53 protein-coding genes and 1 pseudogene (1 of these 54 only partly in view) are annotated in these 57,069 nt (G+C 61.3%); 32 read left to right on the top strand and 22 right to left on the bottom strand.

From position 1 onward, the window contains the following. Positions 1-884 carry the 3' portion of a nicotinate phosphoribosyltransferase gene (locus B5G40_RS13415; RefSeq protein WP_206407248.1) on the top strand. 565 nt of this gene lie to the left of the window's left edge, so 884 of the gene's 1,449 nt are visible here — the last part of the coding sequence; its start codon lies off the left edge, out of view; it ends in the stop codon at positions 882-884. 45 nt (positions 885-929) lie between these two features. On the opposite strand, the gene B5G40_RS13410 is transcribed toward B5G40_RS13415, so the two are convergent. From B5G40_RS13410 to B5G40_RS13385, 6 genes are all read right to left on the bottom strand, one after another. After that, positions 930-1,682, bottom strand: a complete 753-nt coding sequence (locus tag B5G40_RS13410) for an exodeoxyribonuclease III (protein WP_087399974.1) — start codon at positions 1,680-1,682, stop codon at positions 930-932. After that, positions 1,679-1,864, bottom strand: coding sequence for a DUF6440 family protein (locus tag B5G40_RS13405; protein ID WP_087189135.1), 186 nt, complete (start codon positions 1,862-1,864; stop codon positions 1,679-1,681). The genes B5G40_RS13410 and B5G40_RS13405 overlap by 4 nt, the downstream gene beginning before the upstream one ends. A 12-nt stretch (positions 1,865-1,876) precedes the next feature. Continuing rightward, positions 1,877-2,107, bottom strand: coding sequence for a permease of phosphate ABC transporter (locus B5G40_RS13400; protein ID WP_206407247.1), 231 nt, complete (start codon positions 2,105-2,107; stop codon positions 1,877-1,879). Continuing rightward, entirely contained in the window at positions 2,104-2,559 is a 456-nt protein-coding gene (locus B5G40_RS13395; RefSeq protein ID WP_087399972.1) for a methylated-DNA--[protein]-cysteine S-methyltransferase, read from the bottom strand. The genes B5G40_RS13400 and B5G40_RS13395 overlap by 4 nt, the downstream gene beginning before the upstream one ends. 1 nt (position 2,560) lies before the next feature. Beyond that, positions 2,561-3,160, bottom strand: a complete 600-nt coding sequence (gene lexA, locus B5G40_RS13390; RefSeq protein WP_087399970.1) for a transcriptional repressor LexA — start codon at positions 3,158-3,160, stop codon at positions 2,561-2,563. Between the two features lie 73 nt (positions 3,161-3,233). After that, complete coding sequence (locus tag B5G40_RS13385; protein WP_087399968.1) at positions 3,234-4,073, bottom strand: MerR family transcriptional regulator; 840 nt, start codon at positions 4,071-4,073, stop codon at positions 3,234-3,236. A 93-nt stretch (positions 4,074-4,166) separates the two neighbouring features. On the opposite strand from B5G40_RS13385, the gene B5G40_RS13380 reads away from it, so the two are divergent. After that, positions 4,167-5,507, top strand: a complete 1,341-nt coding sequence (locus B5G40_RS13380; RefSeq protein WP_087399966.1) for an MATE family efflux transporter — start codon at positions 4,167-4,169, stop codon at positions 5,505-5,507. A 41-nt stretch (positions 5,508-5,548) separates the two neighbouring features. Here the strand turns inward: B5G40_RS13380 and B5G40_RS13375 are convergent, their stop codons facing one another. Next, complete coding sequence (locus B5G40_RS13375; RefSeq protein ID WP_087399964.1) at positions 5,549-7,144, bottom strand: MBL fold metallo-hydrolase RNA specificity domain-containing protein; 1,596 nt, start codon at positions 7,142-7,144, stop codon at positions 5,549-5,551. 146 nt (positions 7,145-7,290) lie between these two features. Between B5G40_RS13375 and B5G40_RS13370 the strand changes: the two genes are divergently transcribed. Then, a complete protein-coding gene (locus B5G40_RS13370; RefSeq protein WP_087399962.1) occupies positions 7,291-8,217 on the top strand; it encodes a LysR family transcriptional regulator in 927 nt (308 codons plus the stop codon). 164 nt (positions 8,218-8,381) lie between these two features. Next, entirely contained in the window at positions 8,382-9,143 is a 762-nt protein-coding gene (locus B5G40_RS13365) for an SDR family NAD(P)-dependent oxidoreductase (protein ID WP_087399984.1), read from the top strand. A 79-nt stretch (positions 9,144-9,222) separates the two neighbouring features. On the opposite strand, the gene B5G40_RS13360 is transcribed toward B5G40_RS13365, so the two are convergent. The 3 genes from B5G40_RS13360 to B5G40_RS13350 are packed head-to-tail and all read right to left on the bottom strand — an operon-like array spanning position 9,223 to position 13,031. Further along, a complete protein-coding gene (locus B5G40_RS13360; protein WP_087399960.1) occupies positions 9,223-11,400 on the bottom strand; it encodes an Ig-like domain-containing protein in 2,178 nt (725 codons plus the stop codon). Between the two features lie 34 nt (positions 11,401-11,434). Next, positions 11,435-12,565 carry an S-layer homology domain-containing protein gene (locus tag B5G40_RS13355; protein WP_158099539.1) on the bottom strand — a complete coding sequence of 377 codons (1,131 nt, stop codon included), beginning with the start codon at positions 12,563-12,565 and terminating at the stop codon, positions 11,435-11,437. Between the two features lie 31 nt (positions 12,566-12,596). Continuing rightward, entirely contained in the window at positions 12,597-13,031 is a 435-nt protein-coding gene (locus tag B5G40_RS13350; RefSeq protein ID WP_087271646.1) for a helix-turn-helix domain-containing protein, read from the bottom strand. Positions 13,032-13,129: 98 nt separating this feature from the next. Between B5G40_RS13350 and B5G40_RS13340 the strand changes: the two genes are divergently transcribed. The 15 genes from B5G40_RS13340 to B5G40_RS13270 all read left to right on the top strand — a co-directional run bounded on the left by B5G40_RS13340 (position 13,130) and on the right by B5G40_RS13270 (position 31,424). Then, positions 13,130-13,837 carry a serine/threonine protein kinase gene (locus B5G40_RS13340; protein WP_087399954.1) on the top strand — a complete coding sequence of 236 codons (708 nt, stop codon included), beginning with the start codon at positions 13,130-13,132 and terminating at the stop codon, positions 13,835-13,837. Between the two features lies 1 nt (position 13,838). Continuing rightward, positions 13,839-15,107 (top strand): hypothetical protein, encoded by a 1,269-nt coding sequence (locus B5G40_RS13335; protein ID WP_087399952.1) that lies wholly within the window; start codon positions 13,839-13,841, stop codon positions 15,105-15,107. A 14-nt stretch (positions 15,108-15,121) separates the two neighbouring features. After that, entirely contained in the window at positions 15,122-16,378 is a 1,257-nt protein-coding gene (locus B5G40_RS13330) for a zinc-ribbon domain-containing protein (protein ID WP_087399950.1), read from the top strand. A 14-nt stretch (positions 16,379-16,392) separates the two neighbouring features. Further along, a complete protein-coding gene (locus B5G40_RS13325; protein ID WP_158099538.1) occupies positions 16,393-17,313 on the top strand; it encodes a zinc ribbon domain-containing protein in 921 nt (306 codons plus the stop codon). 3 nt (positions 17,314-17,316) lie between these two features. Further along, on the top strand, positions 17,317-18,552 hold the full coding sequence (locus B5G40_RS13320) for a zinc-ribbon domain-containing protein (protein WP_087399946.1): 1,236 nt from the start codon (positions 17,317-17,319) through the stop codon (positions 18,550-18,552). A 14-nt stretch (positions 18,553-18,566) separates the two neighbouring features. Then, positions 18,567-19,838, top strand: a complete 1,272-nt coding sequence (locus tag B5G40_RS13315; protein WP_087399944.1) for a zinc ribbon domain-containing protein — start codon at positions 18,567-18,569, stop codon at positions 19,836-19,838. Positions 19,839-20,034: 196 nt separating this feature from the next. Then, complete coding sequence (locus B5G40_RS13310; RefSeq protein ID WP_343286737.1) at positions 20,035-20,538, top strand: RNA polymerase sigma factor; 504 nt, start codon at positions 20,035-20,037, stop codon at positions 20,536-20,538. Positions 20,539-20,551: 13 nt separating this feature from the next. Further along, on the top strand, positions 20,552-21,382 hold the full coding sequence (locus B5G40_RS13305; RefSeq protein ID WP_143383419.1) for an HlyD family efflux transporter periplasmic adaptor subunit: 831 nt from the start codon (positions 20,552-20,554) through the stop codon (positions 21,380-21,382). After that, on the top strand, positions 21,379-23,526 hold the full coding sequence (locus tag B5G40_RS13300; protein WP_087399939.1) for an NHLP family bacteriocin export ABC transporter peptidase/permease/ATPase subunit: 2,148 nt from the start codon (positions 21,379-21,381) through the stop codon (positions 23,524-23,526). Before B5G40_RS13305 ends, B5G40_RS13300 begins: the two co-directional genes overlap by 4 nt. A 14-nt stretch (positions 23,527-23,540) precedes the next feature. Then, positions 23,541-26,099, top strand: coding sequence for an NHLP bacteriocin export ABC transporter permease/ATPase subunit (locus B5G40_RS13295; protein WP_087399937.1), 2,559 nt, complete (start codon positions 23,541-23,543; stop codon positions 26,097-26,099). 133 nt (positions 26,100-26,232) lie between these two features. After that, on the top strand, positions 26,233-26,451 hold the full coding sequence (locus B5G40_RS13290; RefSeq protein ID WP_087330063.1) for a hypothetical protein: 219 nt from the start codon (positions 26,233-26,235) through the stop codon (positions 26,449-26,451). Positions 26,452-26,528: 77 nt separating this feature from the next. Next, positions 26,529-26,894: an STAS domain-containing protein gene (locus tag B5G40_RS13285; protein WP_087399936.1), complete on the top strand. Its 366-nt coding sequence runs from the start codon at positions 26,529-26,531 to the stop codon at positions 26,892-26,894. 11 nt (positions 26,895-26,905) lie between these two features. Continuing rightward, the gene (locus tag B5G40_RS13280; protein WP_087399934.1) at positions 26,906-27,658 is read left to right on the top strand and encodes an FHA domain-containing protein; all 753 of its coding nucleotides are present in this window, start codon (positions 26,906-26,908) and stop codon (positions 27,656-27,658) included. 12 nt (positions 27,659-27,670) lie between these two features. Then, the gene (locus B5G40_RS13275; protein ID WP_087399932.1) at positions 27,671-28,378 is read left to right on the top strand and encodes a PP2C family protein-serine/threonine phosphatase; all 708 of its coding nucleotides are present in this window, start codon (positions 27,671-27,673) and stop codon (positions 28,376-28,378) included. A gap of 40 nt (positions 28,379-28,418) precedes the next feature. Continuing rightward, a complete protein-coding gene (locus tag B5G40_RS13270) occupies positions 28,419-31,424 on the top strand; it encodes a serine/threonine protein kinase (RefSeq protein ID WP_087399931.1) in 3,006 nt (1,001 codons plus the stop codon). 132 nt (positions 31,425-31,556) lie between these two features. Here the strand turns inward: B5G40_RS13270 and B5G40_RS13265 are convergent, their stop codons facing one another. Then, positions 31,557-31,946 carry a hypothetical protein gene (locus tag B5G40_RS13265; RefSeq protein WP_087189109.1) on the bottom strand — a complete coding sequence of 130 codons (390 nt, stop codon included), beginning with the start codon at positions 31,944-31,946 and terminating at the stop codon, positions 31,557-31,559. 125 nt (positions 31,947-32,071) lie between these two features. On the opposite strand from B5G40_RS13265, the gene B5G40_RS17200 reads away from it, so the two are divergent. Then, on the top strand, positions 32,072-32,887 hold the full coding sequence (locus B5G40_RS17200; RefSeq protein WP_206407246.1) for a hypothetical protein: 816 nt from the start codon (positions 32,072-32,074) through the stop codon (positions 32,885-32,887). 127 nt (positions 32,888-33,014) lie between these two features. On the opposite strand, the gene B5G40_RS13255 is transcribed toward B5G40_RS17200, so the two are convergent. The 7 genes from B5G40_RS13255 to B5G40_RS13225 form a co-directional block, all read right to left on the bottom strand. Next, positions 33,015-34,301, bottom strand: coding sequence for a hypothetical protein (locus B5G40_RS13255; protein WP_087399930.1), 1,287 nt, complete (start codon positions 34,299-34,301; stop codon positions 33,015-33,017). Positions 34,302-34,840: 539 nt separating this feature from the next. Further along, positions 34,841-36,283: a CotH kinase family protein gene (locus tag B5G40_RS13250; protein WP_143383418.1), complete on the bottom strand. Its 1,443-nt coding sequence runs from the start codon at positions 36,281-36,283 to the stop codon at positions 34,841-34,843. A 4-nt stretch (positions 36,284-36,287) separates the two neighbouring features. Beyond that, positions 36,288-36,968: a DUF4956 domain-containing protein gene (locus tag B5G40_RS13245; protein WP_087268431.1), complete on the bottom strand. Its 681-nt coding sequence runs from the start codon at positions 36,966-36,968 to the stop codon at positions 36,288-36,290. 26 nt (positions 36,969-36,994) lie between these two features. After that, on the bottom strand, positions 36,995-37,705 hold the full coding sequence (locus B5G40_RS13240; protein ID WP_087399929.1) for a polyphosphate polymerase domain-containing protein: 711 nt from the start codon (positions 37,703-37,705) through the stop codon (positions 36,995-36,997). Beyond that, positions 37,674-38,924: a PepSY domain-containing protein gene (locus tag B5G40_RS13235; protein WP_143383417.1), complete on the bottom strand. Its 1,251-nt coding sequence runs from the start codon at positions 38,922-38,924 to the stop codon at positions 37,674-37,676. The genes B5G40_RS13240 and B5G40_RS13235 overlap by 32 nt, the downstream gene beginning before the upstream one ends. 173 nt (positions 38,925-39,097) lie before the next feature. Then, positions 39,098-40,057 (bottom strand): anti-sigma-I factor RsgI family protein, encoded by a 960-nt coding sequence (locus tag B5G40_RS17195; RefSeq protein WP_204245945.1) that lies wholly within the window; start codon positions 40,055-40,057, stop codon positions 39,098-39,100. After that, positions 40,054-40,794 (bottom strand): sigma factor, encoded by a 741-nt coding sequence (locus tag B5G40_RS13225; protein WP_087399927.1) that lies wholly within the window; start codon positions 40,792-40,794, stop codon positions 40,054-40,056. The genes B5G40_RS17195 and B5G40_RS13225 overlap by 4 nt, the downstream gene beginning before the upstream one ends. A gap of 263 nt (positions 40,795-41,057) precedes the next feature. Between B5G40_RS13225 and B5G40_RS13220 the strand changes: the two genes are divergently transcribed. Then, a complete protein-coding gene (locus tag B5G40_RS13220; protein WP_158099536.1) occupies positions 41,058-41,705 on the top strand; it encodes a PepSY domain-containing protein in 648 nt (215 codons plus the stop codon). Between the two features lie 67 nt (positions 41,706-41,772). On the opposite strand, the gene B5G40_RS13215 is transcribed toward B5G40_RS13220, so the two are convergent. Together B5G40_RS13215 and B5G40_RS13210 are read right to left on the bottom strand one after the other, a co-directional pair. Then, a complete protein-coding gene (locus B5G40_RS13215; RefSeq protein WP_140397238.1) occupies positions 41,773-42,006 on the bottom strand; it encodes a hypothetical protein in 234 nt (77 codons plus the stop codon). A 25-nt stretch (positions 42,007-42,031) separates the two neighbouring features. Beyond that, positions 42,032-44,305 carry a choice-of-anchor I family protein gene (locus tag B5G40_RS13210; protein WP_143383416.1) on the bottom strand — a complete coding sequence of 758 codons (2,274 nt, stop codon included), beginning with the start codon at positions 44,303-44,305 and terminating at the stop codon, positions 42,032-42,034. A gap of 410 nt (positions 44,306-44,715) precedes the next feature. Between B5G40_RS13210 and B5G40_RS13205 the strand changes: the two genes are divergently transcribed. The 10 genes from B5G40_RS13205 (at position 44,716) to B5G40_RS13160 (ending at position 55,533) form a co-directional block, all read left to right on the top strand. After that, positions 44,716-46,089: a PhoH family protein gene (locus B5G40_RS13205; RefSeq protein WP_087239155.1), complete on the top strand. Its 1,374-nt coding sequence runs from the start codon at positions 44,716-44,718 to the stop codon at positions 46,087-46,089. 141 nt (positions 46,090-46,230) lie between these two features. Continuing rightward, complete coding sequence (locus tag B5G40_RS13200; RefSeq protein ID WP_087337301.1) at positions 46,231-47,076, top strand: cell division protein FtsQ; 846 nt, start codon at positions 46,231-46,233, stop codon at positions 47,074-47,076. A gap of 1 nt (position 47,077) precedes the next feature. Then, positions 47,078-48,769, top strand: a complete 1,692-nt coding sequence (locus B5G40_RS13195; RefSeq protein ID WP_087399924.1) for an ABC transporter ATP-binding protein — start codon at positions 47,078-47,080, stop codon at positions 48,767-48,769. 5 nt (positions 48,770-48,774) lie between these two features. Beyond that, the gene (locus tag B5G40_RS13190; RefSeq protein ID WP_087399923.1) at positions 48,775-49,611 is read left to right on the top strand and encodes an energy-coupling factor transporter transmembrane component T family protein; all 837 of its coding nucleotides are present in this window, start codon (positions 48,775-48,777) and stop codon (positions 49,609-49,611) included. 16 nt (positions 49,612-49,627) lie between these two features. Beyond that, complete coding sequence (locus tag B5G40_RS13185) at positions 49,628-50,425, top strand: PHP domain-containing protein (RefSeq protein ID WP_087399922.1); 798 nt, start codon at positions 49,628-49,630, stop codon at positions 50,423-50,425. Beyond that, on the top strand, positions 50,422-51,204 hold the full coding sequence (locus tag B5G40_RS13180) for an inositol monophosphatase family protein (protein ID WP_087399921.1): 783 nt from the start codon (positions 50,422-50,424) through the stop codon (positions 51,202-51,204). The genes B5G40_RS13185 and B5G40_RS13180 overlap by 4 nt, the downstream gene beginning before the upstream one ends. 10 nt (positions 51,205-51,214) lie before the next feature. Next, positions 51,215-52,039, top strand: coding sequence for a MurR/RpiR family transcriptional regulator (locus tag B5G40_RS13175; RefSeq protein WP_087337316.1), 825 nt, complete (start codon positions 51,215-51,217; stop codon positions 52,037-52,039). Positions 52,040-52,233: 194 nt separating this feature from the next. Continuing rightward, positions 52,234-53,853: a vWA domain-containing protein gene (locus B5G40_RS13170; RefSeq protein WP_087399920.1), complete on the top strand. Its 1,620-nt coding sequence runs from the start codon at positions 52,234-52,236 to the stop codon at positions 53,851-53,853. 1 nt (position 53,854) lies between these two features. Continuing rightward, positions 53,855-54,496 (top strand): 5-bromo-4-chloroindolyl phosphate hydrolysis family protein, encoded by a 642-nt coding sequence (locus B5G40_RS13165; protein WP_087337322.1) that lies wholly within the window; start codon positions 53,855-53,857, stop codon positions 54,494-54,496. Continuing rightward, entirely contained in the window at positions 54,466-55,533 is a 1,068-nt protein-coding gene (locus B5G40_RS13160; protein ID WP_087239173.1) for a hypothetical protein, read from the top strand. The genes B5G40_RS13165 and B5G40_RS13160 overlap by 31 nt, the downstream gene beginning before the upstream one ends. Positions 55,534-55,758: 225 nt before the next feature. On the opposite strand, the gene B5G40_RS13155 is transcribed toward B5G40_RS13160, so the two are convergent. Together B5G40_RS13155 and B5G40_RS17395 are read right to left on the bottom strand one after the other, a co-directional pair. Then, a complete protein-coding gene (locus tag B5G40_RS13155; protein ID WP_242959433.1) occupies positions 55,759-56,508 on the bottom strand; it encodes an inositol monophosphatase family protein in 750 nt (249 codons plus the stop codon). 85 nt (positions 56,509-56,593) lie between these two features. After that, positions 56,594-56,830 carry a hypothetical protein gene (locus B5G40_RS17395; RefSeq protein ID WP_242959434.1) on the bottom strand — a complete coding sequence of 79 codons (237 nt, stop codon included), beginning with the start codon at positions 56,828-56,830 and terminating at the stop codon, positions 56,594-56,596. A 108-nt stretch (positions 56,831-56,938) separates the two neighbouring features. Here B5G40_RS17395 and B5G40_RS17390 point away from each other — a divergent pair. After that, positions 56,939-57,069, top strand: a pseudogene (locus B5G40_RS17390) (site-specific integrase); the annotation flags it as partial.

The following is a 57,069-nucleotide window of genomic DNA, read 5'->3' as shown; positions in this document are numbered from 1 at the left end:
CCGACGAGGTGTACGGCTCCCCCGCTGGCGGCACCATGGCCCACTCCTGGGTCCAGATGTTCCCCGACGAGTATACCGCCTTTAAGACCTACTGCCAGCTCTACCCCCACTCCGCCACCCTGCTGGTGGACACCTACAACGTGCTGAAGTCCGGCGTGCCCAACGCCATCCGCGCCTTCAAGGAAGTGCTGCTCCCCCAGGGCATCACCAACTGCGCCATCCGGCTGGACTCGGGCGATTTGACCTATCTGTCCCGGAAGGCCCGGCGGATGCTGGACGCGGCGGGGCTCACCGAGTGCAAGATCGTGGCCTCCAACTCCCTGGACGAGTATATCATCCGGGACCTGCTGCTCCAGGGGGCCCAGATCGACTCCTTCGGCGTGGGCGAGCGGCTCATCACCTCCAAGAGCGAGCCGGTGTTCGGCGGCGTGTACAAGCTGGCCGCCATCGAGGACAAAGAGGGGAATATTATCCCCAAGATCAAAATCAGCGCCAACCCGGACAAGATCACCAACCCCGGCTTCAAGAAAGTGTACCGCCTCTTCGACAACGAGACGGGGAAGGCCTTTGCCGATCTCATCACTCTGTGGGACGAGACGGTGGACGAGAGCAAGCCCCTGGAGCTCTTCGACCCGGACGCCACCTGGAAGCGCAGCGTGTTCACCAACTTTACCGCCAAGGAGCTGCTGGTGCCGGTGTTCCAGGGCGGCAAGCGGGTGTACGACTCCCCTCCCATCGCCGAGATGCGGGCCTGGTGCGCCGGGCAGATCGACCTGCTGTGGGACGAGGTAAAGCGGTTTGAGAATCCCCACAACTACTATGTGGACCTGTCCCAGAAGCTGTGGGATCTGAAGCAGAGCCTGCTGACCCGGGAAGGGAAATAAATAAACAGGACTGCCGCAAACTGTGCGGCAGTCCTGTTTTTTGTCTTATTCCAGATCCAGCTCCACCGGGCAGTGGTCGCTGCCGGTGACGTCGGCGTGGATGATCTGGTCCTTCACCCGGGGCAGCAGACGCTCCGACACGATGAAGTAGTCGATGCGCCACCCGGCGTTGTTCTTCCGGGCGTTGAAGCGGTAGCTCCACCAGGTATAGGCCCCGGTCTTGTCCGGATAGAGGGCCCGGAAGCTGTCGGCAAAGCCGCTGCCCAGCAGGACGGTCATTTTCTCCCGCTCCTGGTCGGAGAAGCCTGCGTTGCCCCGGTTGGTCCTGGGGTTCTTCAGGTCGATCTCCTCATGGGCCACGTTCAAATCGCCGCACAGCACCACTGGCTTTTTCTGGTCCAGAGCCATCAGGTAGGCGCGGAAATCGTCCTCCCACTGCATCCGGTAGTCGATGCGGGCCAGCCCCTCCTTGGCGTTGGGGGTGTAACAGCACACCAGATAGAAGTCCTCATACTCCGCCGTGATCACCCGGCCCTCGGTGTCGTGCTCCGGGATGCCCAGGCCGTAAGTCACGGCCAGAGGCTCGGTTTTGGTGATGAGGGCGGTGCCGGAGTAGCCTTTCTTCTCGGCGCTGTTCCAGTAGATGTGGTAGCCCGGCAGGTCCAGCTCGATCTGGTGGGGCTGGAGCTTGGTCTCCTGGAGGCAGACGGCGTCGGCGTCCATCTCCTTGAAGAAGTCCAGAAAGCCCTTGCCCAGGCAGGCCCGCAGGCCGTTGACGTTCCAGGTGATCAGCTTCATTCCCAGTCCTCCGCCTTCCATTTCATGGGTTTTCCGTCGCTGTCCAGCAGCGGGGTAATACCGCCGGCATATCCGTCGTGCATCTCCAGGTAGAGCATACCGGTCTTGGTATCCAGCAGAACCCGGGTGGCATCGGCCACACCCTGGGTGTAGATCACCTGAAAGCGCTTATCCTTTCCCATAGACACGCTCCTTTATTCCTTTCGCATCTCACCCTCCAGATGGGGGAGGAATTTCAGCATAATAGGCAGATAGGTAGCCACAAAGACGGCCACTGCCCCCAGTGCAGCCCACTTCCGTACCCGTTTGGGAGCGGCCAGGCCCAGCATGACCCCGGCGGCGCACAGGCACAGCTTCACCAGGGCCAGGTCCTTCCAGTTCATTTTGGCGATATAGGCATCGGCGGCAGAAAACAGTCTTTTCATAAGATTCCCTCCAGCCGCAGCAGCCATTCCTTCAATTCCAGCCCGCCCCCGTAGCCGGTAAGGGTCCCGTTGGCCCCCACCACCCGGTGGCAGGGCAAAAGGATGGGCAGGGGATTGCGGTGGTTGGCCTGGCCCACCGCCCGGCTCCCCTTGGGACGGCCCACCCGGCGGGCCAGCTCCCCATAGGTGATGGTCTGCCCGTAGGGGATGTCCGCCAGGGCGGACCACACCTTGTGCTGAAAGGGAGTACCCCGGAGGGCAAGGGGCAGATCGAAGTCCCGCCGCTCCCCCGCCAGATAGGCCAGCAGCTCCTCCTTGCCTCGGGAGAGCAGGGGCGTCTCCTCCCCCACCGGAGACATGGGGGAATTGGGCAAATACAGGGCGGTAAGCCCGCCCCCGTCCTCCTCCAGGGCCATGGGCCCCACGGGGGTATCAAAGACCACCCGGTTCATCTCAGTACCGCCGCACCACGGCGGTGACCTTGCCCAGGATGGCGCATCCTTCGCCGTCGATGGGCTCGTAGTCCGGGTTCTCGGGCATGAGCCACACATGGCCGTCCTTCCGGCGGAGGGTCTTCACCGTAGCCTCGTCCTCAAAGAGGGCCACCACGATCTCCCCGCTGTGGGCGTCGGCCTGCTGGTGGACGATCACCAGGTCCCCGGGCAGGATACCGGCATACTTCATGGACTCCCCCCGCACCTTCAGGGCAAAATACTCCCCGGGCCGCCCGCCGGTGTCAAACGTCAGATAGTCCTCGATGCACTCCTGGGCCAGGATGGGCGACCCGGCGGCCACGCTGCCCACCACCGGTACCTTGTCCTCCGGGACTGCCGGAGTCTCCGGCTGGGCCACGGTGATGGAGCGGGTCTTACCCTCCGCCTTGGTGATGAGGCCCGCCGACTCCAGCCCCTTCAGGTGGAAGTGGACGGTGGAGGGGGATTTCAGCCCTACATAGGCCCCGATCTCCCGGACGGAGGGGGGATAGCCGTGCTCCGCCGAAAAGGAAATAATATAATCGTAAATCTGCTGCTGCTTGGGCGAGAGCGTTTTCATGGCAGACCCTCCTTTGGTCAGTTTTATCCGACCTCAGTATACCATAATCCCCTCAATATTGCAAACATTTGTTCTAAATTTGCTCAAAATTCTCCCCGGACAGGTGCACCGACAGCCGCAGCAGGTACTGGTCGTAGCCCTTGCCCGCCAGCTCGTCCAGCAGCACATCCTCCCAGAACAGCTCTCCCAGGGTCATTCCGCAGGTCTGGGCCCAGTCCAGCAGCCGCTGGTAGCCCTCCCGCACGGTGTCGAAGCTGCCGGCGTGGAAGTAGGTCAAATAGCGTCCCGCCGGGGCGGTGAGCATCTGCACCCCTCGGATTGGTCTGTCCACCTGGGTATAGCAGTAGGTATAACCCTCCCAGTCTCCCCGCCGGGTAGCCTCCACCGGCAGGATGGCCCCCAGGGCGTAGGGGCTGGCCACCTGATGGGCCTCGCAGTATTCCAGGTGGCGGGCCAGAATGCGGGCATATTTGCCCGCGTCGGTAATGCCGGGGGCGGCGGTGGCCACATACCACCGCTGGGGCCACTCCTCCAACCTTACCTCGCCGGGCTGGACGGCCAGAGCCTGCCGGGTCAGCTCTGCTTTCCGCCGGATCAGGGTCCGCAGCCGCCGCAGCCGGGACAGCTTCTCGGTCAGGGCGGCCTCCTCCTCCTTCAGCAGTTCCAGCAGGGTCTCCGGGCTGCGCCGGTCCAGGTAGGCCTTGATGTCGGACAGGGGCATCCCCAGTTCCTTGAGGCTGGAAATGACCTGGAACACCTCGATCTGCGCGGGAGCATAGTAGCGGTAACCGTTCTCCCCCCGGATGGCGGGAGAGAAGATGCCGGTCTCATCGTAGTGAAACAGGGTGTGCTTGGTGACGCCGCACAGGGCCGCAAACTCCCCGGTGGTAAAGCGCATCTCTGTTTGATCCATGGCGCAAACCTCCCTCTTGACTATCGGGTTACCCGATAGCTTATCATGTTCAATGCTGTTTGTAAATGCTTTAGAAAAAAGGAGGCACAGGCTATGAAAAACCGGTTGGATCAGGACTTTACCCTGGGCGGACTGCTCCGCTTTGCCCTGCCCACCACCATCATGATGCTGGTGACCTCCCTGTACACCATTGTGGACGGGGTGCTCACCTCCCGGCTGGTGGGAGAGAACGCCCTGGCCGCCATCAACATCGCCTATCCCGCTGTCAGCATTGTGCTGGCGGTGGGTATTATGCTGGGTACCGGCGGCAGCGCCGTGGTATCCCACCGGATGGGCGCGGGGGACCTGGAAGGCGCCCGCCGCACCTTTGGTTTTCTGACCCTGGCGGCGGTATGCGCCGGAGTGATATTCGCCCTGCTGGCCGTTTTTGGGGCGGAGCCTCTGGCCCGGCTGCTGGGGGCCAGCGATCTGCTGCTGGCGGACGCCGCCTGCTATCTGCGGATTCTGCTGATGTTTGCCCCCATGGCCATGCTCCAACTGCTCTTTGAGAGCTTTTTTGTGGCGGCGGGCAAGCCCGGCCTGGGGCTGTGGCTCACCATCGCCGCCGGCGTCACCAACGGCGTGCTGGACTGGCTGTACATGGGGCCTCTGGGCATGGGCATCGCCGGGGCCGCCGTGGCCACCGTCACCGGCTACTGCATTCCGGCGGTGTGCGGCGTGCTCTTCTTCCTCACCCGGAAGGAGGGGCTGCGCTTCTCCCGCCCCCGGCCCAACTGGCGGCTGCTGGGCAAGGCCTGCTTTAACGGCTCTTCCGAGATGGTAACCAACCTGTCCACCGCCGTCACCACCTTTTTCTTCAACGCCATCATGATGGAACTGCTGGGAGAGCCCGGCGTATCCGCCATCACCATCGTGCTCTACGCCCAGTTCCTGCTGGTGGCCCTGTTCCTGGGCTTCTCCATGGGCGTAGCCCCGGTGTTCAGCTTCAACCAGGGTGCGGAGCGGTATGACCGGCTGCGCTCCACCTTCCGCCACTGTTCCCGGTTCATCCTGTGCACCGCCGTGGGCATCCTGGCCGCCGCCCTGCTGCTGGCCCCGGTCATCGTGGGGGTGTTCTCCCCTGCCGGTACCCAGGTCAATGCCCTGGCCCTGGAGGGTTTCCACCTCTTTGCTCCCTCCTTCCTCTTCGCCGGGGTAAACATCTTTGCCTCCGCCCTCTTCACCGCTCTGTCCGACGGGCGGACCTCCGCCATTATCTCCTTCGCCCGCACCTTCGGCTTCCTCATGGCCGGGCTGCTCCTGCTGCCCCGGATCATCGGGGTCACCGGCGTGTGGATCGCGGTGCCGGTGGCAGAGGCTGTCTCCTGCCTGCTGTCCATCGGTTTTCTGTGGCACTACCGGACCAAATTCGGCTACGGGGCCATCCAAGCCTGACAACAAAGGCCGCCCAATCGGGCGGCCTTTGTTTCTGTCGTTTAGCGGTCCCACTTCTCGATGAGGGCCCGCAGCTGATCGGCAAACTTGCCCAGGTCCTTGTTGGTGCCGCCCTTGTTGTGGGAGATGACCTCCATCAGCTTGCGGCCCACTTCCTCCAGCCGCTGGTAGGCGGGGGAGGCGCCGGGGGCGGCTGCGGGCTTCTGCTCTGGCGGCAGGCCAGGCGCCAGCATCTTGTTGGACAGCAGGTCGTAGACCTCCTCATAGTTGGGGGCGTGGGCGGCCAGCCCCATCTGGCGCAGGGTGTTGGCGTAGATCTCGGTGACCTCCGCGTCGCCGTGGACCACAAAGACCTGCCGGGGCTTGGGATTGTAGCTCTCGATCCACCGCAGCAGGCCGTCCCTGTCGGCGTGGGAGGACAGGCCGTGGAAGTTGACGATCTTGGCTCGGACGGCGATCTCCTCACCGAAGAGCTTCACCGACGTAACCCCGTTGATGAGCCGCCGGCCCAGGCTGCCCTCGGCCTGGAAACCCACAAAGACCACGGTACACTCGGGCCGCCAGAGATTGTGTTTCAGATGGTGCCGGATGCGGCCCGCGTCGCACATACCGGAAGCGGAGATGATGACCCGGGGGGTCTTGTCCTGATTAAGGGCCCGGGACTCCTCGCTGGATTCGGTGATGGTGAGGCCGGGGAACTGGAACAAGGCGCCCCCCTTCAGGGCGGCGATGGCCTCTTCGTCCAGATAGCCGTGGAGATCGCCGGAGAAGATGCGGGTGGCCTCGCCCGCCAGGGGGGAGTCTACCACCACCTGGAAGTCGGGCACGCTCTTCACCAGCCCCTGCTCCTTCATCTCCCGCATGAAATAGAGCAGCTCCTGGGTGCGGCCCACGGCGAAGGAGGGGATGATGACGTTGCCCCCCTTGCCCAGGGTCTCGTCGATGATGGCAGCCAGGTCTCCGGTGTAATCCGGGTTCTTGTCCATGTCGTGGAGCCGGTCGCCGTAAGTACTTTCCGTCAAAACATAGTCGGCCTCCCGGATATACTCCGGGTCCCGGATAATGGGCTGGTCCCGGTTGCCGATATCGCCGGAGAATACCACCTTCCGGGTCTCCTCCCCTTCGGTGAGCCACATCTCCACACTGGCCGAGCCCAGCAGATGGCCCGCGTCCACAAAGCGCACCTTTACCCCGTCCTCGATCTGGAGGCGGGTGCCGTACTCACAGGTGACGATATGCTTGATGGCGGCCTCGGCATCGGCCACGGTATACAGGGGCTCCACCGGCTCGGCGCCGGCGCGCTTGCCCTTCTGGTTCTGCCACTGGGCGTCGCTCTCCTGGATGTGAGCCGAGTCCCGCAGCATAATGCTCAGCAACTGCCCCGTGAGACGGGTGCAGTAGATGTTGCCTTCAAAGCCCTGCTTCACCAGCAGGGGGATGCGGCCGGAGTGGTCGATGTGGGCGTGGGTAACCACCACCGCATCGATGTACCCGGCATTGAAGTCCAGCTCCTGGTTGTCCCGCTCGTCCCTGCCCTGCTGCAGGCCGCAGTCCACCAGAATCTTCTTCCCGCCGCACTCCACACAGTGGCAGCTGCCGGTCACGGCACGGGCTGCGCCGAAAAAGGTCAGTTTCATGGGGCACCTCCTTGTGCATTTTCTACAAGTGTATTGTACTCCCAAAACCCGCCGGTGTAAATAGCGGAGTGACCGGGTCGGCCCGGGATGATTTCTTTCCTTTTTTGCCGGAATCCGGTATAATACGGGGGAAAGGGCGTGAGTCAATGGAGTTTTCCCAACTCAACTACTTCCGCACCGTGGCCCGCACGGGAAATATCTCCCAGGCGGCCCGGGAGCTGTTTGTCACCCAGCCCAACCTGAGCCGCTCCATTGCCCGGCTGGAGGGGGAGCTGGGGGTCCCCCTCTTTGAGCACCGGAAGGGCAAGGTGGTGCTCAACGAATATGGCCGGATCTTTCTCTCCGGGGTGGAGAACGCCTTCGGGGAGCTGAACGCCTGCATCCAGACGGTACAGCGGTTATATGAAAACAACCAGAATATCCTCTCTCTGGGCTGCTCCATCGACGGCTTTCTCCCCGACATCCTCCAGCCCTTCTCCCGGGCCCACCCGGAGATCGGCATCCGCCAGTACCAGGGGGACGCCTCCCGGCTGGCCCAGCAGCTGGTGGAGCGCACCCTCACCCTGGCGGTCACCCCCTACCCGCTCAACCACAATCTGCTTACCTTCCGCCTGCTGGGGGAGATGGACTACGGCCTGTTTGTCCACCGGGACCACCCCCTGGCAACGCAAGCCATGGTGGAGCTGAAGGCCCTGGCCGGTCAGCCTCTGATCTGCGACGCCTCCCGGCTGGACGCCAAGACCCTCCGCTCCGCCTGCCGGGCCCGGGGCTTTGAGCCCACCCTGGCCTACGAGGTGGAGAGCACCAACCTGGTCTACCGCCTGCTGGAGCAAAAAGCCGGGGTGGCTCTGATGCCGGTGTCCCAGATGCTGCGGCTGCGGGCTCTCTTCCCCCACAGCCCTATCCTAGTTATTCCTCTGGAGGAAGGGATTCCCCCCGCCAGCCTGGGGGTATCCTACCACAAAGGCTATCCCCTCACTGATGCGGCCAACGCCTTCATCCAGTTTGCCACCGACTGGCTGGTGCAGGAGAAGGTTCGGATGACTGCCGCAGGTATAACTTCAAGAGCATAATACTGCGCCGCAAGGGGCATTTTGAAAGTCCCCTCTGTTCCGCTATACTAAAGGTATCACAGCGGAACAGAGGGGACTTTCTCTATACCTATTTTGTATGACTCAGGTCTGTTCTGATTAACGGCGGTAGGGCCGCCCACAACATAGGAAGGATGAACATCAGCATGAAACGTCTGGAAGGAAAAGTCGCTATTATTACCGGCGCCAACGCCGGTATCGGCAAGGCTACCGCAGCGCTCTTTGCCCGGGAGGGCGCCAACCTGGTTCTGGCTGCCCGCCGGCTGGACAAGCTGAAGGAAGTGGAGGAGTACGCCGCCTCTCTGGGTGTGAAGGCCATCTCCGTGTCCACCGACGTCAGCGTGTCCGCCGACTGCCGCCGTCTGGTGGAGACCTGCGTGGAGACCTTCGGCCGGGTGGATATTCTGGTGAACAACGCCGGTATCGACGACAAGAATATGTCCATCACCAACTGCGGCGAGGAGCTGTGGAACAAGGTCATCGCCGTGGATCAGACCTCTGTGTACTACATGATGCGTGAGGCTCTGCGGTACATGGCTCCCGCCGGTTCCGGTTCCATTGTCAACATCTCCTCCATCGGCGCCACCCGCTCCAACGCCGGTGTGTCCTACACCGCCGCCAAGATGGCCGTCATCGGCATGACCAAGAACGTGGCCATCCAGTTTGCTGGCAAGGGCATCCGGGTCAACGCCGTCTGCCCCGGCCCCACCCAGACCGACATCTTTGATCCCGCCAATCTGGCCACCTTCGACAACGAGTTCTGCCACCTGTGCGGCAAGCACTTTGACGGCTCCCTGCCCCGCACCCAGCCCGAGGATCAGGCCAACGCCATTCTCTTCTTCGCCAGCGACGAGTCCAAGGCCATCAACGGCGAGACCCTGGTGGTGGACTACGGCGCCACCATCTGATTCCATACAACACATTCCCTACAGCACAAAGAAGCCCGGCTCCCTTTGGGAGCCGGGCTTCTTTTATATGGTTTGGGGATCAGACAAATACACTCATCATATCCACCGTCAGCTTCTGGAAGGTAACGGCCTTGGCGGAGGCCCGAAGCATGAGGGTCGAGATCTCCTTATATGCCTCGGTCACATTGTCCTCCGTAATGGTGATGTCGTCCAGCTGACCCAGCACATCATAGAGTTCTTTGACGTATTCCTGCAGGGTGCTGCCGTCCGTCAGGGTGACATCGGGCAGATCATCCAGCAGATCCATGGCGTACTTGACGTTGCGGGCGGCAGACTGGGCGTAGCTGATCGTCTGCTTCAGACAGAGCACCTGGTAGGCAGGCACTCTGTTATCCATAAAGGTATTCATGACCTTCGTGCCGTTGTTGAGGGTCTTGCTGATGGTACTGGCGTACTCATTCAGGTTTTTGACGTCGGTATAGGTGATCTTGCGGTCGCCGTCATCGTCCCCGGTATCGGTGTCGGTGTCGGGATCAGGATCGGTGGTGCTGCCGCCGCCTTCCCAGGCGCCGCTGGAGCCGCCGCCCAGGGTGATGGTATAGTAGTCCCGGTTGCCCTGCTCGTCAAGGATTCGGAAGTCGCCCCCCACTGTAGTGATGGAAGCGGGAGCCGGGCCGCTGTAATCCCGCACGCTGATGTTGACATATCCGGTGGAGTGCGGCAAAACAGGGTCGGACATAATGGTGTTGTTGTAGCTGCGCCCGTCCACGATGAGGGTCTCGTTCTGGATCTCTATTGTAATGTCTGTCTTGTTGCGCACCAGCAGATAGACCTCGATCTCGCTGTTGTCGCTGCTGTAGGGGTAGCGCTCGGCATAGCCGTAGTAGAATTCCACGTTGTCATCGCTGTACAGCTTTTCCTTGTCGCTGACCGTGGGGATGGTGTTGTCGGTCTTGTTGGTGTACAGATTGGTGGCATCAAAGCGGATGTTAATGATATCGAAGTCGCCGATCACGCCGCCGGGGATGATGTGGAACTGGCCGCCCACCGTCTCCACGCCGTTCAGGTTCACCGGGGAGGCGGTAAAATCCTGGATGGTGAGACTCACTCTGCCGGTGGAGTTGGCGGACACATCGTCGCTCATGACCAGCTTATTGAAGGTGTAGCCGTTGAGGTTCAGTGCAACACACTGGAAGGTGATCTTGCTGCTCATCTTGTTGGTCACGTCCAGATAAAGCACGGCCTCGTCAGCATCATACTTATCCCTCTCTATGCGGACAAAGGAGATCTTCACGTTGGAGTCCTCATAGAGGGGCTGGGTGGACAGGGCCCGCTTGGACACGGTGACGGTGCAGGTGGCCTTGACGCCGCTGGAGGCGGCGGCGGTGATAACGGCGGTGCCGGGGGCCACGGCGGTGACGGTACCGTCGGCGGCCACGGTGGCCACGCTCTTGTTGGAGCTGGTCCAGGTCAGAGCCTCAGTGGAGTTGGCGGGGGTAACGGAGGCGGTGAGCTTGCCGCTCTCGCCCTGCTGAATGGCCAGGGTGGTCTTATCCAGGGTGATGGCGGTAATGGTCACCGGCTTCTCCTCCAGGGTCACCTGGCGGCGCTGGTCGGGCAGCGCCATACGGGAGACAATGGTGGCCACCGAGGCACGGTCGATGGGGGTCTCAGGCAGGAAGGTGCCGTACTTGTCGCTGCCGGTGAGGATGCCCGCCCGGTAGAGGGTGTAGATATCCTCATAGTTGGCAGAACCGGCGGCCAGATCGGGGATGTCCCCGTCCTCGATGGTGTTGATGGCCTTCAGCTCCTCAGCGGGCAGGGCCTTCACCAGGATACCGGCGAACTGGCGGCGGGTGGCGTTAGCGTTGTAGTCGGTGAACTGGCCGGCGGTGATGATGCCGTTTTCCACCGCGTAGTCCACATACACCTGATACCAGGGCTCACCCTGCTGGAAGTCGGCCTTGCCGGTGTGGTAGATGCTGTGCAGGCGGCAGGCCAGGGCCAGGGTGGAGCTGATGGTCAGATTCTGGGTGGGAGAGAAGGTGTTGCCGCTGCTTCCCTTCACCAGGTCCAGCTCGTAGGCCTTCTGCACGCTCTCGGCGTACCAGCTGGAGGCAGCCACGTCGGTAAATTTCCCGGCGGGATAGTCGTTGACCTTTTTGAAGTGGTCCATGTTGTCTGCCGCCAGAGCCGCCGGCATCAGGCCCGCCATGAGGGCAAGGGCCATCAGCAGGCTCAGCAGTTTGCGTTTCATCTCAGTTCCTCCTTGTCATTGACTTGCGGGCTTGTTATCCCAGGGTGGCAATAATCTCCTGTATGGCGGCGATCCGCCTCTCAGCTTTGTCCATGGACGCGCAGCCCTGATCAAAATAGAGACTCCAGGTATATTTGTTGATCTTGTTCTGGTGCCCGCTGCACTCATTCCACAGGTCATCCCGGGTCACTTTGATCAGCTCCTGAAGGCTGGTGTATCCGTCATAGGAGATGGGAATGGCATCCACATTCTTCAGCACATCCCGGGCCAGATCCAAAAATCCCACAGCCGTCACACCATTGGTCATGATCAAAAGGGTGGATGTGGGACCCACCAGATTGGGCATGGAAGAGTCCTCCACGATCTTGGCCGATCTCTGTCCGCCGGCAATGGCCTCACCAGCCTTGTCGATGTCATTCTTCAGGCTGCTCAGCTGTCCGGGGGTGAGCGCCGGGGTGCCGGGGGTGGGCTCCGGCTCCTTCTCCTCCAGGGTCAGCTGCTTGCGCTGGCCGGGCAGAGCCATACGGGAAACGATGGTGGCTACCGACGCCCGGTCAATGGGCGTCTCCGGCTGGAAGGTGCCGTACTTGTCGCTGCCGGTGAGGATGCCCGCCCCGTACAGGAAATAGATAAGCGCCCCGTAGGAGGAGCCAATATCCACATCGGGGATGTCCCCCGGCTCAATCTGGTTGATGACCTTCAGCGCGTCAGAGGGCAGAGACTTAGCCAGGATGCCGGCGAACTGGCGGCGGGTGGCGTTGGCGTTATAATCGGTAAACTCGTCACTGGCGATGATATCGTTTGAGATGGCGTAGTCCACATACACCTGGTACCAGGGCTCCCCCTGCTGGAAGTCGGCCTTGCCGGTGTGGTAGATGCTGTGCAGGCGGCAGGCCAGCGCCAGGGCGGAGCCGATGGTGATGTTCTGGTTGGGAGAGAAGGTGGTGGCGCTGCTCCCCTTCACCAGGTCCAGCTCATAGGCATCCTTTACGCTGCCGGCATACCAGCTGTCGGCGGCCACATCGGTAAAGGTCCCGGCAGCATAGGCATTGACTCTCTGAAAGTTATCCAGGCTCTCCGCCGCCAGGGCCGCCCCGGGCAGCAGGGACACAGACAGCGCCAGGGCCAGCGCCCCGGCGCAGATCTTTTTTCCAATGAATCTCATGTGCTTTGCTCCTCTCATTTGGTGGATGATATCAATACAGGGTCTTTTCATTTTCCGAAAACAGCTTGTCGTTGATCTCTCCCAACTCCATGTGATGTACGATGCCGAAGCTGATGATGGCATCCCGCTTCAGCCGAGGATAGAGGGGGGCGTAGCCGGCCTGCTTCAGCAGCCGCTGGGCCTCCTCCAGGGTGGTCTCCAGGCCCACGCACAGGCAGAGCAGCCGGTCCCGGGAGGGATTGCGCCGGCCGGCAAAAACCTGGTGGAGATAGACCTCGCTCATCCCCGCCCTCCGGGCCAGGGCCGCCTTGGAAAAGTCCTTCTTCTCATATAACTCCGCCAGCAGCTCCGCAATGCTCTGGTTGGCAAAGAAGGGCTGATTGTCGTGGAGATAAGAGTCAATGTTGGCCTCGCTCATCAGATCATGGCTCAGATCGCCCGTGGTCTTATTTTCCAATCCTATCACTCCCTTTACTTTCAAATGGAAATCGTTTATACTAAATTTACAACAATTTGTACCTGGATACAATATGCCCACTGCATAGTGTACAAGGTTTTTCAGGGGTGATTTCTATTTATACCTGGCTGTCAAATGCGCTTCAGGAAGAGTATGAGCTGGTCCGGATCTTAAAGGAAAGCCCCCGGGGCAGCGTACAGCTCATCCGGCACAACGCCACCGGCAGGCGTCTGATCCTGCGCCGTTTCACCGGCAATCCGGAAGTCTACCGAAAGCTGCTGGACTACACCTGCCCCAACCTGCCCACCGTGTACGAGGTGGCGGTAGAGGGAAGCAAGGTCCTGACGCTGGAGGAATTTGTGGAGGGCGACACCATGGGCTTCCTGCTGCAGGAGGCCCTCTTTTCACCGGAGGAGACCCGAAAGATCGTCCGGCAGGTGTGCAAGGCCCTGTGGGTCCTCCACTCCATCGGCGCCGTCCACCGGGACGTGAAGCCGGAGAACATCATCCTCCGGGGGGATGAGGCGGTACTCATTGATTTTGACGCCGCCCGTTTACATAAACCGGAACATGACAATGACACCCAGATCCTGGGCACCACCGGCTTTGCCGCCCCGGAGCAGTACGGCCTGTCCCAGTCGGACATCCGCACCGACATCTACTCCCTGGGGGTACTCATCAACGTGATGCTCACCGGCCAGCACCCCTCCAAAAAGCTGGCGGGGGGCAAAATGGGCCGTATTGTGGACCGGTGTACCCACGTCAACCCCCAGCACCGCTACCGCAATGTGCTGCGGCTGATGGAGGTCTTGTGACATGACCGGCGGGACCAGGCCCTGCCCTGTCTGCGGCGCCACCCTCCCCAGCGAGGCCTCCTTCTGTCCCTACTGCATGGAAGCTCTCCGCCCCCGGCGGGAGGCGAAGGCACCGGTCCGCCGGTGGCTCCGGCCACTGAGGCGGGTCCTTTTTCTGCTGGCGCTGGCCACCTTGGCTGCGGCGGTCTGTTTGCTCTATGACGCCGTTACCCCCGACACATACGACGCCTGGGGGGAGCTGACCTACCGTCTGAACGGCAACGATTACCATTTAGCGGCCACCTTCCGTAACGACAGCGCCCCGGAGCCGGAATACACCGTGCAGACCATCGAAGACTGGGACTATGACCGGGCGGCCAAGCTCTTTGTGACCCATGTGGACACCGGCGCCGACGCCGGGCAGGTCTTCCGCCAGCAGGTCGAGACTATCCAGGTCCAGGTGACCCAGCCCCAGGACAACCCCTCCCCCATCACCTGGCAGCAGCCCACCTATCAGGGCGATCCTGCCGCCGAGGGAATGGCCCTCTCGCCACTCTATTTTGACGGTCAGAGCCGGGGGGAGGCAGAGGTTCGGTGGGACATCCGCATGAAAAACGGGGACACCATCCTTCTGCGGCACAAGATGGTGATCGAGCCGGTGGATGTAGTGGACTACACCCCGGAGGAGTACGACATGGACACCATTGAGGACCTCCAGGCCCTGGTGGATCAGATCCAGGCGGAGGTCCCCCTGCCCACGGTAGTACGGATCAATCTGCCCCCCGTCCACTACGAAGGGGGTCTCACCATCACCGGGCGTCCCATCAACCTGTACGGCACCGTGGATGACAAGAAGATGCGCACCGCTTTTCTGGGTCCGGTGACGGTGGACGTGGGCCGGGGCTCCCAGTGCTTTATCGAGAATATCGATTTCCGGGGCAGCGGCTCGGGCACCGGCCTCACCGTGGAGGCCGACGGCCGGGTGCAGGACTGCCTCTTCACCGGCTGGGACACCGGCCTGCTGGTGGGCGGAGACGACTGGGCCGACCCCACCGGGTGCTGGTTTGAGGACAACGGCGTGGGCTTCCGCTTTGACAGCGTGGGGGACTACGTCAACGGCAATATGCTGGAGGGCAACACCTTCCGGAACAACGGCACCGCCGTGGAGCTGCTCCGGGTACCCGGGAGCAAGACCTTCTACTTCAACGGCTGCGCCTTCTCCGGCAACGGCCTGAACCTCTCCAACCCCGCCGACCACCCCACCGACCTCACCCGTGCCACCTTTGAATGAGGGAGGCGAGTGCTATGAATTTACGCTGCCCCCACTGCGGCACGCCCCTTCCAGCGGAAGCCTCCTTCTGCCCCCACTGCGCCCAAAACCTCCGCACCCGACATGAGGTGGACACACCCGTCCGCTGGTGGCTGAAACCGCTGCGGCGGGCCCTCCTGCTGCTGGTGCTGGCCGTCTTTGGCTGGGCGGGCTGGCTGGTATCCGACGCCCTTGCCCCCAACGTATATGAGGCCTGGGGGGAGCTGACCTATACCCTGAATGGCAGCGACTACCACCTGTTCCTTACCTGCCGCACCGACATAGTCCCCGAGGCGGCCCACACCATGCAGGTGGAGGAGGGCGGGGTCTACGACCGGGTCTCCCGGCTGTTTGTCGCCCATGTGGACTCCGGCGAAGACGCAGGACGGGCCTTCCTCAACCAGACGTCTGAGGTTCAGGTCCGGGTGATCCAGCCGCCGGACAGCCCTTCCCCGGTGAGCTGCTCTCTGCCCCTGAAGCCTCTGAATCCCTACGACGGTCTGGCCCTGACCACCCTGGATTTTACCGGCCGCAGTCAGGGGCCGGTGGAGGTAGAGTGGACCATCACCATGAAAAACGGGGACACCATCTTCCTCCGCCAGAAGATCGACTTCCAGAGGGTGGACACCGCCCACTACTACCCGGAGGACTACCCCATGGACACCATTGAGGACCTCCAGGCCCTGGTGGATCAGATTCAGGCGGAGGTCCCCCTGCCCACGGTGGTGCGGATCCACCTGCCGCCGGTGACCTATGAGGGAGGCCTCACCATTGACCGGCGGGGGATCAACCTCTCCGGCTCCACCGACGGGCAGGGCCGGCGCACCACCTTCTTAGGGCCGGTGGTGCTTGCGCCGGAGGAGGACCCTCTGTGCGACATCGAACACATCGACTTTGTGGGGAACGGCACCGGCACCGGCCTCACCGTGGCCGCCCAGTACCGGGTGCTGGACTGCTCCTTCACCGGCTGGGAGATCGGCCTGCTGGTGGGCGGGGAGGCCTGGGCCAACCCAAAAGACTGCCTCTTTACCGACAACGACATCGGCTTCCGCTTCGACAGCGGCGGAACTTACTGCAATTACACTGACTTTACCAACAACACCTTCCGGAACAACACGGTGGCGGTGGACCTTTTGCGGGTGCCCGGCCTCAGGACCATTGACTTTAAGTTCTGCCTGTTTGACAGCAACGTGGCGACCATCCTCAACCCCAACAACCATGCCATTGATACCGGAGGCGCTACCTTTGAATGAAAGGGATGATCCCTATGGAACACAAATGCCCCCACTGCGGCGCAGTTCTCCCGGAGGAGTCCTCCTTCTGCCCCCACTGCGCCCGGAGCATCCGCACCCGGGAGGCGGCCCCCGTCCCCACCCATCTGTGGCGGAAGGGTCTGAAATGGGTGCTGGCTCTGGCCATCGTGGCGGCGGCCGCCCTGGTGGGCTGGGCGCTGCTCCATGAGCATCCCACCGGTCTCCCCGCCGGGGAGACCACACCGGTGGTCTTTCAGGAGGACGAGGACGGCATGGTGACGGCCACTCCCGAATATCTGGAGGAGTTCTTCCCCACCCTCACCTGCATCGACTTCCGCACCACCATCAAGACCAGCGACAACATCGACGACTATCTGGTGGACAGCTTCCAGATGGCCACTCTGGTGTCCTCCCGGGGCGCCCAGAACGCCGTGGGGGAACGGGGGATGTACAACGCCGGCAGCGACTCCAATAATCGGGTGGCTCTGATGATCTTTGACGACAACACCCACCTGATGGGCTATTTCATCGGCTCCCCCACCAACCTGGGGGGCGGCAAGTGGCAGATGGACGTGGTGAACTGCGACTACGACTTCACCCACCTCTACGAGGCGGAGCTGGCCGCCTTTGAGGGCAACTGGGAGGAGGATTTCTCCACCTACATCCCGCCGGAGGAGATCGAGTCCTCCGGGGCGGTGTGGTTCTTAAACGGTTACAACACCGGCCGTGGTCCGGTGCTGCGGGAGGACGACGCCCAGATCTACGCCCTGTGGCACACCCTCCACGGCCCGGAGCCGGGGCGCCAGTGCCGGGAGATCCAGCGGCTGGAGGAGTTCCTGCCCCGTAAGGACCGGTGGATGTGCTACCTGCTGCTGGATCAGGACTACAACCTGCTGGGCTACACCATGCTGGATTACCAGGGGAACGGAGGATAAGTCATGGCGCACAAATGCCCCCACTGCGGCGCACCTTTGCCGGCGGAGTCCTCCTTCTGCCCCCACTGCGCCACCGACATTCATCCCCGAAAACAGGCGAAAACCGCCACTCCCCTGCTGAAAAAACTGCTGCTTGGACTGCTGGCTCTGGCGGTGCTGGCCGCCGTGGGGTTCGGGCTGTGGCTGGCCTTCGCCCCCAAGACCTACGACGGCTATGGGGAGGTCCGCTACGGGGACTATCAGCTCCTGCTCACCCAGCACGCGGACCGCTACACCCCCGTGCCGGAGATGACCATTCCGGGGGAGCCGGAGGGCCAGTACCGGGTGCCCTCCCGGCTGTTTATCAACGACAGCACCGGCAACGACGTCTCCGACGCCTTCCTGGCGGAGGTGGAGGAGGTCAGCGCGGCCTTCATCGGTCAGGAGGACAGCTCCTCCCCCTACCTGTGCTCCCAGCCCGCCTACAACGAGGGAGCGCCTGAGTGCCCCCTTATCTCCCTCATCGACTTCACCGGGGAGAGCGGCACGGCAGAGTTGGTATGGACCTTCCAAATGAAAAACGGAGACACCATTTACCTCCGGCAGACCTATGAGGTGGTTCCCATCCCGGTATATGACTACCACCCGGAGGACTACCCCATGGACACGGCTGAGGAGCTCCAGGCCCTCATCGACACCATCGGCGGCCAGGCGAACGACCCGGTGGCGGTGATCAACCTCCACCTGCCCCCGGTGACCTATGAGGGTGGGATCACCATCCGGGACCGGAGCCTGAACCTGTACGGCTCCGCTGACGAAGGCGGAAGCCGCACCACCTTCACCGGCCCTGTTCAGGTGGTGGCCCCCGACGGCGAGATTGCCTATCTCCAGGACATCGATTTTGTGGGGAGGGGCAGCGGCACCGGTCTCTCCGGCTCCGCTCCCTTCCGGGCCACCAACTGCACCTTCACCGGCTGGGACACCGGGGTTTATGCCTACGGCACCAGCTGGGTCAACGTCATCGGCTGCTCCTTCCAAAGCAACGGCATCGGCTTCCACTTCGACAGCACGGGAGACTACGCCAACCACTCCATGTACAACGACAACCGCTTTTTTGGCAACGATGTGGCGGTGCGGTTGGACAACGTACCCACCGACATAACCCTCAACTTCCAGGGCTCCATCTTCCGGGCCAACGCCCAAAGCATCCTCAACCTCTGCGACCAACCCCTGGATCTGTCCCAGGCCACCTTTGAGTAAAGGAGAATCCCACCATGGAACACAAATGCCCCCTCTGCGGCGCGCCCATACCGGAAAACGCCGCCTTCTGTCCCCACTGCGCGAAGGATATCCATCCCCGAAAACAGGCAAAAACCGCCAACCCCCTGCTGAAAAAGCTGCTGGTGGGCCTGCTGATCCTGGCGGCCGCCGCCGCCGTGGGCGGAGCAATCTGGTACTTCAACCGCCCCTATGAGCCCCAGGAATTTGACGCCCTGGGAGAGGTGTACTACGAGAGCGGGGAGAAGACCTACCAGTTGCTGGTGGCCTGGCCCAACGACCGCTGCGCCCCCGCCCCCGACATCTACCAGCAGGGCTCCCCCGACGAGCAGTACCGCTGGCCCTCCCGTTGGTACGTCAACGACGCCGCCACCGGCGCCGACGCCTGGGCGGAATTTGAGCCCCTGGTGGAGGCCGTCACCGTGAAGGTGGTCCAGGACGAGAACGCCGCCGGTCCCCTCACCGCCGGGGAGCCCCGTCATGACGAGGACTACTCCCCCGACGCCGCCATGATCTGCTCCCTGGACTTTACGGGCAATTCCGGGGAGTCCCAGATCGTCTGGACCGTCCAGATGAAGAATGGGGACGTGATCCGGGTCCGCCAGAACATCCATGTTACCGCCATCATCACCCACGAGTACCACTGGGAGGACACCCCCATGGACACCGTGGAGGACCTCCAGGCCCTGCTGGATCAGACCGCCAGGGAGATCGCCCCCTCCGATCTGGTGTACATCTACCTGCCCCCGGTGACCTACGAAGGGGATCTGACCCTGAGCCGCTCCTATGAGTTCTACGGCTGCACCGACCAGGGGGCGGACCGCACCACCCTCAAAGGCTCGGTGACCATGGACGGCAGCGCCAGCTTCTACTGGATCAACTACTTCTACGACATAGATTTCGTGGGTAACGGCGCCGATACCGGCATCATCGCTCCCACCAAGGCCTGGGCCATCGGCTGCTCCTTCACCGGCTACAAGACCGGCTTCCAGTCCCAGGGGGAGGCCTGGATCAATGTGACCGAGTGTACCTTCATGGAGAACCAGGTGGGCCTCCACTTCAACGCCACCGGCCAGTCCGCCTCGGACAGCCGCTACCACGACAACCAGTTTGTGAACAACGGCACCGCCGTGCTGTTGGAGAACGTGCCCACCGACATCCCCCTGGACTTTGCGGGCACCGTGTTTTCCGGCAACGACACCGACGTGGACAACCAGTGTGACCATCCCATTGATTTGTCCAACGCCATCCTTGATCCGGAAGGGTAACCCATATTGATAGACACACAGCCAAACCGACTGATTGCCATCTGGACGAACAAGGGCCTGCTGTCTGCGTATCGCAGACAGCAGGCCCTTTCCTTATCGGTGGGTTTCTGCATTGCAATGGAAAAAGGGCAATGCTATAATAATATACAAAATATCCAGCTTTTGCATAGAGCGATCATTTGAAGAAACTGGGAGCGTGGATCGGGTGAGCTTTGAACAAGTATATCGCGAATATTATCTCAAAGTATTCCGCTATATAAAACAGCATACGCAATCCCGCCAGGACGCAGAAGATCTGACCCAGGAGGTCTTTGTGGCTTGTTACCGGCATTTTGACAGCTTTGACCCCCAAAAGGCCTCTGTGGGGACCTGGGTTTATGTCATAATGAAAAACCGCCTGAAAAACTACTACCGGGACAAGAAGGAGTTCCTGTCTCTGGACGATGAGAACATCCCGGAACTGCCCGGGGACACCTCTGTGGCCCAGGCCATCCTGCTGGAGGAGGAGCGGCGGGCCCTGTCCTCTGCCATGAACATTCTGTCTGAGCGTGAACGCACCATCATTGCAGAGCGGTATTTCCATAAAAAGACCTCGGGGGAGATTGCCGGTATCCTGAAGATGACGGACGTCAATGTCCGGGTGACCCTCAAGCGGGCCCTGGAAAAGATCCGGAAATACTTTGAAGCCCAAGGACTGTGAGGTGCATGATCCCATGACAAGCGTATTTCGCAAAACCGCGTTGGAGCGGCTCAGCTCCCCCGACCGGCTGGATGGTATGCTCAAGCTCACAAGCCCCATGTCCTGGCTGGGCATTGCCGCGGCGGCCGTCCTTGCGGCCAGCGTGGTCATCTGGTCTTTTGTGGGGCGCATCCCCACAACGGTGGATACATACGGCTTTTTGACCTATGACTACGGCGCCAACTCCCTGTACAATACAGCGGCCGGAGAGGTGTCCTCCCTGCTGGTACACAGCGGCGACTGTGTAGAGACAGGAACGCCGGTGGCGGAGATCCTGACTTCCACCGGACAGACCGTTGTGGTACCGGCGGACCAGTCCGGCGTCATCCGGGAGGATCTGGTGGCGCCCGGGGAGTATGTGGTGCCCAATCAGGCCCTGTTCCGCATCTCTCCGGACAGTGACAGCGGGCTGTCGGTGGTCTGCTATGTGAGTCAGGAAACCGCCCTTCAGCTGGAACCCGGCATGGAGGCGGTGATCTATCTGGACGGCGTGGGGGATGCCTGCGGCTGGATGGAAGGCCAGGTGGCCTGTGTGGACCGGGTCCACACCACCGCCGAGTCCATGGCCGCCGTGGTGGGAAACGACGCCCAGACCATCGAAATGCTGATGAGCGCAGGGCCTGTGGTGGCGGTGACCTGTACCCTTCGGGAGGACAGCACCACCGCCAGCGGATATTATTTTTCCGGCGCCGCCGGGGCTGAGCAGGTCCTGTACGGAGGCTCCTCCGCCTCGGTGCAGATCACGCTGGGACAGAGCGCCCCCATCGCCTGGGTCTTTCCCATGTTTGGAGGGGAGGCCTCATGAGCAGATTATACTGCAAAACCCCCACCATCTTTCAAATGGAAGGAACGGAGTGCGGCGCCGCCTCTCTGGCCATGATCTGTGCCTATTGGGGCAAATATGTGCCGCTGGAGCAGATGCGGGTGGAGACAGGCGTATCACGGGACGGCTGCAACGCCCGCAACATCATGTACGCCGCCCGCAAATTCGGGCTGGAATGCCACGGCTACCGCAAGGAGCCGGAGGCTTTGAAGCAGCTGGAGATGCCCTGTCTGATCCACTGGAACTTCAACCATTTTGTGGTGCTGGAGGGCTTTAAGGGGTCCTTTGTCTACCTCAACGACCCGGCCCTGGGCCGGCGCAAGCTGACCATGGAGGACCTGGACGAGGGGTTTACCGGCGTGGTGCTCACCTTCCACCCCACCCCCCAGTTTGAAAAGGCCAAACGGGAAAACACCCTGTTTCCTCTGATCAAACAGCGCATCCGGGGGCAGAAGGGCGCCCTGGCCCAGATGCTGTGTCTGGGGCTGCTGATGATCCTCCCCGGCCTCATCCTCCCTGTCTTTTCCCAGGTGTTTCTGGACCGGGTCCTGGGGGCGGGCGCCGTCCCCTGGTTTTTCCAGTTCATCGGTTTTCTCATCCTGACCCTCCTGTTCCGGCTTCTGTTGGAGGCATACAGCGCCAAACTCCTGTTGAAGATGCAGAACAAACTGATGCTGCTCTCCTCCCGGGAATTGCTGGAGCACCTGTTCCGCCTCCCGGTGGGCTTCTTTGCCCAGCGCTCCCCCGGCGACCTCCTGGGCCGGGTGGGCAACAACGACAACGTCAACAACTTCATCGCCGGCGATCTGGCAAACATTTTCCTGGACATTTTTGTGGCTGCCTTTTATCTGGTGCTGCTGCTTTTCTACAACCCCCTGATGACCGCCATCGGACTGGTGGGGATTCTGTTCAATGTTGTGATCGCCAGAATTACCGCCAGCCGGATCTCCAACCGGGTGCAGAAGCTGCAGCAGGACAGCGGCAAACTGACCGGCGTGGTGTGCGCCGGTCTCAGCGTTACCTCTACCCTGAAAGCGTCGGGCGCGGAGAGCGCCTACAGCTCCCGTGTCCTGGGCTACCAGGCCAAGGCGGCCTCCACAGAGCAGGCCATCAGCCAGACCCAGTCCGTGACAGGGGCGCTGCCCGGAATGGTGGACAACCTGATCGATATTCTGCTTTTGCTGGTGGGCGCTGTCTTTGTCATCCAGGGCCACATGACCCTGGGTATGCTGTCGGCGTTTACCTCCCTGTTTGCCTCCTTCTCAGCACCTGTGGAGACGCTGGTGGCCTTTATTCAGCAGATTCAGACGCTGAAAGCCGATATCGCCCGGGTAGACGACATCCTGCGCCATCCGGTGGATGAGAAATTCCAGGAAACCACGGTGCAGAAATTTTCTCAGGCCAAGCTCTCCGGCCGGGTGGCCCTGGAGGAGGTCTCCTTTGGGTACAGCCATCTGGCCAAACCCCTGGTCACCGACTTTTCCTTTTCTCTGGAGCCCGGCAGTTCGGTGGCCCTGGTGGGCGGCTCTGGCTGCGGAAAGTCCACCATTGCCAAAATCGTCAGCGGGCTGTATCGCCCCTGGGCAGGCAGGGTCCTGCTGGACGGAGTCCCGCTGGAAGAGATCCCGTCGGACGTGCTCCATGCCAGCGTGTCCACCGTAAGCCAGAATATTACCCTCTTTTCCGGTACCATCCGGGACAATCTGACCATGTGGAATCACGCCGTTCTGGAGCGGGACATGATTAACGCCGCAAAGGACGCCTGCATCCACGAATTGATTACCCAAAAGCCGGGCGCATATGAGTTCAGGCTGACCGAGGGAGGAGGCAACCTCTCCGGCGGACAGCGTCAGCGCCTGGAAATTGCCCGTGCCCTGGCGACCAACCCCACGGTGCTCATCATGGATGAAGCCACCAGCGCCCTGGACCCCATCACCGAAAAACAGATCATTGAGAACATCAAGCGCCGCGGGTGTACCTGCATCATTGTGGCCCACCGGCTCAGCGCCGTACGCAACAGCGATGAGATTCTGGTGATGGATAGCGGCAGCATTGTGGAGCGGGGTTCCCATGCTCAGCTGGCGGCTCTGGACGGACTCTACTGCCGGTTCATGTCAATGAACTGAAAGGAGGCTGCATCATGCAGACGGAAACCGCCAATCTCATTGGATTGACCGGCGGCGCATATTACATCACCGAAACTCCCACAGACGCATACCGGGTGCTGTCAGGCCGCGTTCACATCTATGTGGTGCCCTGGACGGAGGGCCAGCCGGGACGCCGCTCCCTGATCTGCACCGCAGAGCAAAATACCATTTTTCCCGCCTTTTCTCACACGGACGCCGAGGGCGGCCTGTGGCGCTTTCTGGTGACACCGGCGGAGGAGCACGCCCAGCTGGAGCGTCTGGAGGGGCTCTCCACCGGACCCCTGCAAAAAAAATTCCTGGGCAGAGCGGGGATCGAGAACCCCGGCCGGGAGACTTACGGCAATCTGCTGGTGGACCGCTACCGACTGAACCTGGTGCAGGAGGACGGCTACCTGATCCGCACGGACAAGGAAAAAGAGGATGTGCGGGCCCGCACCGATGAGATGATCGCCTCCTTCTTTTCCAAGGAAAAGGACATACCCAGGGAAAACGGGGAGCACCCGGTCTATCAGCTCATGGCAGAGCTGTGCCACCGTATGCGCATCCCCATCGCCCCCTACGAAAAGATCACAGCCTGCTGCCGGCAGGAGATCTCCGTGGAGGAAGTGGCCCGCATTTCTCACATTCCCTGCCGGAAGATTCTGCTGGAGGAAAACTGGCATAAGGCGGATGCCGGGCCCATTATGGTACAATTTGGCCGGGAAAGGGAACCGGCCGCCTGCATTCCCAGAGGGCGGGGCAAATATCTGCTCTGCCGCAGCGGGGAAAAGGCGGTCCCTCTGACCCGAGCGCTGGCGGAGCAGTGCGATCCCCAGGCCTATATCATCTACCGCCCCTTCCCCCTTCAGGGAATGACGGCGAAGGACCTGGCGGCCTACTGCTGGTCCTGCCTGTCCCGGGCCGATCTGGCGGTCATCATCGGGCTGACCATCCTGTCCGCCCTCATCGGCCTGCTGATCCCCACCTTGAATCAGATGCTCTACGACCGCTTCATTCCCTCCGGACAGATGGGAATGGTGTTTCAGATTTGCTGTCTGGTAGGCGCGTTTATGGTGGGCAATCTGCTCTTTTCCGTGGTAAAAAGTCTGGCCACCTTCCGTTTGGACAGCCGAATCCAGTACGATGTGCAAAACGCGGTCTACCACCGGATCTTTGAATTGCCGGAAAACTTCTTCCGCAACTACGAGAGCGCCGATCTGGCCCAGCGGGTTATGGAACTGGGCAGCCTGGTCAGCTCTGTGTCCGGAATGCTGCTGGGGCTGGGGCTCAGCCTGATCTCCGCCCTGTTCTACGGCATACGGATGTTTACCTATTCCCCCCAGCTCTCTCTGGTGTCCCTGTCGGTCACGCTGCTGTTCTCCTTGATCAGCTATCTTCTGACGCGCCGCCGTATGGTCTATCAGGCCCAGGTCATGGAGATGGACGGAAAGAGCAGCTCTCTCCTGTTCCAGTTTTTGCTGGGGATCGAGAAGATCAGAACCGCCGGCGTGGAGGAGCGGACTATTTTTGAATATATGCGCGCTTTTATGGAGCAGCGCCGGCTGGAAACACGGCTGGGCCGGCTGTCCAACCTCAGCGCCCTGCTCTCCTCCGCCAGCAGCGGGATCTTTCTGGTATTGATCTATTGGATCGCAGCCCAGTCCGCTTCCATCACCATGGGCAGCTTCGTCGGTTTTAACTCGGCGTTCGGCATGGTCTCCGGCGCCATCAGCAGCCTGTTCAGCGCGCTGATCTCCTATCAGCTGCTGAAACCCACCTACCGGCGGGTGAAGGCCATTCTGGAGACGGTGCCGGAAGGGGGCGGCGACAAGCGTCTGCCCGGCCAGCTCACCGGCAGCATCGACTTGGATCACGTGGCCTTCTCCTACGACCCGGAAACCCCGCCTGTGTTTCGGGACCTCTCCCTTCACATCCGGCCCGGCGAATATGTGGGGATCGTGGGCGCTTCCGGCTGCGGAAAATCCACCCTGCTCAAGCTTCTGCTGGGATTTGAGAAGGCCACCTCAGGCCGGATCTACTATGACGACCAGGATATGGACGAGCTGGACCTGCAGGAGCTGAGAAAACACTTCGGCGTGGTGCTGCAGGACGGCGAGCTCATCTCAGGGAGCATCTTTGAGAACATCACCCTTACCGCCCCCAACGCCGGACGAACCCGGGTGGAGCAGGTGGTGGAGGCGGTAGGCCTGGCCAGAGATATCCAGGAGATGCCCATGGGGCTGGAGACCATGGTCAGCGAACACTGCAACACCATCTCCGGCGGCCAGAAGCAGCGCATTCTCATTGCCAGGGCCATCATCAACAGGCCCAACATTCTCTTCTTTGACGAGGCCACCAGCGCACTGGATAACCTGACACAGGCCCAGGTGTGCAAAGCGCTGGAGGAAATGGGCAGCACCCGGGTGGTCATCGCCCACCGGCTCAGCACCATACAGAGCTGTGACCGCATCCTGGTGATGGACCATGGAGATATTGTGGAAGAGGGAAATTATGAACAGCTGATGGCCCAGGGCGGGCTCTTCCATGAGCTGGCCAGCCGTCAGATCCTGTAAGGATTCGCATTCCTTGTAACAAGTCCGGTTTTGGCGTGTATATCAGTTTAGAATAACCATAGCAGTTGATTGGCCGCAGAGCGATCCATGCCGGACCGGCCCGACCAGAACATATACCCGGGGAGGTAATCTGATGGAGCCAGATCAAATCAAAAACATCAACCATATGCCGGAGGAGATCCCGGAGGAACTGAAAGCCATCGACCAGCGGCTGAAGCGGGTGTCCGATCTCCAGTGTTTTGACGGATGCTCCGATGAACTGGGAGAGGACGAGCTGGAACTGGTCACAGCTGCAGGCAGTTCCAACCCATACAAAGATTTTATCAAGCAAATCGACAACAAAAACCATTGAGCGCCAGCGCTGAGGGGCCGCAGTCTGTCTGCGGCATTGTGGGCAAATAAGACAGCCGGCGGGAAGGGGCTAGTAACATGAACAGGCACATAGAGCAGGACTGCGTGCGCTGGGAGGAGGACGATGGGAAACTGCTGTTTTCCATCACAGAAACCCTATCAGGAGATACCGTAACCCTAAGTTTGTCGGGCACACTCTCCTCGGTTGTGGCGCCCGCCTTTGAGGATGAGCTGATGGCTGCGGCCTGCGTCCGCAGCAGGATTGCCGTGGATTTTTCCGGCTTGCAAGTCATTTCCAGCGGGGGCCTGAAGGCCCTGCTCACCGTCCAGCGGCTGCTGGACCAACGTCCCGGCTCCATGCTGAAGCTGTGCGCCATGAGCTCTGCGGTCCACGCCACCTTTGCAGAGATCGGGTTTGACGAACTGTTTGAGATTGAGAGCTGAGGTGAACGTGGATGTTGATGCAAGAGGACTATACAGAGAACCTTCCCTTTGTTTACGCGCTCTGCTGCCCGGCCGACTGGGGGCGGGTGTCCCCCCTGCTGGAGATCCTGCAAAAGAATGACTGCCGGCTCTGTTGGGACCAGCCCTCCGCCGCCGGAAACGCCCTTGTCCCCCAAAACGCCGAGGTCATGCTGGCCTTCTTATCCCGGCAGTCGGTGGAGGACCACAGCTTTCGCAGCCGCTTCAACCGCAGCATTCTGGGCGGCAAACCGGTGGCGGCGGTGCTCCTTGAAGCGGTGGAGCTCTCCCCCGTCATGAAGGCCCAGCTGGAGCTGGAGCAGGTGGCGGCGGTGGACTACGCCGTCTGCCACACCGACGGCGCCTGCTGTCTTGCCCTGCTGCAGCTGCCCGCGATGAAGCCCTGCCTGGAGGAGGGCAAGACCATCCAAATCCCCAAGGCCAGCATCAAAAAATATTACCTGAAACGGCGGTCTACGGGAGAAGCCATCCAGATCTCCAAGGACGAGTTTACCGTGGGAAGAAAGCTCACCTGCAGCTACGCCATTCCGGACAATGAGAGCATCAGCCGCATCCATGCGGTGTTTCATCTGAAAAACGGGATCTGTACCGTGATGGACCATCATTCCACCAACAAGGTCTATGTCAACGACCGGGAGTTGGATGAGGAGGAGCAGTTCCAAATCAAGAGCGGGGATGTGCTGGAGTTGGGTACGGAAACCTTTATTGTGGACGTCATAGAGTAAGGAGGCCTCCCCATGAACGTCAGCGCATCCTATTATTCGGATATCGGCGGCAGGAAGGAAAATGAAGACGCCGTTGCGCTGCTGGAGAGCGGCGACACCATGGCAGGCCTGATCGCAGATGGTCTGGGCGGGCATAAGGGCGGCAAGGCCGCGGCCCAGCTGGCCGTCCAGACGGTGGGGGGCAGTATCATGGGCAAGCCTGTCTCGGTGGTCGCCCTCAGGGGGGCTGTGGAGCAGGCCAACAGCCTCATTTGGGACCAGCGTCAGACCTCCGGCATGAAAAGCACCCTGGCTGCCGTGTGGTTTGACGGCCGGGCCGCTTTGGCCGCCAATGTGGGCGATACCCGGATCTATCAGTTCCGGGAAGGCAGTATCCTGTATCAGTCCCGGGACCACAGCACCGCCCAGCTGGCCCTGTGGGCCGGCGACATCACCCCGGCCGAGCTGCGCACCTGCAAGGACCGCCACCGGCTCACCCGCGCCCTGGGCGCACAGGATGATGTGACGGTAGACATTGCCCATCTGGAGCTGGCTCCGGGGGACGGGCTGCTCCTGTGCAGCGACGGTTTCTGGGAGAAGATCCAGGAGTCGGAGATGGCATACGACCTCTCCGGCGCCTCCACCGCCCTGCAATGGCTGGAGGCCATGCGCGCCCGCCTTGCCGTCCGGGGCGCCCACACCGGAGACAACCATTCCGCCATCGCCATGCTCATCCGGTGAGCGCGGGAGCAACCGTGTTAAGAGAAGGAGAATACAGGATATGACAGATTACTGCTTACACTGTATGCTGCCCACCGGTGGAGCGGATGTGTGTCCCCACTGCGGATATCAGGGCGGGGATACGGAGCTGCTCCACCACCTTCGCCCCGGCAGCAAACTGAACGGCAGATATCTGGTGGGACGTTCGCTGGGTCAGGGTGGATTCGGCATTACCTACATTGGCCGGGATCTGCTGTTGGATACCCGGGTAGCCATCAAGGAATATTACCCCAGTGGGGTCGCCAGCCGAAACGTGGCTTTTTCCCCTGAGATCACCATCTCTGATAAACGACAGGTGGATTCCATCGAGGAAGGAAAACGAAAATTTCTCAGCGAGGCCCGGGCATTGGCGCAGTTTGCAGATGACCCGGGCGTGGTTACGGTCCGGGACTTTTTTGAAGCCAACAACACCGCCTATATCGTCATGGAGTACCTGGACGGACATGACCTGCGCTCCATCCTGAGACTGACCCGCTTTTCTGCCGACGATATCTTTGAACGGATGCGGCCCGTCATGGACGCTCTGGAAAAGATCCACCAGGTGGGCATCATTCACCGGGATATCAGCCCGGACAACATCATGCTGCTGAAGAGCGGCACCGTCAAACTGATGGACTTCGGCGCCGCCAGGCAGCTGGATCTCAGCGGCAACACCAGCGTGTCGGTGATCCTCAAGACGGGCTTCGCCCCGGAGGAACAGTACCGCAGCAAAGGCCATCAGGGGCCGTGGACCGACGTCTACGCGCTGTGCGCCACCATCTACTGCTGTATCACCGGTCTGAAGCCGGACGACGCCCTGGAACGGGCCCAGCTGGATGAATTGAAGTGGCCCTCCGAACTGGGGGTAGAGATCAGCGCCCTGCAGGAGGCGGTATTGAAAAAGGGAATGGCCGTCCGGGCGGAGGACCGGTTCCAGAGCATCGGTGAGATGAAGGAGATGCTCTTCCGGCCCACAGGGGAAAATCATGCGCTGGAGCTGGATGACGACGACGATGTGACCCGTCCCATTCCCCGCCGCGCAGAGCCCGACCCCCACCACACCCCGCCGGAACCTCAGCCGGTCCCGGAACCAAAAGCCCGAAAAAAATGGCTGCGGCCGCTGGCCGCGGTGCTGGCCGTGGCGGTGCTGGCCGCAGGGATCTGGGGGGCCAGCCGGTTCATCCCCCAGGGAACCGGACGCAATGGCGGCGTCAGCCAGGCGGATATCGATTCGGGCAACTATATGCGGATCATTTTGACCGCCCACGAGGAGATGCCCGTCCACGATTTTGCTCAGGCGGCGGATACGGTGGAGGCACGGATCGATCTTCTCTGCGACGGCCAGCCCTACGATTTTGCGGTGGAGGACGATCAGATCAAGCTGTTCCTGCCCCGCTCGGTGATCGAGCCGCTGGGGCTGGAAAAGACCATGCAGTGCTACATCAGCCGGCCCATAGAATTCAGTCTGATCAACTTCCAGGAATTCCAAACAGACCGCAGTGATTCCATCCGGGTGACCCCCTCCGATGTGGAATCCATCACCATTGAGACCCAGGCGCCGGAGGATTGCAGCCCGCCCGATCTGGCGGAGGCCCTGGAGAAGGGCGGCCTGGAGAAGCTGGTATTCACCGAGGAATTTGTCCAGAAAAACCGGGATAAAATGGCCCAATGGGGCACCAATATGGTCCTGGCCCAGGATATTGAGAGTTCCTCCAATCTCTGGTACACCTATCTCTATTCAGCGGGGGACGGACGGACCTTCTACATCACCAATACGGACGGCGCGGCATTTGCCCGGCTGCTTCAGCACAACCTGTCCCAGGAGCCCCTGCCAAACCCCTTCTACTACCAGCTGGATGTAAACTACGAGGCAGCGTGGGAGACTCCGGACACCGGCAATCAGGCCGAAACCTTCCAGCGCTCCCCTGACCAGGTGACCGGCCAGACCGTCACCCTGCTCTATCCCTGGGTGGACAGCGATGCCCTCCCCGGGGAAGGCCGGTGGGCCGACGCCTGCGCCGCCATGAAGCGCCGCCTGGACCTTCTGGGTGAGGAATACGCATTTGGTACCATCTGCTCCGGGGATACCTATCAGATGGTGGTAAAAACCGGCGCTGAACATATGAGTATCCCGCTGCTTCAGCTGCTGGAATTCAGGCAGGTTACCTTTTATCTCAGCGCCGGCTTAAACAATCTATATGTCCGGCAGCTGGACTGGATCAGCCGCCCGGACGGCACCTACGCCCTGGAGGCCACGGCAGGCAGCAGTGAGGAGGACCTGGCAAACTTCCTCCAGCTGGCTCAGGACGCCGGGTATGACAAGATCTATCTCAAGGTCAACAACATTCCCTGGCTTGCCTGCGACCTGGAGGATGGGGCCGACGGCACGGTGGTGACCCTGGATCAGGGCTGCTTCTGGGACAATCAGCCCATCGGAGAGGAGCAACGCTGGCTGGTGCAGCTGCTGACTGCCATTTCCCAGGACGTCAATCTGCCCTCCGGGGCAAGTACGGCCCAGTACCAGTGCAACGAGGACGAGAACGGCGTTGCCTTTGACGATGCCAACTTCTCCATGCAGTACGGCGACCTGACCAAGCAGGTGCGGGACAACATTGAGAACTGTGATGCCGCAGCTCAGTACGAGCAGATGGAAGTGGTCAGCGACGGAATGAACATCCGGGTCTATCTGCACATGAACACAGGCAAGAACTTCGCCTCCCAGGTAGTAGCGCTGACCAAGGCCTTATATGAGCAGTCTGATTTGGAGCACTCCCCCGCCGACGGCCTGTATCTCTATTTTATCGACGAAAATGACGTGCTGAAAGAGCGGGCGCGCATCTGGTTCAGCAAAACCTACGGCACCGGCAGCATCCTGCCCGGCTATGTCACAGGCGGCGGGATCTTTACCGGCGGCCGTATGGAGGAATATCTGGAAGAGCTGCAGTCTCTCATCGAAGATGATCCCTTCTTCCTGGAGAAAAAAGGATCGCCGGACCGCACATTCTGCGAGTATACTGCGTGGTGGTGATCCCAGACAGACACAAAATGGAGGTGTTGTATCTTACAACACCTCCATTTAACCACCTGCGCCGTCCAAACCAGACCGCAGCAGAAGGGGCGGGGCAAACAGCCCCGCCCCAACAGAGACCGGCGTTCCGGATCAGCTGAACTTCTTGATCCAATTGGGAATGGCCTCATCCAGGTCTTTGCTGACCTTTTGGACTTCCTTCTCACTGTAAGTCCGGTACGGATCGCCATATCTGACGGCGTCGTACAGGCATCTGGCAGCCATCTTGGTGCCTTTCCAGGTCAGCTTGCCCCAGTCAGTATTTTTCAGCAGCCACTTCAGCGCGGAAAACTCGGTCACACCTCCGGTGACATTCTCCAGATCGGCCTCTCCCAGCTCATCGCCGGACTTGGCACCGGTATCATAGCCGTACTCCTTCAGGATGCTGTTTACAGCAGCCTCGTCCTCCGCCTGCTCCAGCTTGTCAGCAAACAGTTCCAGGTCCTTCACGTCCTGCTCGGAAAAATTCTTCTGCATCTCCATCTCTGTGTCCTCCTTATAAATTGTATTTATGTATTGCTTTGCCTGTTCTGCCTATATATACCCGTGACCTGCAAAACTGTTACAGTGGTTACACAAAATTCAAGCAAAAAAAGAAGGGCTGCTACATGAGCATAAACCACGACTCCAACAGCATCACCAGTCCCCTGGAAAGCGCGCCCATGGCGCCTCTGCGCCCTGTAGGGCTGATGTATACGCCTCTGACGAAAAAGGCCCTGCTGATCTGCTTCGCGGCCCACAACGGCCAGACGGACAAAAGCGGGCTGCCCTATGTGATCCACCCCCTCCATTTGGCCGAGCAGCTGGAAACGGAGGAGGAGGTGTGCACAGCTCTGCTCCACGACGTGGTGGAGGACTCCCACTATACCATCTCCGATCTGCGGGATGAGGGGTTCCCGGAGGCGGTACTGGAGGCCCTTGGGCTTCTGACCCATGACGAACACACCCCCTATCTGGAGTATGTGGTCCGGCTGCGCAGCAATCCCATCGCCCGCCGGGTGAAGCTGGCAGACCTGACCCACAACAGCGACACCACTCGTCTGAACGTAGTCACCGCCCGGGACAGACGGCGGGTTCTCAAGTACCGCATGGCCCAGGCCATGCTGGAGGACGACCGGTTCCATGCCTCCCTGGGTCTGTTCCACAAGCGCCTTCCCCTCTCCCTGGAGCACCCTTTCTTCCTCTCTGTGTTCTATGACCAGCGCGGCACAGTGGAGCGCTACAGCATCGACGTGGAGGCTGAGAAGGAGTATCACTATGGATTGGAGGCGTCCCAGGGAGAGCGGCTTCAAAAGTCCCTGAATCCAAACCGCACCCTGCCGGAGGCCCTAGCAGACTGGGCGGAAGGGGGCTGCACCGCCTGCCACGTGGAGTCCATGCTCCGGCAGCTGGGCATCACCTTCCAGATCCATACTGCAATGTAAGCCCACGCGGCGGATCAAAAAAAGCGCACTGGAAAGGAAATGCTTCCTGTCCAGTGCGCTTCAATTTTTACAACAAAAAACCCTTGAAAACCAAAGTAGGTGGCTATCCCATTGTCTTCATCGACAATTAGGAGGGTTGACAGATGGCGGTGTTGGACAGGCATCGGCTAAGATCATTCCGAAGGGTGCCGATTTCTTCCTCTGTGTAATTCCCCCAAGCACAGATCAATGCGCCAAACTCTTCAGAATAGAACAGCCCATCGGAGACCACAAAGCAGAGAAAGTCAGGCCCGGCCCAAGCATATTGCCGGCTTCCCCTTACTCTAAGTTTCTTCCCTGCATCCGTGTAACTCAATTCTTGTAGCCCCGCCGCAATCTCTCCAATAGAGATTACGGCTTTATTCTCTACCTGATAGAACCGGCTGTCGAAAGCAGGGTGGTAGCGCAATGTTTCAAACAGCTCCGATGGGCTGATGACAACCACATTGGAATCGCACTTGACCTGTTTATTTACTGCCTCCTCATCACTCCACAGGCCACTAAACAGATAAATCCATTCGTACCCAGTTTCGCCTTTATACTGCTCAATTTGAATGTCCGCCTGATTTTTGACCTGACAGGTAATCGCTTTCCGCTCCGGATGCTCTACATTGATAAATCGAAATTCATATTTTGCCTGGCTAACCTTGCCGGATGATGGGAGGAGCATATATCCACTGCTCCCATGCTGTTTCCAAATGTGCAGGGCCACCAGATCCTCCAACTGCAAGTAATCCAAGCACCGAATGAAATTATCCCGGGTAATGCGGAGGGGCGGAATTTGGAACTGGGGCGCAGCGGTTCGATCTTCATAGAGTTTCATGATCAGCAGGCGAAGCCTATAGCCAGCGATTCGCTGGATCGTGGTATGGCGCCGCTGAGAAAGCCGTCCCCGAAGTTCTGATGGGATATCTTCTTCCGATACATATTCTTCCCACCGCTCCACCCGGCAGCCCCAGGAGAGATAGGAGAAGGGCTCCTGCTCTTGCTGTAAATAGACCGGTGACTCCGCTGTCTTCCCCACATAATAATGGCCGTTTTTCAATCTCATCACAACATAATCGCCTTTTTGGATCTTCTGATAGTCGAGCAAAGCGTTCTTCATACCAGAATCGTCGCCATAGCGTGTTTGATGTATCTCCCGATATATCTCTGCCCCCTTTTGGATGGTGGTTTCAAAGGGAAGCATGGCATCTTTGGGAAGATCCCAGCCCATACCGAAGATATTGTTGTCAACACACATCCGCTGGAAAGCATCAACCTTGTCATAGTTTCCCCGCTCTTCCGCATCAAAAGGCATCAGATAGACGATCCAGCAGTTGATAGGATCTCCGGATGATCTGCGCATATCGAGAAACGGAACCTCTCTGCTCATAGCTTTCCTCCTTATATCCATCCTTCTATGTTGATTTCGACCTTTTCACAATATGTCAGCCTGACCGTTACTGTACAATGCTATCCACAAAAATTTTGGTATGTTGTCGTTCCCGGACAGGGAGCGGCAGCATACCAAAATTTTATAATAATTAAAATTACAACAAAAAACCCTTGAAAGCCGAAGCTTTCAAGGGTTTTTGGAGCTGCTAGCCAGATTTGAACTGGCGACCTCATCCTTGCCAAGCGGCTTTGGAACTTTTTTCTAACTATTTTTCGTACTTTATAGCGATATACACTCCGATCTGCTTGCTTTCCGCCACTTTTTGAGCATCCTGTTTCCGTATACTCCACATCGCGCTGTGGCTGAAAATGTGGTCAAAAGCGCCTCCCCTCTTTTGCCGGCGGCACGTCCGCCGACAAAGTGGGGAGGCATTTTCTGCCCGTCTGCGTTGTAATTTTTGGAGGGAAATAATGTAATCCATTTATGCCGGAGGCAACTCAAAATTTACGGGACAGTAAACAATATGAGCTACCCTCTTATTCCACCCCCGCAATTGCCGCGGCCTCATCCTGCCGCTCCTTTGCCGCCTCCAGGTCGTCGAAATCCCCCAGGGCCCGCAGATCCACATGGGAGGCGTCCACCCCCGCCCCCGGCTGCGACCCCTGCTGGGCCAGGGTGATGGGATAGTCCCCCTCCAGTTGTCCCCGAATGCTCTCGGAGCGCAGGCGGCACACCTCCAGCAGGGTGTCCACCGCCAGCAGGTGGTCCTCATAGGAGCAGAAGGCGGTGGGGTCGGCCTGGACATAGGGGGCGATCATGGCCTGGGTCTGCCGGATGACCGCCTCATACCGGCCGCTCTCGAAATACTCCGTGATCAACTGGTCGAAATAGGCGTGATATTGGGCGAAATAACCGTCGTGTTTCATCAGATTGTGATAGAGGGGCCGTTTCAGCATGGTCTCCCCCCGGGCGGGGGTGTTGATGGGCCAGTTGATCAGCACATTGGGGTCCCGGATGGGATCGGTCATGCCCAGGGCGTAGGTGCTGAAGGCCAAGTTGTAGTCCCAGGGCAGGATGGAGATCACCCCGTCCTCCTCATAGAGGAAGTAGTTGTGGCCGGTGTGGCCCAGGTAGCTGTCCCAGTTCATGACGAACACCTGGACGGTAAAATACCGCAGCACCTCATCCACGTTGATTGCCGTCTCCAGATCTTCCCCGGTGGACAGCACCCGCAGGGCCTGGATCAGCCGCTCCCGGTCCGCCACGTCCGTGTCAAACTTGGCGTTGTCAAAGATGTTTGGGTAGCCGGCGGGGTCATCGCCCACGTACCGCAGGGCCACGTCGGCGTTCTCCGCATTCAGGGAGCGGTAGTCCGGCTTGTAGAGCTGACCGTGATCCGGGCCGAAGTTCCGCCGGGCAAAGGCCTCCTCCGGCTCCTCGATGGCCAGAAACAGTCCCCAGGGGGCGCCGTTCACCGTCACCCAGGCATAGCTGCACAGCGGGGCGGGCACCTCCATGTAGGCCATCATGTGGTAGACCAGCCAGGTTTTGAGGTAGCTGTTGTCCTGGAAGGAGGCGTCCAGGGAGAGCTTGTCCAGGCCGTGGTAATTCCCGCCGTCCACATAGTGGTCGAATTCCAGTTTCAGGCTGTACCGGGACAGGCCGTACTCCTCCGTCAGCCGGAGGGAGTTGTTCCCCTTGGCCCGCAGGCCCACCTGGTAAAATTCCTCCCCGTCGATGACTGCGGTGCAGGGGATATACTCCTCCGCCGGGGCGTTTTCGAGGAAAGCCGCCCAGTCCTCCACCCGCAGGTCCACGGTGTGGACCCGGCCATCGTCAAAGAGGCGGGAGGCGTACCCGGGCGCGGCGCTGGCGGGCCGGAGGCCCAGAGCCTCCCCGAAGCAGAGCAGACCGGTGAGGACCAGGGCCAATAGGATGGCCCCGCCGCAGATAAGATCGATATGCCGGTGGCGGATCATGGCCTCACCCCATGTAGTCCCCGTTGTAGGAGACCAGCACCACGTTCCCCACGCCCTCCATGGCCCCCAGCTCATTGACGAACTCCGTGTCGGCATCCCGCAGGCGCACCTCGTAGTTCAGCTCGATCTGGCCCGGGGCCACGCTCTTGCTCTTCAGATTCAGCCGCCGCACCCGGGCCTCCACCAGGGCGCGCACCTGCCCCTCCACATCCTGGTCGGCGCAGTGGACCACCAGGATGTAGGGGGACTCCCCGTTCTTCTGCCGGGAGAACACCAGCAGCACCACCCCCACAAATAGGCTGCCCACCACCGCCAGGGGGATCAGCCCCGCCGCCAGCACGATGCCCGCCGCGATGGCCCAGAACAGGAAGGCGATATCCATGGGCTCCTTGATGGCGGTACGGAAGCGGACGATGGACAGGGCGCCCACCATGCCCAGGGAGAGGACGATGTTGCTGGTCACCGCCAGGATCAGCAGGGTTGTGATGAGGGTGAGGGCGATGAGGGTCACCCCGAAGCTGGGGGCGTACATGACCCCGGCGTAGCATTTTTTATAGACCAGGAAGATGAACAGGCCCAGGCAGAAGGCCAGCGCCAGGGCGATGGCGGCGTCCGGCAGGGAGACCGCGTCCAGCCGCTCCAGAAAGCTGGATTTGAAGATGTCCTGAAAGGTGAACGTGGGCATGGCAGCCACACCTCTTTTCTTCGTTCTCAGTCAAACCGCCGGCACAGGGCGTATTTGGAACAGGCTCCCGCCCGGCGGCCCGGCGTCTGGACGGCCAGCCGCACCAGGTCGGGGAGAAAGGCATCGTACTTGACCTCCAGTACCGTCACCCCCTCCAGGGGCCTGAGGGGAAAGGCTCCTGGGGACAGGAAGCCGACGCTGTCCCCGCAGGTGCGCAGGTCCCGGTCCAGGGTCACCCGGACGTTTCCGGGGGCGTACAGGAATGCCTCCCGGTCATAGCACACCACCGTCCTGGGCCGCAGCAGCGTCCCCCGGAGCTTGTGGTACAGCTCCGACAGCAGGGGCTCCCCCCGCTCCAGAAGGAAGGCGTCCTCCCCGGAGAGCAGCCGCTCCGCCTCCGACCAGGTCAGGCGGGCGGACCGCTTGCCGCACAGGCCGTTCATCTTAAATTTTTTCTCCAGCTTGAGAAAATCCGGGCTCTCCCCGTAGTACCGCAGGCGGAACTTCTCCCGCCGGTCCACCCCGTCCAGCTTCTCCCGGAGGGCGGTATCGTAGGGGGTGTCGAAATACAGGCTGGTCACCCGGTAGGAGCCGTCCGGCCCGGCGTGGCCGTCCCGGGGAAAGAGCTTCCCCAGCCTGGAGGCGAGCACCAGATCCTCCTGGGGAGAGATCTGGTGCTTGACCTCGTGGCGCAGGCGGAGGGGCTCAGTCGTCCCAATCGTCGTCCCAGTCGTCATCGTCGTCCCGGTCGTCGTAGTCCGTGTCGTCCCAGCCGTCGTCATCGTCGTCCCAGTGGTCCTCGCCGGTGGGGTCGCCGTACCAGTCGTCGTCATCGCCCCAGTCGTCGTAGTCGGTGATGCCATCGGCATTGGGGCCGTAGTCGGTGTCGTCGTAATCGGTGATGCCGTCGGCGTTGGGGCCGTAGTCCGTGTCGTCATAATCGGTGATGCCGTCGGCATTGGGGCCGTAGTCCGTGTCGTCGTAATCGGTGATGCCGTCGGCGTTGGGACCGTAGTCGGTGTCGTCGTAATCGGTGATTCCATCATTGTTGGGGCCATAGTCCGTGTCGTCATAGTCGGTGATCCCGTCGGCATTGGGGCCGTAGTCGGTGTCGTCGTAGTCGGTGATTCCGTCGGCATTGGGGCCGTAGTCGGTGTCGTCGTAGTCAGTCACGCCGTAATCGGTGATCCCGTCGCTGCCCGGGCCATAGTCGGTGTCGTCATAGTCCTGGAACTCCGCGTCCATCTCGGTGACCTTGCCGGTGTAGGCGTTCACCTCATACTCGTACTCCACGCCGTCCAGGACGAATTCCACCTCGTACTCCCCGTCGTCCAGGTCGTACTCCTTCTCCACAAACTGCAGATCGTCCCGGCCCAGCTGGGTGGAGAGGATGCTCTGAGCGGCGGAGGCGTTGATGTACCCCTTGTCCCCGTAGGCGTCGTCGTAGTCGTCTTGGTCCAGGGTCACGGCCTGGGAGCCGATCTGGTCGGTCTCCACCACCAGCCGGACCGCCTCGGCCAGTTCGTTCAGGAACTGGTCATTGGGGTAGACGGAGCCCCGCTCCAGCTTCAGGATGATGTTCTTCTCGTGGCCGCCCACGGTGGCGTCGAAGTAGCCCAGGGCATTGATCTCGTCCACCAGCTCTCCCACCACCTGGGTACAGGGCCGGCCCTCATAGCCGGTGTAGGAGGCCAGCAGGGTCTGGGCCTCCTGGTTGCGGCCGGTGAGGGCCACCACGTTGCCCAGATCGTCATAGTCCATCTCGATCTCCGGGTTCACGCTCAGCAGGACGGTGCCGGCCACGCCGCCGCTCTCTTCCAGGAGGGGGGCGCTGGTGCCGGGGGTCTCGGGGAGGGACGCCGTGCCGGCGCCGTTCCCGCAGGCGGTCAGAGTGGTCAGGGCCAGGGCGGCGGTCAGGGTCAGGGCAAACCATTTGGTGCGGATGTTCCGTTTCATTTCATTCATCTCCTTGAAAAGGGTGTTTGGTTTGTGTGTTCTGCTTTTAGATTACGGAGCCGCTGCCGAAAAACCGGGGCCTGGGAAAAACTTTTTTCCTCTTCTTCGGCTGACACAGGGAGGATACGGCGGCCGGTCTCCAAAACCGGGGCCGCGGCGGAAATTTTTCTGCGTTAATCGTCGTCATCCCGCTCTCCGTCATCGTCGCCATCATCATCGTCATCGCCGTCCCAGTCGTCGTCATCGTCGTCCCGGTCATCGCCGTCATCCCGGTCCTCATAGTCGGTGTCACCGTCCACATAAGGGCCGTCGTCGGGAGGTTCATAGTCGGTGACGCCGTCGCTGTAAGGACCGTAATCCGTATCCTCATAATCGGTGACCCCGTCGGCGTTGGGGCCGTAGTCCGTGTCATCGTAGTCCGTGATCCCCGGGTCGGCAGAGGGGACAGGGGGCGCGGAGGGCGCCGGCGTGGGCTCCGGCACAGGCTCCGGCGTGAGGTCCGAGGTGGGGGACGGCGTGGGGCTGGGCGGCGCCACCGGGATCACCACCTCGGTGGCCGGTTCCTCCTCCGGCGCGGGGCCGATTTGGATCACGATGGTCTCCCCGTACCGCTCCTCCAGATCCTCCCGGGCCGCCTGTTCCTCCCGGGCCTGCCAGTCGGCGTCGGCGCTGGTGACCGTGATGGACACCGTCTCCCCGCCGGAGAGGTAGCCCATATCGATGGCCCGCTCCACCAGCTCCCCGGTCACGTCCTCCCGGTCCTTGCCGCTGTATTCGTAGCCCGCAATCAGGCTCTGGCCGTCCTCATTGAGCCCCTCCAGCTCCAGCACCCGGTCGGTGCGGCTGAGGGTGAGCTCCACATCCGGGTTGATCTGGATGCGCAGGGCGCCGTAGGGGGTGAAGTTTGGCTGGTAGTAGCCAAAGAACACCAAGCACAGACAGGCGGCCAGGCCAGCCACGCCGGACAGGGGCTTCCACAGGGCGGGGCGTTTTTCCCTGGGGTGCCGCAGCTCCACGATGTCCCGCACTGTGTCCCCCACCTGATAGCGCAGGTTGGCGGCCTTCAAAAAGCGGCCCTCCTCGTCCAGCACCACCGCGTAGGCCGGATGCACCTCCATGACCAGATAGCTCACGCCTCGTCGCCCCCTCTCTTGGGGCCCACCTGGCACAGGTGGCCCCGGATGATCTCATAGCCGTTGGTGAAGGCCAGCAGGATGGCCACCAGGTACTTCCGGTGCCGCTCCATGGTCTTCCTGTCGGTGCCGGAGCCGGCGGACAGCTCCCCCATGGGCAGCTTGCCCGTGTCCTCCACCCGTTTCAGCAGCTCCGGCTGGGTCCGGGCGAAGTCCAGCACCCGGCGGCAGGCGACGAAGGTCCGCTCCTGCCGGGGGCAGTTGTCCGCCACATCGGAGAAGGTCAGGCCAAACTGGGCCAGCTTCTCGGAAAACTCCTGGATCTCCCGCCGGCTGGCGGTGCGCACCGCATAGTCCCCGGCGTGGTCCACGGTGTCGGGGATGGTGTCCAGCAGCTCGCCGCCGTCCTCCTCCCCGCCCAGGGGGGTGTGGAGGGAGATCACGTTGCCGTGGCGCTTCTCCGTCCGGTAGTGGTCGATGAGCCGGTTTTTAATAGCACGGGCGGCGTAGGGCAGAAAAGCGCCCCGGCTCTTCTCATAGGCCAGCACCGCCTCATAGAAGGCCAGCATGGCGATGCTCAGTTCGTCCTCATGGCCGTTTTCCGGGGCGGTATGAAGAAACTTCACCGTCTCCGAGCGGATAAAGCCCATGTACTGACGGATGAGGGCGTCCGCCGCCTCCGAGTCCGTCTTGGCCGATCGTACCTGGGAAACGATGTCGTGCTCTGTGCGCACCATTGCCATCCCTCCATCCCCCTCCGGCAGTAGGATACGGACACGCCGCCGGATTTTCGGGGTCACAGCAGAAATTTTCAAAGGGTAGAAAACACTATTGTAAAGTTTAGCGGCTGCGAAACGGAGGCGCGACCGTCTGGATGTCAAATCTTTGTCAAATGTATGCAAAGAAACGGATGGGGCGGTTTTGTGTTCCCTTGGATGGGTTGCGCGCCAGGGTTCTTCGTGGTAGGATGGAGGCACGCACACAGAAAGGAGCGCGCGGGATGAAACAGATCTTTTCTTTCGGTTTGACAGCGGCGCTTTTGCTGGCCTGCCTGACCGGCTGCGGCGGACAGGCGGGCGGCGCCGCGCCCGGCGGGACGGCCCCCTCCGGCGGCCAGACTCCCCCGGCGTCCTCCGTTCCGGAAACGCCCGCCGGCCAGGGGCAGACGCCGCCTGTGTCCCCCGACCCGGAGAGGGGAGTCGCCGCCGGGGAGATCAGCCGGGAGGAGGCCCTGGCCATCGCCCTGGACAATGCGGACGTGCCGGAGGGCGACGCCTACAACATCAAAAACGAGACCGACAGCGACAATGGCATCCCCATCTATGACATCGAGTTCGAGACCGACTACGGCGACTACGACTTTGAGGTGGCCATGGCCGACGGTCGCATCGTTGGTGCGGACTACGAGGTGGACGAGGAGTGGCTGGACGCTCTGGACGGCAGCCCTGTCACAGCGGAGGAGGCCACTTCCATCGTGGCCGGCAAGGTTTCCGGCGCCAGTGCGGCGGACGTATCTGTCTGGGAAGAGTCCGGCGACGGCCGGGGACGTTACGAAGGGGAGCTGTTCCTGGACGGCATGAAGTACGAGTTTGAACTGGACCCCCGGACGGGGCGGATCTTCGACTGGACCGCCGATCTGAGGGACTGACCGGCACAGAAAAGCAGCGGGGAGAAGGCACATCTGCCTACTCCCCGCTGCTTTATTTTGCTGATGTTTAGAATGGCTCCTTGGGCGAGAGTCCCAGTTTGGCCTCCAGTTCCCGCGTTTTGGTCTCCATCTCGTACAGCGCCATGGAGGGCGTTTTTTCCTGCCTGGTCACCATCTTGACCAGGAGCTCGCTCAGGATGGACGCATTCGTCCGCTCCAGCAGCTCCATCGCCCGCTCCAACGTTTGCCCGGAGAATCCGACCTTTTCCAGCTTCCGGCGTTCCTTATCCAAACGCTTCATGGTCTTCACACCCCAATTCGCCTGGTTATTTGGTGAATTGGGACAGGGCCAGCAGCGCCTGGGCAGTCTGCACCCGAGTGGCTGCCTGGCCGGGGGCCAGCGTGTCCAAGGAGGTCGCGGTGAGCACGCCGGTCTCCACCGCCCAGGTCATGGCCTCCGCAGCGTAGCCGGCGATCTGGTCATAGTCGGCGAACTCCCGGACGGCCATGCCGCCCTGGGCGGTGTCATAGCCCTCATGCCGGGCGTAGCGGTAGAGCATGACCGCCAGCTGCTCCCGGGTGATGGGATCGTCCGGGCCGAACAGGCCGCCGCCGTAGCCGCCGGCGATCCCCTCGGAGACGGCCCAGCGGACGGCCTCGCCATAGGAGGCCGCCGGGTCCACATCGGAGAAGTCCATCAGATAATTCACCACCGGGCGGCCCTCCAGCGCCCACAGGGCCGTGACCGCCTCGCCCCGGGTCAGCGTCCCATTGGGCTCAAAGCGGTCCGCGCTGACGCCGGCCATCAGGCCGTTCTCACAGACATAGCGCACCGCCTGGGCATCCCGGGCCTCCACATCGGTGAAGGGCAGGACGGACAGGGGCTCGCCGCCCACCTGATAGACAGCCACCGTGCCGGATACCTCACAGGCTGCCAGCAGCAGGGCCTCTCCGGTGGGGCTGACGGCATCACTCAGGAACAGCAGACCCTCGGGGGCCACATCGCCGCCGGTGACCCACTTGTCCAGCTCCCCGTCCTCATACTCCTCGGAGCCCTCCACTATGGAGGCGAAATCCCGGGTGTTAATGTAGTTCACGTACTGGGCGGAGGCAAGCTCGGTCACGTCATAGACCATGACGCCGCCGGTGCGCTCCAGGGCCACGAAGGCATAGGTGCGGCCGTCCACCGTACCAACCGTGACGCTCTCCGCCTCCGGTCCCTTCTTGCCAGAGCGGTCATCCACCACGGTGTTGTCGTTGGAGCAGTTGTAGTAATCGGTCAGGTACCGGGCGGTGAGGGTCTCAAAGTCGTTGCCGCTGGTGAACACCTCGGTGACGCCGTTCTCCCCGGCCTCATAAATGGTAAAGGTGCGGCCGCCGAAGAGGTAGTCCTTGCCGCTGTCCAAGCCGTCAAAGTCCTCCACCTTGAAGAAGACCACCTTGCCCTCCAGGCCGGAGTTCTCCCCGGTGATGGCTCCAGTGGGGGAGGTCACGCCCTCCTCGCCGAAGTCCTGCTCGTCCTCGCTGAGGTAGAAGGTGCCCAGATCCTCGTCGCCCCACTCTCGGGCGTCGCCCTCGTTGGCGGTGACCAGATAGGTTTTGCCGTCCACCTGGAAGGCGGCGATGCCGTCGGGCATCCGGATGCCCATGAGGCTGCCGTAGGTCCTGGGCGCATAGGCGTCATCCTTCTTGTCGATATCAATGGGGGTGACGCTGTAGTCCTCAAAACCTGCGGAGTAGATCCCGTCAAAGGTACGGGAGGCCAGATCCAGCACGGCGATGGCATTGTTCTCCTGCAGGGTGACATAGGCCTTGCCGCCGGATACGGCGATATACTCCGGCTCCAGGTCCGTGGAGGGATCGACTCCCTTCTTCAGCACGATCCCGGCTGAGGCCAGCTCGTCACGGCGGGCGTCGAAAGCGTCAAAGCCCACCACCTCGCTGGTGAGGGTTGACACATCTGCCACAGTAACCGAGCCCCTGGGATCAACGATTCCGTCGCCGTAGCCCTCCCGAGGCTCCCCCTCGTCTGCGGTGAGGACGGTGCTGCTGCCGGCAAAGGTCACCATATCCGGCTGCACACCGGTTTCCACCAGTCCCCTCAGGGTCAAGGAGCCGTCGGCATTGCAGGCGAACAGGGCTACCCGGCCGGCGTCATGATATCCCTCCGCCTGGAGGGCGGCGGCCAGGATGGTGTTGTCCGGAGAGATGGCCACGGAGGTCATGTCCCCATAGCGGAATGAGCTGTCCGCCGCCTCCACCAGGGCCTTCACGTCGATGTCCGTGCCGCTGAGCCGGGCGACGGAGATCCCGGCGGTGAGATCCCCCAGGGGGATTGCCGCCAGCAGGCCGCTCTGGCCGTTGATGGCGTAAGCATAGCCATTGCTCTGGCTGTAGGCCACGATCTCCATGACGCCGCCGTCCACGTTGTACTGGCCGGAGGCGTACCGGGCAATCAGGTTCAGATTCAGGGGGGAATTGCCGTTTTCATACCCAGCGGTCGAGTTGATGCCCGCTGCCGCCGCTGGCACCACAGTGCCCAGCTGAAGCGCCAGGGCGAGGGCCATGGCAATGGCTGCCGGCCGTCTTGCTTTTCTCATGCTGTTTCCTCCTGCGATTTTGTTTTGGAAAGGGAGCGGTACGTTCTCCCTATTTGATTTAGTATAATCCCACGACTGTAAAATCCGAAAAAGGGAATGTGTAAATTTCTTGTAGGCAGAGGAGGTCTGGAACGAAACCGGGTTCATAGCAAACGCGCTTCACATGGATTTGACGGTTTCTTTACTGAAATACCGTCGCACGCTGGGAAAGGCGTCTGCTATACTGAACACAGATGCGGTAGGCATCGGTTGGGAGCGGCAGTATGGAGTACGGTTTCAGACAGCCCGATCAAAATCGACAGAGTATGATCAGCGCCGGTTTGCGCCCTTACAGGGCGGACCGGCGCTGTTTTTGTGGATGCCGCGCCCAATGGTCATAAGACAGCAAAGAAGAAAGGCAGGCGCAACGTATGCAGAAGACCTATGTGCTGGACGCCAATGTCCTCCTCCAGGCCCCCTACGCTCTGGAGTCCTTCGAGGACAACCACATCGTGCTGCCACTGGCGGTGCTGGAGGAGTTGGATGATCGGAAGGGAGCTGACGGTGAAGCGGGAAACAACGCCCGACATGTGCTCCGCTTCCTGGAGAGATTACGGCTCCAAGGAGACCTGGTAAAAGGCGTGACCCTGCCCAGTGGAGGCACCGTGCGCCTGGAGGTCAACCATGTGGACGCGGCCCTTCCCCAAGGGATAGAACCCGGCAGCCGGGCGGGAAGGGTGCTGAAGGTGTGTCGGGGCCTCATGGACGAGGGAGCGCCGGTGACGCTGGTGAGCCGGGACATGGTCGCTCGCATCCGGGCCCAGATGATGGAGGTGCCGGCGGAGGACTTCACCACCGACCGGCTGCCGGATGGAGCCCAGCCCTACACCGGCCGGGCGGAGGTCTACATCTCGGACAGCCTGCTCACAGCGTTCAAGAAAAAGGGAGCTCCGGCGGAAGAACTCTATACCGTGGACGGCGCGGGGGAGCGGAAGCCGGTTTCCTTGACCGAGAACCAGTTTGTCCTTCTGCACTCGGATACCGAGCCGAAAAAGACCATGCTGGGCCGTTTCCGGGAGGGGAAGGTCACCGCCCTGCGCTTTGGCGGCGTCCGCCCATTCGGCGTCAAGCCCCGGAGCGTGGGGCAGCAATTCCTGCAGGAGGCCCTGCTGCTGCCGGTGGCGGAGGCGCCCCTGGCCATCATCCAAGGGCCGGCGGGCACCGCCAAGACCTTTTACGCCCTGGCTGCAGGGCTGGAGCAGGTGCTGGAGGCGGAGGAACGGCCCTATCGGAAGATTCTGGTGTGCCGCCCCAATGCCCAGTTTGACGCGGACATCGGTTTTCTCCCGGGCAGTGAGCAGGAAAAGATCTCCCCCCTCATGCGGCCCATTGTGGACAACCTGGAGATCTTGCTGGACCTGGAGGGGAAGAAAAAGGAGCGGCGCAGCGAGGAGGAGCTGCGGGGGCGCATTGACTACCTCTTTGACACCGGCGTCATCGCTGCCGAGGCCATGAACTTCATGCGGGGCCGCTCCATCACCGATACCTGGCTCATCATCGACGAGGCCCAGAACCTCACCCCCCGGCAGGTCAAGGGCATCATCACCCGGGTGGGAAAGGGCACCAAGGTAGTGCTGCTGGGGGACCCGGCCCAGATCGACCACCCCCTGCTGGACACCCGGAGCAACGGATTGACCTATGCCAGCGCCCGCATGAAGGGCAGTCCCCTGTGCGTCCAGCTGACCATGCTCCCTGACGAGTGCGAGCGTTCCTCTTTGGCTCTGGACGCGGCGATGCGGATGTAAATGAGGGCAGAACTTACATAACACGGCAGATAAGAAAATTTATTTACATTTTACAGGACTTTGGGGGAAGAATTTACATCCCGGTGGTACACTGTGCCTGTGTGAGCGAGAAACACACCATCATAGGGAGGAAAATATGCTATGAGTATCGCACAGAAGCAGACTGCCACACAGTCCCAGAAGCTGATGATCTTTGTCCTGTCCATGTCCCTGTACGGGCTGGCCACCCTGTTCACGGAGCTGATCCCCAAGTTCCAAGTGGGGGTCGTGGAGTTCTCCGTGGAGTACTTCCTGTTCATTCCCCTGACCCTGGCCATGCTGTTCGACCCCCTGTCCGCCGCCCTGGGCGCCGCCACCGGCGAGCTGGTGTTCAGCGAGATCATGCTGGGCCAGTTCGGCGGCCTGGGCGAGCTGGAGAAGTTCCTTACCGTCACCATCGGCGTGTACATCGCCGGCCGGCTGGTGAAGGACCCCAGGAACCGCGCCCTGGTGGGCGTGGCCGCCATCACCGGCACCGCCGCGCAGCTGCTGATGGGAACCGCGGTGGACATCCTGAAGGTCCAGCTGGCGGTGGAGGACTTCGAGGCTGTGGCCGGCCTGCCTGAGAGCGTGTTCGCCACCGAGGGCTTCGCCTTCCTCAATGACCTGCTGTTCTCCGGCATCCTGTTCTGCCTGCTGCCCACTCTGTACCTGGTACCCAAGCTGTACGGCAAGATCGAGCCCCTGCTGGGCATGGCTCCCCGCACCCCGGACAGCGCCGTCAGCGGCATCAGCCCCAAGGCCCTGGCCGTGTGCGCCGTCGGCTTTGTGTGCGCCATCGTGGCCGAGCTGGCCGCCACCGCCGGCATGTCCCTCATCGACTGGGAGGCCGAGTGGGCGGAGAGCGGCACCGCCATGGCCGTGGGCATGGTAGCGGCCGCCGCGGTGGCCATCATCGCCCTGCTGGTCATCAAAAAGAACGCCGGGAAAAAGGCCGCGGTGAACTGACATGAACGCGGTTGAGATCGACGGCCTGACCTATACCTACCCAGGCGCCCCTCAGCCCACCCTGAAAGAGATCTCCCTTCAGATCGAGAAAGGGGACTTCCTGGCGGTCGTTGGCAACAACGGCTGCGGGAAGTCCACTTTGTGTAAGGCCCTCAACGGCCTGATCCCCCACTTTATCACGGGGACCATGGAGGGAAGCGTGCGGGTGGAGGGGCTTGACACCCGGGAGAGCGACGTGGGCGTCCTGGCCCAGAAGGTGGGCTATGTATATCAGGACTTTGAAAACCAGATCGTCCGGCCCACCGTGCTGGACGACGCCTCCTATGCCTGCCTGAACTACGCCTTCCCCGACTACCTGGCGCGGGGCAGGACTGCTTTGCGGCAGTGCGGTCTGGAGGGCCGGGAGGAGGAGTACGTCTGGCAACTCTCCGGCGGTCAGACCCACCTGCTGGCCCTGGCCGGCGCGGTGTCCCTCCAGCCGGACATTCTGATCCTGGACGAGCCCATCGCCCAGTTGGACCCCATGCACGCCGACCGGATCTATGAGGTCCTCCGGGACTTGAATGAGAACCACGGCAAGACCATCCTCGTCATTGAACACCATACCGAGTACATCGCCGACTACTGCAAGCATGTGATGCTGATGAGGGACGGCCAGGTGCGCTGGATACTGCCCACGGAGAATGCCCTCCAGCGGGTGGAGGAGCTGGAGGAATGCAACATCTTCCCGCCCCAGGTGACCCAGGCGGCCTATGGCCTGCGGAAGGGCGGTGTTCTCCCGGCGGATGTCCCTCTGCCCACCACCGTGGAAGAAGGAAAGACCGCCTTCTCCCAGCTGCGGTATGTGCCGGGTGCGCCCCGGCGGACGCCGGAGGCCACCAGTGAGGCGGCGGTATCCTTTCAGAACGTGTCTCTCTCCTACCGCTCGGTGAAGGGAGAGCCTCGCACGGTCTTTCAGGATTTGAATCTGACCATCCGTAGGGGGGAGAAGGTGGCCCTCATCGGCTCCAACGGGGCGGGCAAGTCCACCCTCATGAAGCTGATGGTGGGTCTGCTGAAGCCCAATTCCGGCACAGTTTCCCTCTTTGAGGAGGCCATTGGGGACAAAAAGGCCGAGGATCTGTCCCGGCAGATCTCCCTGGTGTATCAAAACCCGGAGGAGATGTTCATCAAGGACTCCATCCGCGCCGACATCGCCTACGCCATGGAGGTGCGGAACGTCCCGGAGTGGGAGAAACGCACCGGGGAGCTGCTGGAGCGGTTCCGGCTGACAGAGCTGGCAGACCGGGACGGTCGCCTCATGTCCGGCGGGCAGATGCGCCGGGCCAGCCTGGCCATCGGCATCGCCCTGAATCCCGGCATCCTGCTGCTGGACGAGCCCACCGCCAATCTGGACATTGCCACCCGGCGGGAAATCATGGCGGTGCTGGAGGACATGAAGGACGTGATCCAGACCGCCGTCATCGCCACCCACGACATGCAGCTGGTGTGCCAGTGGGCGGAGCGGATCATCGTGCTGTGCGGCGGGCGCGTGGTGGCGGATGGATCCCGGGATGAGATCTTTGCCCGGGCCGATGTGGTGGAGCAGGTGGGCATCCGCCCGCCGGAGATCTTCTCTATGGCCCAGGCTCTGGACCGCCGGGCCCTGTGCTATACCGTCGAGGAATTTTTATCGTCCTTTCAGGAGGCTTGACTGCTGTGGAAAAATTGACTGCCAAACTCTCAGAGAGCATCCTGGACAAATTCTCCATGGACTTCCTTCGCAATCAGGTGCTGAAGAACGCCTACGGCAACGACGACACTGTGATCGCCGCCCTGGACCCCCGGATTCTGCTGGCCTGGTACCTGTTTTTCGGCCTGGTGCCCTGGTTTGTGAACGACATTCCCTTTCTGCTGGGGTGCTTCCTGCTGGTGATGGCCACCACCATCCTGGCCCGGGTGGCGGGTCTGGTGCTGTTCCTGTTCGCCCTGGGGGTCTTCTCCCAGACGGGGTATCTGTTCCTGGTGACCCTCCTCTTTGGGGGCGACGCCTCCGCCATTGCTCCGCTGTTGGTGCTCACCCTGAAGGTGGCCACCATCTCTCTGGCCTCGGTGACTGTGTTCTCCGGCCTGGATCCGGATAAGCTGTCCAACGGCCTGATGTGGTACGGCTGCCCGGAGCGGCTGAGCTTCTCCATCTCCTACGCCTACCGGATGCTGCCCATGCTCATGGAGGAGTTTCAGAATGTGCTGCTCTCCTACCGGCTGCGGGGCAATCCCCCCGCCCACGAGACCTTCGGGGGCAAGGTCAAGTACCTGATCTATCAGGTGAAGATCATCATGCAGTCCTTCTACCCCCTGATGCTCAACACCGCCAAGCGCTCCCGCACCACGGTGGAGGCCCTGGAGCTGCGGGGATACCGATATGCCGCCGTCAATAAGGCGGTGAAGAAGATCAAGCTGGCATCCCTGAAAGTATCCTGCAATGACGGGATCTTCCTTGCGGTTTCCCTGCTGGTGGTGGCGGTGGCGGTTCTGATCTCTACATTGCTGTAAGAAAGAAGGGTTTCTCTTGCGCCTGGATTTTCACACTCACGGGAAGCTGGCCAAAAAGCTCCCGTTTTCCACCGCCTACACCGACTGGCTCTTCGGCGAGGCCAGAGCTGCCGGCCTGGACGCCCTGTGCCTGACGGAGCACTTCAACACCCTCCAGTTCGCCGACGTATATGGCTACATCGCCTCGGTGAGCCGCAGAACGGGGGACACCCTGGAGCTGGAAAACGGCCTGAAAATTTTCCCCGGCATGGAGACGGATGTGGCGGAAGGCGGCCACATCCTGTCCGTCGGACCCCTGGAGGCCATTCTGGAGCTGAACCGCCGGCTGGAGCCCAACAAGGAGAAGGGCTCCTTCCTCCCCTTCCAGCGGCTGATGGACCTGTTTGAGGAGTTCCCGGTGGTGGTGGGCTGCGGCCACCCCTTCCGCGCCCCTGGCCATGTGCCCGAGCTGCCGGAGGAGCAGCTGCGCCGCCTGAAATTTCTGGACCTGAACGGCAAGGACCTGGCCCTGGACCAGGCGCGCACCGAGCGGCTCACCTACGCCCTGGGGAGAAGGCTGGACATCCCCGTGGTGTCCGGCAGCGACACCCACCAGGCGGTGCAGTACGGCTGCGTCACCACCGTGTTTGAGCGGGAGTGCAACACCATCCCGGCCCTCTATGAGGAGATGCGGGAGGGCCGCTATGCCATCCGCCTGGCGGACACCGCCCCCTTCCAGGTGCGCACCGCCTGCCTGCTGAAGCGGTCGTTAAAGGAGATCCACGCCCTGGGGGGCGACTATGTGTCCATCCTGACCCAGGGGGCTGCCGTATGAATGACCAAATCGTAACGCTGGAGGAACAGGCCGTTCAGGCAGTGCGGGAGGCGGGAGCCCTCCTGGCCGACCCCGCCGCCGTCCGCAGCATCCGGGCCAAAAGCAAGACGGACTATGTCACCAATGTGGATGTGGCGGTACAGGAGTTTCTGCGGGAGCGCCTGGCGGCCCTGGCCCCGGACATCCAGTTCATGGGGGAGGAACAAGACAACCGCCCCCTGGACTGGAGCCGCCCCTGCTGGATCTTGGACCCGGTGGACGGCACCACCAACCTGATCCACCGCTTCCGGCACAGCGCCGTCTCTCTGGCCCTGGCGGAGGGTGGACAAATCCGCCTCGGTGTGGTATATAATCCATACAGCGGCGAGTGCTTTACCGCCAGGCGGGGGCTGGGCGCCTTTTGCAATGGCAGTCCCATTCGTGTAAGCGGCACAGATCGCCTGGGGGACAGCCTCCTCTCGGTGGGGACAGTCCCGGGCTGCCGGGAGCTGGCCGACACGGCGTTTCGCCAGATGCGGGACTTGTACGACGCCTGCCAGGACATCCGGCGGACAGGCTGTGCCAGCCTGGATCTGTGCTGGGTGGCCTGCGGCCGCCTGGACAGCTATGTGGAGCTTATGCTCCAGCCGTGGGACTATGCCGCCGGGCTTCTGCTGGTGGAGGAGGCAGGAGGGCGGGTCACCGCCCCGGACGGAAGCCCCCTCTCCCTGTGTCAGGGCGGGCCCCTGCTGGCCACCAACGGCAGGCTGCACACCGCCATGCAATCTCTCTTGAAGTGAGGACACCCATATGGACCTGCGCCTTTCCACCCCGGCCGGGGAGCTGACCCGGGCGGAGCAGAAGATCTTGGACTATATCAACACCAACACCGACGCCTTTCTGTTTTCTTCCATCGGGCAGCTGGCCCAGCAGCTGGAGCTGTCTGACGCCACCGTCTCCCGGTTTGCCCGGCACGTGGGCTGCCGGGACTTCAAGGCCCTGAAGGCTCTGGTGATGGAACAGGCTTCCGGCCCCGCAGTGAAAATGGCGGGGACCCTGCAGCAGGAGGAGAGCTTTTCCCCCCAGAGCTGGCTGACGCGCCAGCAGGAGTATCTGGAAAAGACCGCTCAGCTCCTCTCCACCCAGGAGTTTAAGACAGCGGTGGAGGCCATCTGCTCGGCCCGGACGGTATTTCTCCACGGGAAAAACGCCTCGGCCGCCCTGGCGCAGCTCCTCCACTTCCGTCTGCGCCGAGTGGGCGTGCGCGTGTCGCTGCTGCCCTCCGGGGGCGCGGAGCTGCTGGAGGGGCTGATCCAGGCCGGGCCGGAGGACCTGGTGGTGCTGTTCAGCTTTTCCAAGCTCTCCCGGGAGGGCCACGTTCTTCTGAATCATAGCCGGGCCGCCGGCTATCGGACCCTGGCTTTTGTGGGCCGCACCTGTCTTCCTGCAGAGGAGCGGGCGGATATCAGCCTGTTCGCTTACCGGGGTAGAGAAAAAGAATACCACTCCATGGCGGCTCCCGCCGCCCTGCTGGACGCCTTGGCCGTGGCGGTGGCAGAACGGTTAGGCTTCGAGGGCACAAATCGTCTCCAGGCGCTGCACCAAATGAAAAAGGATTATTTCCCAGACGGATGAACGCATCCCCCATACGCACACATGGGGGATGCGTTCATTTTCCGGGATGTCTCACGGATTTTACACGCATTTTACTGTGCTGTGGTAGTAGACATAGACCAGCTGTGATATGGTAAATTAGGCTTATTTTATATATTTCGTGGGCGGGTTTTCGCTGCCTGCGCGCCACATTGGGAAAGGAAGGATCTGTTGCTATGAAACGCACGGTTTTATCCGTATGTATCCTGGCATTGGCATTGATTCTGACGGCCTGCAGTCCGACGCTGTCTGACAGCACAGCCTCCGCCGACAATTCCTCCGGCGGAGAACACACTTTCAATTATGGCGGAGATGTGACCCTGCGCATCCTCTCCGGCTCGGAGAACCAGGAGCTGGAGGGCATCCTGGATGACTTTGCCCGGGAACGGGGTGTGAACATCGAAATGGACTACCGAGGCTCCCTGGACATCATGCGCACCCTCCAGGGAGAGAGCATCGACTACGACGCGGTGTGGCCTGCCAGCAGCCTGTGGCTCACCGCCGGGGACACCCAGTACCGTGTCAAACATACCCAGTCCATCTCCATTACCCCGGTGGTCTTTGGCATCCGCCAGAGCTTGGCGGAGGAGCTGGGCTTTGTAGGCACGGAAGTGTCGGTCAGCGACCTCCTCTCCGCCATCCAGTCCGGGAAGCTGAACTTCTGCATGACCTCCGCCACCCAGTCCAACTCCGGGTGCAGCGCCTACATTGGTTTTCTTTATGCTCTACTGGGCAATCCGGATGTGATCACGTCGGAGAGCCTCCAGACTCCCGGCCTCTCGGAACAGATCACCCAGCTGCTCTCCGGCGTAGACCGGTCCTCCGGCAGCTCTGACTGGCTGAAGGATCTGTTTCTCACCGGCGGCTATGACGCCATGGTGAACTATGAGTGCCTTATCATCAGCGCCAATCAGGAACTGGAGGCCCGTGGGGAGGAGACCCTGTATGCCGTCTACCCCTATGACGGTCTCTCCATTGCCGATTCTCCCCTGGGCTATGTGGACAACGGGGATGCCGAGAAGGAACAGGCATTCCTGGATCTGCAGGAGTACCTCCTGTCCGACGAGGTGCAAAACGAGATCCAGCGCACCGGCCGCCGCACCGGCTACGAGGGGGTGTCGGCGGAGAACGCGGACGTATTCCGCGCCGACTGGGGCATCCAGCCCGACCGGGTACTCTCCCCCATCCGGATGCCGTCCACCGAGGTGCTGATGGAGTGCCTGAACCTGTACCAGACAGAGTTCCGCAAGCCCTCTCTCACCATATATTGTCTGGACTACTCCGGCAGTATGGAGGGAACCGGCCGGGAGCAAATGGTAGAGGCCATGAGCCAGATCCTGATCCAGGAGAACGCGGAGAAGAATCTGCTCCAGGCCTCGGAGCATGAGGTCAATATCCTCATCCCCTTTGAGGGCTACCCGCGGGACATCTACACCGCCGTCGGAAATGGAAGCGAACTGGAATCCCTCTACACCAAAGTGGAGGCGGAGGAGGCCACCGGCGGCACAGATATTTACGCCGCAGCTACAGAGAGCCTGCGGCAGCTGGGAAACTACGATCTGAGCCAGTACACCCCCGCCATCATACTATTGACGGACGGGGTATCTGATGGCAGCATCGACGCTTTCCAAACCGCCTATGAGGCATTCGGAGCAGACGTACCGGTGTTCTCCATCATGTTCGGCTCCGCCGACCCCACCCAGCTGGAGGAGCTGGCAGAGCTGACTCACGCGCGGGTCTTTGACGGACGGGAGGATCTGATCGGGGCCTTCCGCAGTGTGAAGGGGTACAACTGAGATGAAAAAAGGACAGCTGCGGCAGCTGGTACTGTCGCTGGGGGCGGGAATCGCGGTCTTTCTGGTTCTGGCACTGGCCCTCCGATGGAGTTTCCTCTTCAGCGCCGCGCTGGGGGTGGGAATCTATCTGGGCCTGTGGTTTCTGCTGACCCCCAAGGCAGACCCCGTCACCCTCTATTTCGCCAAGCGGCCAGACGGCGGCGAGATGCAGGCCCTGATGGAGGAGGCGGCGCGGGATCTGAGAGCCATCCGGTCGGCCGCCGGCCGCATCACAGACGTCCGGACCCATGAGGACGCCCTGGCCCTCACGGAGACGGGGGATCGCCTCTACCGGTATCTCCGGGAGCATCCGGAGAAGATCCCGTCGGCCAACCGCTTCCTCACCTACTACCTGGACACGGTGGGCCGGATCTTGGGGCAGTATGTGAAGTTCCAGGAGGCCGGGCTGGGGACTTCCGAGGTGCGGGAGTTCCAGCGGAAGGTGCGGGCCATCCTGCCCAAGCTGAAAACTGGATTCGAGGCACAGCTCAGTCAGCTGATGGCCTCGGAGCGGTTTGACGCGGAGGCGGATATGAAGGTCATGGAGGGCCTGCTGAACACGGAGGGATTCCAATGGGAAGCAAATCAAAATGGATCGGTCTGATCATCCTGCTGGCCGTCATCGGGGCGGCGGCGGTCTATCTGTTGCTGGGAGGCGGCCCCCAGCCGGAGCCCGCTGTCCTGCGGGGCTATGTGGGGGGCGAGAAGATCGGCCTGCTGGAGGACGAGGCGGTACAGGACATCCTGGATCGGAACTACGGGCTCACCCTGGACTATGCCAAGGCAGGTTCCCTGGACATGGTAACGGCGGATCACGAGGGCCGGAATTTCCTCTTTCCCTCCAGCCAGACCGCCCTGGAGTATTACCAGCAGCTCTACGGCGCGCCGGACAGGAGCCAGATCGTGTTCAACACCCCCATCGTCCTCTATACCCACCGGCCCATCCTGGAGGCGTTCCAGAAAGAGGGGCTGGTGACGGAGCGGGATGGGGTGTACTATATGGATATGGCCGGCCTGGTGGCGGAGATCGAGGCGGGCACCGCCTGGGCGGACCTGGGGCTCCCGGAGCTCTACGGCACCGTGGCTGTCAACACTACCGACCCCGTGCGCTCCAACTCCGGGAATATGTTCGCGGGGCTGCTGGCCAATGTGCTGTGCGGCGGGGTGGCGGATGAGGACAGCGTGGAGGCGGTGTTGCCCCGCTTGCAGGCCATCTTCGAGAAGTTGGGCTATATGGAGGCGTCCTCCTCCGACCTCTTCGACCAGTTCCTCAAGACCGGCATGGGGGCCAAGCCCATGATCGCCGGCTATGAAAACCAACTGCTGGAGTTCGCCGTGGAGAACCCGGAGGACTGGGAACAGCTGAAGGATGACATCGTGCTGATCTATCCCACACCCACCGTCTGGTCCTCCCATATCTACATCGCCCTGGACGAGGCGGGGGAGGCGGGCATCGACGCCCTGATGGACGAGGAGATCCAGCGCCTGGCCTGGGAAAACCACGGTTTCCGTACCGAGGTATCCGGGACGGGCGCCGACGAAGACCACTTCGGCGTCCCCCACCTGGCCGCGGAGATCACCCAGGTGGCCGCCATGCCCAGCTACGCCGCCATGGAGAAGATCATTGCCGCTCTGTCGTAGAGGCGGCCTGCATAGCGCTCCCAGCCATGGCGAATAAAAACCCCATCCTGTCCACTCAGAAGATATCTGAGCTGTACGGAATGGGGTTTTGCTGTTATTGATCTGTCCATCGTGCGAGTGTGCTGATGGGTATACCTCAAGATTTGCGGGGCTGTAAACAATGAGAGTGCCTACCTATCGCTATGTTCCAAAAGTGTCCCTCAAATCTCTTACAACGGGCTGTTCTCATACACAGAGGATGCAATCTTTCAGTTCCATGGCATTGAAAGCAAGCACCGTGCTTTTCTGATCCAGGGGCAGTTCATCCCCATCCACTGTGAAGACCGCCCCGCCGGCCTCCTCCAGGATGATCCGCGCAGCGTTGTGATCCCATGGAGAGGATCGCATGGTTACAAACAGATCTGCCCGGCCTGCGGCCACTTCACACAATTCCAAGGCCACGGAACCCAGACAGCGGACACCCCGAACCTTCCGGGAGAGCCGAATCATCCGCTCTTGGTACGGATGAGGCTCCAGAAAGGTATATTGCAGGCCCGGCGTTGTCAGCAGCAGTTCCGAAAGCTCCCGCCGGCCGGAGGTGTGGATCGGCGTCTGATTCTGCCATGCGCCGCCTCCGCGCTTTGCCCAGTAGAGCGTCTCGCGTTCCACGTCCAGCACCAGGCCGAACAGCGGGGTACTTCCCTCCCAGCACCCCACGGAGATGGCGTAGTTCTGATGCTGATTGATGAAATTTGTGGTCCCGTCGATGGGATCAATATACCAAGTCACCGACCCGGTGCGATGCGCTTCCGGCGGATACTCTTCACCTACAATGGAGTCCTGGGGGAAGGCTGTCAGTATTTCATTTCGCAATAACTGCTCGATTTTCCGATCCCAACGGGTGACCAGATCCTGATGGCTCGTTTTCTGGCAAATCTCCGCATCTTCCAGACGGCACTGCCGCAGAAGATCTCCGGCATTTTGAACAACTTCCACAGCAACATTGAATCTGCCCATTCTCCACCTTCTTTCCTCTGTCTGATTTATAAAACCACATTCCTTGTGACTTGTCAAGAACGCTTCACCAGATCACCCGCATCTCCACGTTATGCAACTGAGGCATCGGGCTGTGGGTCTGGATGTAGCGGGCGGTGAGATCCGGCATTTCCACACCGCCCCGCCACAGGACGGGGCACTCCCTCAAGATCTCGTATCCACCCGTGCCCGTGGCCCGGTAGTTGCTGGTGCACAGACGGAAGGTCCCGTCTCCCAGTGGGGAGCCGTCCAGTTTTGCCAGGTGGATCACCCGACTGCCCACGGGCCGGCGCAGATCGAAGGTGTAGGAGAGCCCGGCGTAGAAGTCGTAGTTGTAGTGCTCCACTTTGGGCAGCAGGAACTCCTCTGCAATCTGGGGCTGGCCATCAACCAGGGTGAAGTATTTCTGGAGGCGACGGATCGGGACCCGATTTGGCGGGACTTCTTCTACACGGAACTCACCACCGGTCTGCGGCTGGGTGAGATCTGTGGCCTCATGTGGAGCGACTTCGATGGGCGAAA

The sequence above is a fragment of the Flavonifractor sp. An9 genome, from assembly GCF_002161245.1.
Classification (GTDB): domain Bacteria; phylum Bacillota; class Clostridia; order Oscillospirales; family Oscillospiraceae; genus Flavonifractor; species Flavonifractor avicola.
The sequence above is the reverse complement of the archived record's forward strand: the minus strand, read 5'-3'. Positions and strand labels throughout refer to the sequence as shown.

What these genes read in the sequence shown, in the direction of transcription:
- B5G40_RS13355 (WP_158099539.1), bottom strand. Translation starts at nt 12,565, where the DNA reads ATGAGATTCATTGGAAAAAAGATCTGCGCCGGGGCGCTGGCCCTGGCG.
- B5G40_RS13200 (WP_087337301.1), top strand. Translation starts at nt 46,231, where the DNA reads ATGAGTATCGCACAGAAGCAGACTGCCACACAGTCCCAGAAGCTGATG.
- B5G40_RS13215 (WP_140397238.1), bottom strand. Translation starts at nt 42,006, where the DNA reads ATGAAGCGTTTGGATAAGGAACGCCGGAAGCTGGAAAAGGTCGGATTC.
- B5G40_RS13280 (WP_087399934.1), top strand. Translation starts at nt 26,906, where the DNA reads ATGTTGATGCAAGAGGACTATACAGAGAACCTTCCCTTTGTTTACGCG.
- B5G40_RS13235 (WP_143383417.1), bottom strand. Translation starts at nt 38,924, where the DNA reads ATGAAACGGAACATCCGCACCAAATGGTTTGCCCTGACCCTGACCGCC.
- B5G40_RS13225 (WP_087399927.1), bottom strand. Translation starts at nt 40,794, where the DNA reads ATGGTGCGCACAGAGCACGACATCGTTTCCCAGGTACGATCGGCCAAG.
- lexA (WP_087399970.1), bottom strand. Translation starts at nt 3,160, where the DNA reads ATGAAAACGCTCTCGCCCAAGCAGCAGCAGATTTACGATTATATTATT.
- B5G40_RS17200 (WP_206407246.1), top strand. Translation starts at nt 32,072, where the DNA reads ATGAGCATAAACCACGACTCCAACAGCATCACCAGTCCCCTGGAAAGC.
- B5G40_RS13300 (WP_087399939.1), top strand. Translation starts at nt 21,379, where the DNA reads ATGAGCAGATTATACTGCAAAACCCCCACCATCTTTCAAATGGAAGGA.
- B5G40_RS13335 (WP_087399952.1), top strand. Translation starts at nt 13,839, where the DNA reads ATGACCGGCGGGACCAGGCCCTGCCCTGTCTGCGGCGCCACCCTCCCC.
- B5G40_RS13400 (WP_206407247.1), bottom strand. Translation starts at nt 2,107, where the DNA reads ATGAAAAGACTGTTTTCTGCCGCCGATGCCTATATCGCCAAAATGAAC.
- B5G40_RS13370 (WP_087399962.1), top strand. Translation starts at nt 7,291, where the DNA reads ATGGAGTTTTCCCAACTCAACTACTTCCGCACCGTGGCCCGCACGGGA.
- B5G40_RS13385 (WP_087399968.1), bottom strand. Translation starts at nt 4,073, where the DNA reads ATGGATCAAACAGAGATGCGCTTTACCACCGGGGAGTTTGCGGCCCTG.
- B5G40_RS13245 (WP_087268431.1), bottom strand. Translation starts at nt 36,968, where the DNA reads ATGCCCACGTTCACCTTTCAGGACATCTTCAAATCCAGCTTTCTGGAG.
- B5G40_RS13250 (WP_143383418.1), bottom strand. Translation starts at nt 36,283, where the DNA reads ATGATCCGCCACCGGCATATCGATCTTATCTGCGGCGGGGCCATCCTA.
- B5G40_RS13180 (WP_087399921.1), top strand. Translation starts at nt 50,422, where the DNA reads ATGAATGACCAAATCGTAACGCTGGAGGAACAGGCCGTTCAGGCAGTG.
- B5G40_RS13360 (WP_087399960.1), bottom strand. Translation starts at nt 11,400, where the DNA reads ATGAAACGCAAACTGCTGAGCCTGCTGATGGCCCTTGCCCTCATGGCG.
- B5G40_RS13265 (WP_087189109.1), bottom strand. Translation starts at nt 31,946, where the DNA reads ATGGAGATGCAGAAGAATTTTTCCGAGCAGGACGTGAAGGACCTGGAA.
- B5G40_RS13165 (WP_087337322.1), top strand. Translation starts at nt 53,855, where the DNA reads ATGAAAAAAGGACAGCTGCGGCAGCTGGTACTGTCGCTGGGGGCGGGA.
- B5G40_RS13405 (WP_087189135.1), bottom strand. Translation starts at nt 1,864, where the DNA reads ATGGGAAAGGATAAGCGCTTTCAGGTGATCTACACCCAGGGTGTGGCC.
- B5G40_RS13375 (WP_087399964.1), bottom strand. Translation starts at nt 7,144, where the DNA reads ATGAAACTGACCTTTTTCGGCGCAGCCCGTGCCGTGACCGGCAGCTGC.
- B5G40_RS13290 (WP_087330063.1), top strand. Translation starts at nt 26,233, where the DNA reads ATGGAGCCAGATCAAATCAAAAACATCAACCATATGCCGGAGGAGATC.
- B5G40_RS13395 (WP_087399972.1), bottom strand. Translation starts at nt 2,559, where the DNA reads ATGAACCGGGTGGTCTTTGATACCCCCGTGGGGCCCATGGCCCTGGAG.
- B5G40_RS13210 (WP_143383416.1), bottom strand. Translation starts at nt 44,305, where the DNA reads ATGAGAAAAGCAAGACGGCCGGCAGCCATTGCCATGGCCCTCGCCCTG.
- B5G40_RS13220 (WP_158099536.1), top strand. Translation starts at nt 41,058, where the DNA reads ATGAAACAGATCTTTTCTTTCGGTTTGACAGCGGCGCTTTTGCTGGCC.
- B5G40_RS13240 (WP_087399929.1), bottom strand. Translation starts at nt 37,705, where the DNA reads ATGACGACTGGGACGACGATTGGGACGACTGAGCCCCTCCGCCTGCGC.
- B5G40_RS13195 (WP_087399924.1), top strand. Translation starts at nt 47,078, where the DNA reads ATGAACGCGGTTGAGATCGACGGCCTGACCTATACCTACCCAGGCGCC.
- B5G40_RS13175 (WP_087337316.1), top strand. Translation starts at nt 51,215, where the DNA reads ATGGACCTGCGCCTTTCCACCCCGGCCGGGGAGCTGACCCGGGCGGAG.
- B5G40_RS13305 (WP_143383419.1), top strand. Translation starts at nt 20,552, where the DNA reads ATGACAAGCGTATTTCGCAAAACCGCGTTGGAGCGGCTCAGCTCCCCC.
- B5G40_RS13380 (WP_087399966.1), top strand. Translation starts at nt 4,167, where the DNA reads ATGAAAAACCGGTTGGATCAGGACTTTACCCTGGGCGGACTGCTCCGC.
- B5G40_RS13365 (WP_087399984.1), top strand. Translation starts at nt 8,382, where the DNA reads ATGAAACGTCTGGAAGGAAAAGTCGCTATTATTACCGGCGCCAACGCC.
- B5G40_RS13160 (WP_087239173.1), top strand. Translation starts at nt 54,466, where the DNA reads ATGGGAAGCAAATCAAAATGGATCGGTCTGATCATCCTGCTGGCCGTC.
- B5G40_RS13320 (WP_087399946.1), top strand. Translation starts at nt 17,317, where the DNA reads ATGGCGCACAAATGCCCCCACTGCGGCGCACCTTTGCCGGCGGAGTCC.
- B5G40_RS13255 (WP_087399930.1), bottom strand. Translation starts at nt 34,301, where the DNA reads ATGAGCAGAGAGGTTCCGTTTCTCGATATGCGCAGATCATCCGGAGAT.
- B5G40_RS13275 (WP_087399932.1), top strand. Translation starts at nt 27,671, where the DNA reads ATGAACGTCAGCGCATCCTATTATTCGGATATCGGCGGCAGGAAGGAA.
- B5G40_RS13205 (WP_087239155.1), top strand. Translation starts at nt 44,716, where the DNA reads ATGCAGAAGACCTATGTGCTGGACGCCAATGTCCTCCTCCAGGCCCCC.
- B5G40_RS13295 (WP_087399937.1), top strand. Translation starts at nt 23,541, where the DNA reads ATGCAGACGGAAACCGCCAATCTCATTGGATTGACCGGCGGCGCATAT.
- B5G40_RS13270 (WP_087399931.1), top strand. Translation starts at nt 28,419, where the DNA reads ATGACAGATTACTGCTTACACTGTATGCTGCCCACCGGTGGAGCGGAT.
- B5G40_RS13285 (WP_087399936.1), top strand. Translation starts at nt 26,529, where the DNA reads ATGAACAGGCACATAGAGCAGGACTGCGTGCGCTGGGAGGAGGACGAT.
- B5G40_RS13325 (WP_158099538.1), top strand. Translation starts at nt 16,393, where the DNA reads ATGGAACACAAATGCCCCCACTGCGGCGCAGTTCTCCCGGAGGAGTCC.
- B5G40_RS13315 (WP_087399944.1), top strand. Translation starts at nt 18,567, where the DNA reads ATGGAACACAAATGCCCCCTCTGCGGCGCGCCCATACCGGAAAACGCC.
- B5G40_RS13170 (WP_087399920.1), top strand. Translation starts at nt 52,234, where the DNA reads ATGAAACGCACGGTTTTATCCGTATGTATCCTGGCATTGGCATTGATT.
- B5G40_RS13330 (WP_087399950.1), top strand. Translation starts at nt 15,122, where the DNA reads ATGAATTTACGCTGCCCCCACTGCGGCACGCCCCTTCCAGCGGAAGCC.
- B5G40_RS13410 (WP_087399974.1), bottom strand. Translation starts at nt 1,682, where the DNA reads ATGAAGCTGATCACCTGGAACGTCAACGGCCTGCGGGCCTGCCTGGGC.